The sequence below is a fragment of the Bartonella sp. TP genome (genome assembly GCF_030406085.1).
In the GTDB taxonomy this organism is placed as follows: domain Bacteria; phylum Pseudomonadota; class Alphaproteobacteria; order Rhizobiales; family Rhizobiaceae; genus CALTWN01.
This window is the reverse complement of sequence record NZ_CP129002.1, coordinates 809584-866976: the sequence shown is the minus strand read 5'-3', so window position 1 is coordinate 866976 and position 57393 is coordinate 809584. Positions and strand designations below refer to the sequence as shown.

64 protein-coding genes, 2 tRNA genes and 1 pseudogene (1 of these 67 only partly in view) are annotated in these 57393 nt (G+C 38.0%); 38 read left to right on the top strand and 29 right to left on the bottom strand.

All coding sequences use genetic code 11. The features are described 5' to 3' along the window. Both QVL57_RS04245 and uvrB read left to right on the top strand, forming a co-directional pair. A protein-coding gene (locus QVL57_RS04245; protein ID WP_290075986.1) for a hypothetical protein crosses the window boundary here: on the top strand, positions 1–494 show its 3' portion. Its footprint begins 16 nt before the window's first position; only the last 494 of its 510 coding nucleotides appear in the window; its start codon lies off the left edge, out of view; its stop codon occupies positions 492–494. A gap of 15 nt (positions 495–509) precedes the next feature. Next, entirely contained in the window at positions 510–2744 is a 2235-nt protein-coding gene (uvrB, locus tag QVL57_RS04240; protein ID WP_354669848.1) for an excinuclease ABC subunit UvrB, read from the top strand. Between the two features lie 30 nt (positions 2745–2774). Here the strand turns inward: uvrB and QVL57_RS04235 are convergent, their stop codons facing one another. Continuing rightward, on the bottom strand, positions 2775–3452 hold the full coding sequence (locus QVL57_RS04235) for an MBL fold metallo-hydrolase (protein WP_290075984.1): 678 nt from the start codon (positions 3450–3452) through the stop codon (positions 2775–2777). A 70-nt stretch (positions 3453–3522) separates the two neighbouring features. Between QVL57_RS04235 and QVL57_RS04230 the strand changes: the two genes are divergently transcribed. Continuing rightward, the gene (locus QVL57_RS04230; RefSeq protein WP_290075982.1) at positions 3523–4245 is read left to right on the top strand and encodes a response regulator transcription factor; all 723 of its coding nucleotides are present in this window, start codon (positions 3523–3525) and stop codon (positions 4243–4245) included. Next, positions 4229–5566, top strand: a complete 1338-nt coding sequence (locus QVL57_RS04225; protein WP_290075981.1) for an ATP-binding protein — start codon at positions 4229–4231, stop codon at positions 5564–5566. Before QVL57_RS04230 ends, QVL57_RS04225 begins: the two co-directional genes overlap by 17 nt. A 21-nt stretch (positions 5567–5587) precedes the next feature. Here QVL57_RS04225 and QVL57_RS04220 read toward each other — a convergent pair whose 3' ends face one another. Continuing rightward, on the bottom strand, positions 5588–5845 hold the full coding sequence (locus QVL57_RS04220) for an accessory factor UbiK family protein (RefSeq protein WP_290075980.1): 258 nt from the start codon (positions 5843–5845) through the stop codon (positions 5588–5590). A gap of 76 nt (positions 5846–5921) precedes the next feature. On the opposite strand from QVL57_RS04220, the gene lgt reads away from it, so the two are divergent. The 6 genes from lgt to pth all read left to right on the top strand — a co-directional run bounded on the left by lgt (position 5922) and on the right by pth (position 11011). Beyond that, positions 5922–6767 (top strand): prolipoprotein diacylglyceryl transferase, encoded by an 846-nt coding sequence (gene lgt / locus QVL57_RS04215; RefSeq protein WP_290075978.1) that lies wholly within the window; start codon positions 5922–5924, stop codon positions 6765–6767. Then, the gene (locus QVL57_RS04210; protein WP_290075976.1) at positions 6768–7892 is read left to right on the top strand and encodes an SAM-dependent methyltransferase; all 1125 of its coding nucleotides are present in this window, start codon (positions 6768–6770) and stop codon (positions 7890–7892) included. After that, the gene (gene pgeF / locus QVL57_RS04205; RefSeq protein WP_290075975.1) at positions 7889–8614 is read left to right on the top strand and encodes a peptidoglycan editing factor PgeF; all 726 of its coding nucleotides are present in this window, start codon (positions 7889–7891) and stop codon (positions 8612–8614) included. The genes QVL57_RS04210 and pgeF overlap by 4 nt, the downstream gene beginning before the upstream one ends. 68 nt (positions 8615–8682) lie before the next feature. Continuing rightward, positions 8683–9615, top strand: a complete 933-nt coding sequence (locus QVL57_RS04200; RefSeq protein ID WP_290075974.1) for a ribose-phosphate pyrophosphokinase — start codon at positions 8683–8685, stop codon at positions 9613–9615. A 140-nt stretch (positions 9616–9755) separates the two neighbouring features. Next, complete coding sequence (locus tag QVL57_RS04195; protein WP_290075972.1) at positions 9756–10358, top strand: 50S ribosomal protein L25/general stress protein Ctc; 603 nt, start codon at positions 9756–9758, stop codon at positions 10356–10358. 68 nt (positions 10359–10426) lie between these two features. Then, complete coding sequence (pth, locus tag QVL57_RS04190; RefSeq protein WP_290075970.1) at positions 10427–11011, top strand: aminoacyl-tRNA hydrolase; 585 nt, start codon at positions 10427–10429, stop codon at positions 11009–11011. A 50-nt stretch (positions 11012–11061) separates the two neighbouring features. Here pth and QVL57_RS04185 read toward each other — a convergent pair whose 3' ends face one another. Then, positions 11062–11850, bottom strand: a complete 789-nt coding sequence (locus QVL57_RS04185) for a L,D-transpeptidase (protein ID WP_290075968.1) — start codon at positions 11848–11850, stop codon at positions 11062–11064. A gap of 151 nt (positions 11851–12001) precedes the next feature. Here QVL57_RS04185 and ychF point away from each other — a divergent pair, with 151 nt between their 5' ends. Then, positions 12002–13105: a redox-regulated ATPase YchF gene (gene ychF / locus QVL57_RS04180; protein WP_290075965.1), complete on the top strand. Its 1104-nt coding sequence runs from the start codon at positions 12002–12004 to the stop codon at positions 13103–13105. Between the two features lie 46 nt (positions 13106–13151). On the opposite strand, the gene rpmA is transcribed toward ychF, so the two are convergent. Continuing rightward, positions 13152–13400, bottom strand: a complete 249-nt coding sequence (gene rpmA / locus QVL57_RS04175) for a 50S ribosomal protein L27 (protein ID WP_290075963.1) — start codon at positions 13398–13400, stop codon at positions 13152–13154. A gap of 37 nt (positions 13401–13437) precedes the next feature. Then, a pseudogene (rplU, locus tag QVL57_RS04170) lies at positions 13438–13740 on the bottom strand (50S ribosomal protein L21); the annotation flags it as partial. A gap of 204 nt (positions 13741–13944) precedes the next feature. On the opposite strand from rplU, the gene QVL57_RS04165 reads away from it, so the two are divergent. After that, positions 13945–14034: transfer RNA gene (locus QVL57_RS04165), tRNA-Ser, on the top strand. A 2-nt stretch (positions 14035–14036) separates the two neighbouring features. On the opposite strand, the gene QVL57_RS04160 is transcribed toward QVL57_RS04165, so the two are convergent. After that, a complete protein-coding gene (locus QVL57_RS04160; protein ID WP_290075961.1) occupies positions 14037–15875 on the bottom strand; it encodes an ABC transporter ATP-binding protein in 1839 nt (612 codons plus the stop codon). A gap of 279 nt (positions 15876–16154) precedes the next feature. Between QVL57_RS04160 and QVL57_RS04155 the strand changes: the two genes are divergently transcribed. Then, on the top strand, positions 16155–16601 hold the full coding sequence (locus QVL57_RS04155) for a tRNA (cytidine(34)-2'-O)-methyltransferase (protein ID WP_290075960.1): 447 nt from the start codon (positions 16155–16157) through the stop codon (positions 16599–16601). Positions 16602–16628: 27 nt separating this feature from the next. Continuing rightward, positions 16629–17543: an oxygen-dependent coproporphyrinogen oxidase gene (hemF, locus tag QVL57_RS04150; RefSeq protein WP_290075958.1), complete on the top strand. Its 915-nt coding sequence runs from the start codon at positions 16629–16631 to the stop codon at positions 17541–17543. Between the two features lie 28 nt (positions 17544–17571). On the opposite strand, the gene QVL57_RS04145 is transcribed toward hemF, so the two are convergent. From QVL57_RS04145 to QVL57_RS04135, 3 genes are all read right to left on the bottom strand, one after another. After that, positions 17572–18885, bottom strand: a complete 1314-nt coding sequence (locus QVL57_RS04145; RefSeq protein WP_290075956.1) for an NCS2 family permease — start codon at positions 18883–18885, stop codon at positions 17572–17574. A gap of 97 nt (positions 18886–18982) precedes the next feature. After that, the gene (locus tag QVL57_RS04140; protein ID WP_290075954.1) at positions 18983–19747 is read right to left on the bottom strand and encodes a hypothetical protein; all 765 of its coding nucleotides are present in this window, start codon (positions 19745–19747) and stop codon (positions 18983–18985) included. Between the two features lie 42 nt (positions 19748–19789). Then, complete coding sequence (locus tag QVL57_RS04135; protein ID WP_290075953.1) at positions 19790–20389, bottom strand: EipA family protein; 600 nt, start codon at positions 20387–20389, stop codon at positions 19790–19792. A gap of 121 nt (positions 20390–20510) precedes the next feature. On the opposite strand from QVL57_RS04135, the gene QVL57_RS04130 reads away from it, so the two are divergent. Continuing rightward, positions 20511–21179 carry a histidine phosphotransferase family protein gene (locus QVL57_RS04130; RefSeq protein ID WP_290075952.1) on the top strand — a complete coding sequence of 223 codons (669 nt, stop codon included), beginning with the start codon at positions 20511–20513 and terminating at the stop codon, positions 21177–21179. 54 nt (positions 21180–21233) lie between these two features. Here the strand turns inward: QVL57_RS04130 and ctrA are convergent, their stop codons facing one another. After that, on the bottom strand, positions 21234–21950 hold the full coding sequence (gene ctrA / locus QVL57_RS04125) for a response regulator transcription factor CtrA (protein ID WP_290077397.1): 717 nt from the start codon (positions 21948–21950) through the stop codon (positions 21234–21236). Positions 21951–22336: 386 nt separating this feature from the next. On the opposite strand from ctrA, the gene QVL57_RS04120 reads away from it, so the two are divergent. Continuing rightward, the gene (locus QVL57_RS04120) at positions 22337–22690 is read left to right on the top strand and encodes a hypothetical protein (protein WP_290075951.1); all 354 of its coding nucleotides are present in this window, start codon (positions 22337–22339) and stop codon (positions 22688–22690) included. On the opposite strand, the gene QVL57_RS04115 is transcribed toward QVL57_RS04120, so the two are convergent. Then, a complete protein-coding gene (locus QVL57_RS04115; RefSeq protein WP_290075950.1) occupies positions 22687–22959 on the bottom strand; it encodes a DUF1153 domain-containing protein in 273 nt (90 codons plus the stop codon). The genes QVL57_RS04120 and QVL57_RS04115 overlap by 4 nt on opposite strands. A gap of 143 nt (positions 22960–23102) precedes the next feature. Between QVL57_RS04115 and mnmA the strand changes: the two genes are divergently transcribed. Next, positions 23103–24278 (top strand): tRNA 2-thiouridine(34) synthase MnmA, encoded by a 1176-nt coding sequence (mnmA, locus tag QVL57_RS04110; protein ID WP_290075948.1) that lies wholly within the window; start codon positions 23103–23105, stop codon positions 24276–24278. A gap of 19 nt (positions 24279–24297) precedes the next feature. Continuing rightward, a complete protein-coding gene (locus QVL57_RS04105; RefSeq protein ID WP_290075946.1) occupies positions 24298–25230 on the top strand; it encodes a cation diffusion facilitator family transporter in 933 nt (310 codons plus the stop codon). Here QVL57_RS04105 and QVL57_RS04100 read toward each other — a convergent pair. Continuing rightward, complete coding sequence (locus QVL57_RS04100) at positions 25225–26115, bottom strand: metallophosphoesterase (protein ID WP_290075945.1); 891 nt, start codon at positions 26113–26115, stop codon at positions 25225–25227. The genes QVL57_RS04105 and QVL57_RS04100 overlap by 6 nt on opposite strands. 70 nt (positions 26116–26185) lie before the next feature. Between QVL57_RS04100 and QVL57_RS04095 the strand changes: the two genes are divergently transcribed. From QVL57_RS04095 to QVL57_RS04065, 7 genes are all read left to right on the top strand, one after another. Beyond that, positions 26186–26686, top strand: coding sequence for an N-acetyltransferase (locus QVL57_RS04095; protein WP_290075944.1), 501 nt, complete (start codon positions 26186–26188; stop codon positions 26684–26686). Between the two features lie 11 nt (positions 26687–26697). After that, positions 26698–27939 carry a CCA tRNA nucleotidyltransferase gene (locus QVL57_RS04090; RefSeq protein ID WP_290075943.1) on the top strand — a complete coding sequence of 414 codons (1242 nt, stop codon included), beginning with the start codon at positions 26698–26700 and terminating at the stop codon, positions 27937–27939. Positions 27940–27986: 47 nt separating this feature from the next. Then, entirely contained in the window at positions 27987–28535 is a 549-nt protein-coding gene (petA, locus tag QVL57_RS04085) for a ubiquinol-cytochrome c reductase iron-sulfur subunit (RefSeq protein ID WP_290075942.1), read from the top strand. A 3-nt stretch (positions 28536–28538) separates the two neighbouring features. Beyond that, positions 28539–29816, top strand: coding sequence for a cytochrome bc complex cytochrome b subunit (locus tag QVL57_RS04080; protein ID WP_290075940.1), 1278 nt, complete (start codon positions 28539–28541; stop codon positions 29814–29816). After that, the gene (locus QVL57_RS04075) at positions 29810–30571 is read left to right on the top strand and encodes a cytochrome c1 (RefSeq protein WP_290075938.1); all 762 of its coding nucleotides are present in this window, start codon (positions 29810–29812) and stop codon (positions 30569–30571) included. The genes QVL57_RS04080 and QVL57_RS04075 overlap by 7 nt, the downstream gene beginning before the upstream one ends. After that, a complete protein-coding gene (locus tag QVL57_RS04070; RefSeq protein ID WP_290075936.1) occupies positions 30558–31097 on the top strand; it encodes an adenine phosphoribosyltransferase in 540 nt (179 codons plus the stop codon). Before QVL57_RS04075 ends, QVL57_RS04070 begins: the two co-directional genes overlap by 14 nt. A 64-nt stretch (positions 31098–31161) precedes the next feature. Then, positions 31162–31644, top strand: coding sequence for a PRC-barrel domain-containing protein (locus tag QVL57_RS04065; protein WP_290075934.1), 483 nt, complete (start codon positions 31162–31164; stop codon positions 31642–31644). Positions 31645–31694: 50 nt separating this feature from the next. On the opposite strand, the gene QVL57_RS04060 is transcribed toward QVL57_RS04065, so the two are convergent. Both QVL57_RS04060 and QVL57_RS04055 read right to left on the bottom strand, forming a co-directional pair. Then, a complete protein-coding gene (locus QVL57_RS04060; RefSeq protein WP_290075932.1) occupies positions 31695–32810 on the bottom strand; it encodes a DegT/DnrJ/EryC1/StrS aminotransferase family protein in 1116 nt (371 codons plus the stop codon). After that, positions 32791–33780 carry a Gfo/Idh/MocA family oxidoreductase gene (locus QVL57_RS04055; RefSeq protein WP_290075931.1) on the bottom strand — a complete coding sequence of 330 codons (990 nt, stop codon included), beginning with the start codon at positions 33778–33780 and terminating at the stop codon, positions 32791–32793. The genes QVL57_RS04060 and QVL57_RS04055 overlap by 20 nt, the downstream gene beginning before the upstream one ends. A 113-nt stretch (positions 33781–33893) precedes the next feature. Between QVL57_RS04055 and QVL57_RS04050 the strand changes: the two genes are divergently transcribed. Then, positions 33894–33970 (top strand) — tRNA-Met (locus QVL57_RS04050). A gap of 217 nt (positions 33971–34187) precedes the next feature. Here the strand turns inward: QVL57_RS04050 and QVL57_RS04045 are convergent. From QVL57_RS04045 to QVL57_RS04020, 6 genes are read right to left on the bottom strand one after another with little or no spacing between them, the layout of a single operon-like run. After that, a complete protein-coding gene (locus QVL57_RS04045) occupies positions 34188–34523 on the bottom strand; it encodes a hypothetical protein (protein WP_290075930.1) in 336 nt (111 codons plus the stop codon). Positions 34524–34525: 2 nt separating this feature from the next. Beyond that, positions 34526–35254: a glycosyltransferase family 2 protein gene (locus QVL57_RS04040; RefSeq protein ID WP_290075928.1), complete on the bottom strand. Its 729-nt coding sequence runs from the start codon at positions 35252–35254 to the stop codon at positions 34526–34528. After that, complete coding sequence (locus QVL57_RS04035; RefSeq protein WP_290075927.1) at positions 35251–35886, bottom strand: HAD family phosphatase; 636 nt, start codon at positions 35884–35886, stop codon at positions 35251–35253. The genes QVL57_RS04040 and QVL57_RS04035 overlap by 4 nt, the downstream gene beginning before the upstream one ends. Then, positions 35879–36502 (bottom strand): phosphodiesterase, encoded by a 624-nt coding sequence (locus QVL57_RS04030; RefSeq protein ID WP_290075925.1) that lies wholly within the window; start codon positions 36500–36502, stop codon positions 35879–35881. Before QVL57_RS04030 ends, QVL57_RS04035 begins: the two co-directional genes overlap by 8 nt. After that, positions 36502–37254 carry a glycosyltransferase family 2 protein gene (locus QVL57_RS04025; RefSeq protein ID WP_290075924.1) on the bottom strand — a complete coding sequence of 251 codons (753 nt, stop codon included), beginning with the start codon at positions 37252–37254 and terminating at the stop codon, positions 36502–36504. Before QVL57_RS04025 ends, QVL57_RS04030 begins: the two co-directional genes overlap by 1 nt. A 46-nt stretch (positions 37255–37300) precedes the next feature. Continuing rightward, the gene (locus QVL57_RS04020; RefSeq protein ID WP_290075922.1) at positions 37301–38131 is read right to left on the bottom strand and encodes a hypothetical protein; all 831 of its coding nucleotides are present in this window, start codon (positions 38129–38131) and stop codon (positions 37301–37303) included. 134 nt (positions 38132–38265) lie between these two features. Here QVL57_RS04020 and QVL57_RS04015 point away from each other — a divergent pair, with 134 nt between their 5' ends. Together QVL57_RS04015 and QVL57_RS04010 are read left to right on the top strand one after the other, a co-directional pair. Beyond that, complete coding sequence (locus tag QVL57_RS04015; RefSeq protein WP_290075921.1) at positions 38266–38394, top strand: hypothetical protein; 129 nt, start codon at positions 38266–38268, stop codon at positions 38392–38394. A gap of 73 nt (positions 38395–38467) precedes the next feature. Then, a complete protein-coding gene (locus tag QVL57_RS04010) occupies positions 38468–39646 on the top strand; it encodes an MFS transporter (protein WP_290075919.1) in 1179 nt (392 codons plus the stop codon). On the opposite strand, the gene QVL57_RS04005 is transcribed toward QVL57_RS04010, so the two are convergent. Continuing rightward, entirely contained in the window at positions 39633–41003 is a 1371-nt protein-coding gene (locus QVL57_RS04005) for an MATE family efflux transporter (protein ID WP_290075917.1), read from the bottom strand. The two genes, QVL57_RS04010 and QVL57_RS04005, sit on opposite strands and share 14 nt — an antisense overlap. A 129-nt stretch (positions 41004–41132) precedes the next feature. On the opposite strand from QVL57_RS04005, the gene QVL57_RS04000 reads away from it, so the two are divergent. The 3 genes from QVL57_RS04000 to queE are packed head-to-tail and all read left to right on the top strand — an operon-like array spanning position 41133 to position 43713. Next, positions 41133–42590, top strand: coding sequence for a DHA2 family efflux MFS transporter permease subunit (locus QVL57_RS04000; RefSeq protein WP_290075915.1), 1458 nt, complete (start codon positions 41133–41135; stop codon positions 42588–42590). A gap of 13 nt (positions 42591–42603) precedes the next feature. Next, positions 42604–42963, top strand: a complete 360-nt coding sequence (locus QVL57_RS03995; RefSeq protein WP_290075913.1) for a 6-carboxytetrahydropterin synthase — start codon at positions 42604–42606, stop codon at positions 42961–42963. Positions 42964–42966: 3 nt separating this feature from the next. Beyond that, a complete protein-coding gene (queE, locus tag QVL57_RS03990) occupies positions 42967–43713 on the top strand; it encodes a 7-carboxy-7-deazaguanine synthase QueE (protein WP_290075911.1) in 747 nt (248 codons plus the stop codon). 20 nt (positions 43714–43733) lie between these two features. Here queE and QVL57_RS03985 read toward each other — a convergent pair whose 3' ends face one another. The 6 genes from QVL57_RS03985 to QVL57_RS03960 are packed head-to-tail and all read right to left on the bottom strand — an operon-like array spanning position 43734 to position 48578. Continuing rightward, on the bottom strand, positions 43734–44105 hold the full coding sequence (locus tag QVL57_RS03985; protein ID WP_290075909.1) for a YraN family protein: 372 nt from the start codon (positions 44103–44105) through the stop codon (positions 43734–43736). A gap of 2 nt (positions 44106–44107) precedes the next feature. After that, positions 44108–44983 (bottom strand): 16S rRNA (cytidine(1402)-2'-O)-methyltransferase, encoded by an 876-nt coding sequence (gene rsmI / locus QVL57_RS03980; protein ID WP_290075907.1) that lies wholly within the window; start codon positions 44981–44983, stop codon positions 44108–44110. 13 nt (positions 44984–44996) lie between these two features. Then, complete coding sequence (locus QVL57_RS03975; RefSeq protein WP_290075905.1) at positions 44997–46487, bottom strand: acetyl-CoA hydrolase/transferase family protein; 1491 nt, start codon at positions 46485–46487, stop codon at positions 44997–44999. 45 nt (positions 46488–46532) lie between these two features. Next, positions 46533–47243, bottom strand: a complete 711-nt coding sequence (pyrF, locus tag QVL57_RS03970) for an orotidine-5'-phosphate decarboxylase (RefSeq protein ID WP_290075903.1) — start codon at positions 47241–47243, stop codon at positions 46533–46535. Continuing rightward, positions 47233–48288, bottom strand: a complete 1056-nt coding sequence (locus QVL57_RS03965; protein WP_290075901.1) for an Mrp/NBP35 family ATP-binding protein — start codon at positions 48286–48288, stop codon at positions 47233–47235. Before QVL57_RS03965 ends, pyrF begins: the two co-directional genes overlap by 11 nt. Further along, entirely contained in the window at positions 48285–48578 is a 294-nt protein-coding gene (locus QVL57_RS03960) for a hypothetical protein (RefSeq protein WP_290075899.1), read from the bottom strand. Before QVL57_RS03960 ends, QVL57_RS03965 begins: the two co-directional genes overlap by 4 nt. Positions 48579–48767: 189 nt before the next feature. Between QVL57_RS03960 and rpmH the strand changes: the two genes are divergently transcribed. From rpmH to QVL57_RS03925, 7 genes are all read left to right on the top strand, one after another. Beyond that, positions 48768–48902: a 50S ribosomal protein L34 gene (rpmH, locus tag QVL57_RS03955; protein WP_290075897.1), complete on the top strand. Its 135-nt coding sequence runs from the start codon at positions 48768–48770 to the stop codon at positions 48900–48902. A gap of 74 nt (positions 48903–48976) precedes the next feature. Beyond that, a complete protein-coding gene (gene rnpA / locus QVL57_RS03950; protein WP_290075895.1) occupies positions 48977–49342 on the top strand; it encodes a ribonuclease P protein component in 366 nt (121 codons plus the stop codon). A gap of 18 nt (positions 49343–49360) precedes the next feature. Next, a complete protein-coding gene (gene yidC / locus QVL57_RS03945; protein WP_290075894.1) occupies positions 49361–51121 on the top strand; it encodes a membrane protein insertase YidC in 1761 nt (586 codons plus the stop codon). A 22-nt stretch (positions 51122–51143) separates the two neighbouring features. Then, entirely contained in the window at positions 51144–51767 is a 624-nt protein-coding gene (gene yihA / locus QVL57_RS03940; protein ID WP_290075892.1) for a ribosome biogenesis GTP-binding protein YihA/YsxC, read from the top strand. 82 nt (positions 51768–51849) lie between these two features. Further along, a complete protein-coding gene (locus tag QVL57_RS03935) occupies positions 51850–52542 on the top strand; it encodes a glutathione S-transferase family protein (RefSeq protein ID WP_290075891.1) in 693 nt (230 codons plus the stop codon). A 15-nt stretch (positions 52543–52557) separates the two neighbouring features. Beyond that, positions 52558–53235 (top strand): dihydrodipicolinate reductase C-terminal domain-containing protein, encoded by a 678-nt coding sequence (locus QVL57_RS03930; RefSeq protein WP_290075890.1) that lies wholly within the window; start codon positions 52558–52560, stop codon positions 53233–53235. A 25-nt stretch (positions 53236–53260) separates the two neighbouring features. Then, positions 53261–53875, top strand: coding sequence for a 2,3-bisphosphoglycerate-dependent phosphoglycerate mutase (locus tag QVL57_RS03925; RefSeq protein WP_290075889.1), 615 nt, complete (start codon positions 53261–53263; stop codon positions 53873–53875). A gap of 206 nt (positions 53876–54081) precedes the next feature. On the opposite strand, the gene QVL57_RS03920 is transcribed toward QVL57_RS03925, so the two are convergent. Together QVL57_RS03920 and QVL57_RS03915 are read right to left on the bottom strand one after the other, a co-directional pair. Continuing rightward, positions 54082–54615, bottom strand: coding sequence for a hypothetical protein (locus tag QVL57_RS03920; protein ID WP_290075887.1), 534 nt, complete (start codon positions 54613–54615; stop codon positions 54082–54084). Between the two features lie 25 nt (positions 54616–54640). After that, the coding region (locus QVL57_RS03915; protein ID WP_290075885.1) for a hypothetical protein at positions 54641–57393 on the bottom strand (2753 nt) is incomplete at its 5' end.

The window sequence follows — 57393 nt, the reverse complement described above, 5'->3', positions numbered from 1 at the left end:
GAATTGTTTTGGGCCTAAGCGGATTAGCTTTGCCCTTGCTAACCGCACCGGCCTTCGCTGCAGGCCATGTAGCATACGCCACACGAGATGTCAATTTACGTGCAGGCCCAGGGGCCTATTATCGCGTTATAGATGTTATACCAGACGACGCAAAATTATGGGTAAATTATTGCCGCCATAGCTGGTGCAACGTAGAATACCGGCGTTGGCAAGGTTGGATGAGCGCTTATTATTTGGAATATCCAGACACAGCAGAACCTTCAAACACACATATTTATTTTGAGTTTGGCGACCCCGATATAGATGACGACATACCAGTGTGGCCACATTATAGGCACCATCACCATTATCAGCGAGACCATTTTTGGGAAGGCGGAATTAGAGCCTTACCCCCAGCCCCGCCACCTGCACCTAACCCAGATCCGTCGGACTCTAACGGCCCGCCAGAACCAAGCGGCCCTGAAGGACCACATTTTGAAGAACAAAATAAATAGCAGCTTGAGTAATATATGCAACCGATAGCCTCACAAACTCGCAAAAAGGCTGCAGATAAAACGCCGCTTACCCCTTCGGTAGCGGCGTTAGAACAACTAATAGTTGAGGATAGCCCATTATATAAAAATGGTAAAATATGGATACCGCATAGGCCAGTCCGGCCTGAAAAATCCCAAAGTGGTATTAAGTTAGAATTAATAAGCAATTATAAACCGGCGGGCGATCAACCTACGGCAATAAAACAATTAGTAACTGGCTTGCAAGACGGAGAAGCGACGCAAGTTCTGCTAGGAGTTACTGGCTCTGGCAAAACATTTACTATGGCGAATATAATTAGCCAAACTCAACGCCCAGCTCTAATTTTAGCGCCAAACAAAATTTTGGCCGCCCAGCTCTATGCCGAATTCAAAAGCTTTTTTCCTAATAACGCTGTAGAGTATTTTGTATCCTATTATGATTATTACCAACCCGAAGCTTATGTACCACGATCAGATACCTATATTGAAAAAGAATCTTCGGTTAATGAAGAAATAGACCGCATGCGCCACTCAGCCACGCGAGCGATTCTAGAGCGTGATGATGTAATAATAGTTTCCTCTGTCTCTTGTATATACGGCATTGGATCTGTTGAAACCTATAGCTCTATGAGCTTTAGCGTAGAAGTAGGCGATATCTTAGATCAAGCTGATTTTATAAAAAATCTGGTAGCACAACAATATAAAAGACAAGATTTAAATTTTATACGCGGAAGCTTTAGAGTAAGGGGCGATAGTATAGAGCTATTCCCAGCACATCTAGAAGACAGAGCTTGGCGATTTTCTATGTTTGGCGACGAAATAGAAAGCATCAATGAGTTTGACCCACTAACAGGTAAAAATACGCAAACATTAAGAAGCGTTAAAATATATGCAAATTCTCATTATGTTACGCCACGCCCAACGCTTACGCAAGCGATAAAAGGCATAAAGCAAGAATTACAGCTTAGATTAACAGAATTAACTGCTGCGAATAGACTGGTAGAGGCGCAAAGGCTGCAGCAACGCACAAATTTTGATCTGGAAATGCTGGTAGCAACAGGTTCTTGCCCTGGTATCGAAAATTATTCAAGATATCTAACAGGACGCGCACCTGGAGAACCGCCGCCAACGCTATTCGAATATGTCCCTGAAACTGCTATTTTATTTATAGATGAAAGCCACGTTAGCATACCGCAAATTGGTGCTATGTATAAGGGAGATTTTCGCCGCAAAACTACATTGGCCGAATTCGGTTTTCGTCTGCCTTCTTGCATAGATAATAGACCTTTGCGGTTTGAAGAATGGAATGCGATGCGTCCACAGACAATTGCTGTCTCAGCTACACCGAAAGAATGGGAGCTAAACCAAGCAGAGGGTATAATAGCAGAACAAGTTATACGTCCCACAGGTTTAGTAGATCCTATTATAGAAATACGGCCAGCGAAAACACAAGTGGACGACGTAATAGACGAGATCCTGCAAACCAATAAGAAAAATTACCGTAGCCTAATAACTGTACTTACAAAAAGAATGGCCGAAGATTTAACAGAATATCTTTACGAGAAATCTATTAAGGTAAGGTATTTGCATTCAGACATAGATACACTAGAGCGGATCGAAATAATCAGAGATTTACGCCGCGGGGTTTTTGATGTGTTAATCGGTATAAACCTTTTAAGAGAAGGGTTAGATATACCCGAATGCGGGTTAGTAGCGGTGCTAGACGCTGATAAAGAAGGGTTTTTACGATCTGAAACCTCGCTAATTCAAACAATAGGACGTGCTGCCAGAAATATCGATGGGCATGTAATATTTTATGCAGATCAAATAACTGGCTCCATGCAAAGAGCGATAGAAGAAACAGAACGCCGCAGAGCAAAACAAATAGCCTATAATAAGGACCACAACATAATACCCCAGACGGTACAAAATAATCTCACAGAAAATTTTGGCGTCGACTCAACACAAACTACAAATGACAAAATAGCCAGTACAAATATTCTACAGGGCCCGGCTTTAGCAAAACATCTCAACAATCTACAAAAAGCCATGGACCAAGCTGCCGCTTCACTGAACTTTGAAGAAGCTGCAAAAATTAGAGATGAAATTAAAAACTTAAAAGAAGCAGAGCTAGGAATATTTACAGAAACCACTAATAAGATAATAAATAACAGCCCAACAAGTACTATACGCTTACGAAAAAATAAAAAAACTGGGCGTCCAAAAGCCTAACGCTTATTGTAATACTACATAAACTATTACTTACTTAGCCCAGCGCAATAAAAATGGGTTACTATGCCGCACCTCTGCTAGAGAAAAATCTGGACCATGGCCACTTAATACCAAAACATCATCATGCAATGGTAAAATTTGCGTTTGGATAGAATGCTTAAGCTCAGTCTGATTCGAAAAAGGCAAATCTGTTCTACCAACCGAATTTTGGAACAAAACATCGCCGCTTATTAAGAGATTATGCTCAGCACTATAAAAAGCCACATGCCCCGGTGAGTGGCCAGGCAAATGCATAACGGTAAAAGCTACTTTACCTACCGACACCTCATCACCTGCCTTTAACCAAACATCAGGAAAACAGTCCCGTACATCAACAAAAAAAGCATATTTTTTAGCATATTCCGCTAAACCACTAAGCAACGCCTTATCAGCTATATGGGGCCCGATAATCTTTACATCAAGCCTCTCTGCAGCTTCGGTAGCTTGACCAGCATGGTCTATATGCCCATGAGTAATCCATATCTGTTCTACTTCTATACGACGCAGATCTATAATGGAAAATATGCGGTCTAACTCTGCACCAGGATCAATTAAAACAGCTTTTCTTGTAACTTTATCCCATAATATACGACAATTTTGCTCAAATGGCGTGATTATTATGGTCTCACAAATCAAACCAGGTGATAATTCTATTACATAATGCGACATATTTTTACCCCGGACTTATAAATAACAACAATTTCATGTTATATTAAACATAGGGCAAAAAGCAAGAGGCATGAATATGTATAGCGTACCAGTACATAACTTGAGCCATATTTTGGTTATAGATGACGATACACGCATTCGACAACTTTTAGGTCAATATTTACGGCAAAATAATTTTTTAGTAAGCGAAGCTTGCGACGCTGTGGAGGCAACACATAAACTTAAGCGCATAATTTTTGATCTACTTATTGTAGACATAATGATGCCTGGCCAAACTGGCATAGAATTTACCCAAACTTTACGCGAGCAGTATGATATGCCAGTTTTAATGCTAACAGCTTTGAGCACTACAAAAGAAAGAATACTGGGCCTGCAAGCTGGAGCAGATGATTATTTAGCTAAACCATTTGAACCACAAGAATTAGTTTTGCGCATACAAGCCATATTAAAACGCAGTAAACAACTGATAAACACACAGCAGGAAGTCATAGAACAAATAGTTTTTGGCCCATTTACTTTTTTTCTCAATAAAAAGCAGCTCTACAAAAATGGCCAATTAGTACGACTTACTTTAACAGAGCAACATATTTTATATTCTCTAGCAAAGAATCATAGCCATATAGTTTCGCGCCAACAGCTAATTGAGCAAAATAGCTCTATAAATGAAAGAACTATCGATGTACAAGTTACGCGCTTACGTAAGAAGATAGAATTAGATCATAAAAACCCTATTTGGATACAAACTATACGTGGCCTTGGCTATAAATTATTATTAGATGTCTATGCTAATTAAAAAAATTAAAAGATTTTTTTTCAAATATATGCCGCAGAGCTTATATATACGTACCGTAATATTGATTATAGCTCCTATGGTACTGCTACAATCGGTAATATCCTATGTTTTTATGGAACGGCATTGGCAAATGGTAACCGAACGCTTATCTACAGCTGTGGTTAACGATATTGCTTCTATAATAGATAGCATAGAGACCTACCCACAGCGTAATAATTATCAAGACATTATACGCATAGCTTCGCAGCGATTAGAGTTAAATATTGCGTTACTGCCACCAGCACCGCTACCTCCAGCAGGTCCGAAACCATTTTTTGCTATTTTAGATTATTTTTTAAGCAAACAAATCACCGAAAAGATAAAAAAACCCTTCTGGCTAGATACAATAGGCGATTCTAATCTAATAGAGATACGCATAAAGCTGAAGCATAATATTTTGCGAGTATTCGCTACTCGATCTCAGACATATGCATCCAACACAATTATATTTTTAAGCTGGATGATTGGAACGGCTTTAGTATTAATAATTATAGCCATTTATTTTTTACGCTTACAAATAAAGCCTATTCAACAATTGGCTATTGTCGCAGAAAAATTTGGTCGCGGTCAACATCTAAGCGGTTATTATCCAAAAGGAGCTAGCGAGGTGCGCAGGGCTGGATTGGCTTTCTTACGTATGCGCCAACGCATAGAAAGACAAATTGACCAAAAAACCATGATGCTTTCTGGTGTAAGTCATGATCTACGTACCATACTAACTCGGTTTAAGTTAGAGTTAGCGCTACTGTCACCTACCGTAAATACCCAAGCCCTAGAGCAAGATGTTATAGATATGACCAAAATGATAGATGGGTATCTAGCTTTTAGCAAAGGAGAAGGTAAAGAGGAATTATCGCCGTTTAGCTTAAAAAATTTAATAGAAAAATTAAATAAGGAAGCTTTGCTACATGGCTGCAAATTTCAAGCGACGATAAATTGCCCTGATATGATACTTGTACGCCCACGAAGCTTTACAAGATTAATTAATAATTTAATGTCAAACGCCTTTAAATATGCCACCTCAATAAAATTTTCAGCCAAGCCATCCGGCAAAAAACTACTTATACATATAGATGACAATGGGCCCGGCATACCAAGCCATCTACGCATACAAGTATTTAAACCATTTTTTAGAGTTGACGAAGCTAGGAATCAAAATACTAGCGGTACAGGCCTTGGCCTATCCATAGCTTTAGACATTGCTAGAAGCCACGGAGGCAACCTTATTCTTGCACAAAGCCCGCTAGGTGGATTACGTGCAACAATACATTTACCTTGTTAGCAATGGAAGTCAAAGCTTATTTTATTTACTACCAAGTTTTTCACACAAATCTTCAAGCTCAGCCAAACGTTTTTTTATTGCTGTATTTTCAAGAGCTAAATTTGTTACCATGGTTCTCAAGATTTCAAACTCATCGGCTTTAACTAAATCTAACTTAGAAACGGCCTTTTCAATTTGCGTAGAAAAAACCGTCTGTGCTTCTTTTCCTAGACCTTTAGCTGTGCTAGCAGCATCTGTAATTAAGGATGACAAATTATCTAATATACGATTTGTGTTCATTTTACTTCACTATTCCTTTATAATTTTACCCTATAATATATTTATATAACTACGCTGTATATAGAAAGCACTTTAGATGTTTGATTTTTTACCTATAAAAAAAACATTTACGTGGAATTTTCCGAATATCAACCCTATAGCCTTTTCTATCGGCCCCCTACATGTACATTGGTATGGACTGGGCTATCTGTTTGGTATTATCCTGGCCTTTTTCTATTGCAATAGCCTTATTAAGCGTTGTAATTTATGGGCACAAAACACGCCAGCTATAACCAGTGCTCAATTAAGCGACTTTATCATATGGGCTACGCTTGGGATAATAATAGGCGGAAGACTTGGTGAAGTTTTATTATGGAACCCTCATTATTATTGGCAGCATCCATCTGAAATTATCGCCATATGGCGCGGCGGCATGGCCTTTCATGGTGGCTTATTGGGCGTGTTAATAAGCGGCGCAATATTTGCTTATCGCAACAAAATAAATTATTTAGCATTATTTGACCTTATTTCAGCAGGAACACCATTGGGCTTAGGGCTGGTACGTATATGCAATTTCATAAATGGTGAATTATGGGGCAAAGTAACTAATGCCCCCTGGGGAATAATCTTTCCATCTGCTGGGCCTATGCCACGCCATCCGAGCCAGTTATATGAAGCCGCGTTAGAAGGCCCAATATTATTTACCATATTAGCAGTCAATATTTTTTGCTTTTTCAGCCTAAAAAAACCTGGTAAAACAGTCGGCATATTCACGGCTGGCTACGGATTAGCACGCATTTTTGCGGAAATATTTAGAGAGCCAGATACAGCACCAGTCTGGTTTAACACTTATTTAGCAAATGATATATTTTCCTATGGAATGTTTCTATCAATACCTATGGTAATCATAGGTATAATCTTAATAAGTCTTTCGCCCAAATAAATGAATACAGCTACAGCCTTAAAAAAAATTATTCAAGAAATAATTCATCAAACCGGCCCGTTAACTGTAGCTGAATATATGAATATCTGTCTTAGCCATGAAAAATATGGTTATTATAAAACTCAAAAAATCTTTGGCCAAACTGGCGATTTCACTACAGCTCCAGAAATAAGCCAAGTCTTTGGTGAATTACTAGCTATATGGTTGTTAACAGCATGGCAGCAACAAAATAGCCCAAAAAAGTTTATTTTATGCGAAGCTGGCCCAGGGCGCGGCACATTAATGTATGATTTATTACGAACTATAACAAAACTCAACCCGCAAATGCTAGATTGCGCTACAATCATATTAATAGAAAACAGTCCACAACTAATTCAACAGCAAAAAGCAAAATTATTTGAATTTTTAAATGTAGGAATTAATATCCATTGGCAAACAAATATAAACAACTTAAACGCCGAGCCACTATTTTTTATTGCAAATGAATTTTTAGATGCGCTACCAATTCAACAATATATCTATAGCTCAGCTAAATTTTATGAACGAAAGATCACCATAAATAAAAATAACAATTTTATCTTCATCAATGATAAATCCCATATCATACTAAACCATATAGACAAAAATCTAAAAAATTACCATTATAATTTGCCCTATGGCAGCGTCATAGAGCTCTCTCCTTCACGCGAAAACTTTATAAAAACCATAGCACAACATATAACAGCCTACGGAGGCGTAGCCTTATTTATAGATTATGGCGAAATTATCCCAGCTCACGGGGATACTTTGCAAGCTATGCAAAAGCACCAATATGTCAACTTATTTCAAGCACCAGGAGAAGCCGATTTAACCTCGCACGTAGATTTTTATAGCTTGGCCAAAACTGCAAATTTGCATGGATGCAATAGCTATGGCACTAGTCAAGGAAAGCTACTAAATGCCCTAGGGGCTACACAAAGAGCTGTTAAATTAACTCAGCAACAATCAGACGCCAAGGTCTTAGAAATTACAAATGCTATAGACAGACTTATCAGCCCTAAATACATGGGTAAGCTATTTAAAGTACTCGCATTGTCCCCTAGGCTTCACTTACCACCAATTTTTACGCAGGAGCAAAAATTATGAGTTATATAGCCGCAAGCCATCCTTATTATATATCATCTGACTTTGCCGAAGCTACCGCAAAAATAGAACATTATTTTTTTACATACCAACCAAATAATAGTATGAGCGAAACGCGCTTAGCTATCGCTCAACAAATCAATTTAAAATTCGAAAGATTGATTTTTGCACAACAAATACATTCAGCTAAAGTTGCGGTGATAAATGAAAGCAATTACAAAAACAAAATTCAAGCCGACGCTATGGTCAGTAATAATAGTGGCTTTGGCCTAGCTATTATAACAGCTGACTGCACCCCTATTTTGCTAGCAGATAGCCACAAAAATGTCATAGGAGCTATTCATGCAGGTTGGCGGGGCGCCATCGCTGGTATAATAGAAACTACTATAGAGCAAATGCTGCTATTAGGCGCAAAAAAAGAAAATATAACCGCAATAATCGGCCCAACTATTTCACAAAAAAATTATGAAGTAGACGCTGAATTCAAACAAAATTTCTTAGCCCAAAACGAAAATAACACCAAATATTTTATTCCCAAAAGCAATAAATATTTATTTGACTTAGAGCGCTATAATTTAGATTGCTTAAAACATGCACAAATAAAAGCATTTAGTTTACAGCTCTGCACTTACGAAAATGCAGAGCATTTTTCTTCTTATCGCAGGGCAACACATTTAGGTACAGAAAATACGGGCAGGCAATTGTCAGTTATAAGCTTAAAATAGCTTGCAATATTTCTACAAAATGCTTAACAATAGCTTTTAGCATACTATCTGTTATTAAGAGGCAAAAAATGAAATTATTCTGCGGCAATTCTAATCATACATTGGCAGAACAAGTAGCGAAATATTTAGATATTCCCATAGGAAAAGCAAGTGTTAAAAGATTTGGCGATCAGGAAATATTTGTAGAAATACAAGAGAGTGTACGCGGCGCAGATATCTTTATTCTACAATCCACCTCTTTTCCTACTAATGATCATATTATGGAATTATTGATTATGATAGATGCTTTTCGCCGCTCTTCAGCACGGCGCATCACGGCGGTTATACCGTATTTTGGCTATGCCAGGCAAGACCGAAAGCCAGCTGCTCGCACACCAATTTCTGCTAAATTAGTAGCTAATTTAATTACACAATCCGGAGCTCATCGCGTGTTAACAGTTGATCTACATGCAGGACAAATTCAAGGCTTTTTTGATATACCAACAGATAATTTATTTGCTATACCCAATATCGTACAAGATATAAAAAATAATTATCCTTTGAATAATTTATTAGTAGTCTCCCCAGACGTCGGAGGTGTGGTGCGTGCCCGCTCGCTAGCTAAACGACTTAATTGCTTATTAGCAATTGTTGATAAGCGACGTGAGCGCCCTGGGGATTCAGAGGTTATGAATATTATCGGAGATGTAAAAGGCAAAGATTGCATATTATTAGACGATATAGTGGACTCAGGCGGAACTTTATGCAATGCTGCTGAGGCTCTACTAGATATAGGCGCCAATAGTGTTACCGCCTATATAACACACGGAGTTCTTTCTGGTAACGCAGTAGAACGCATAAGCAATTCAAAATTACGAGAGCTAGTTATTACGGATTCTATAATGGCAACCGAAGCGACAAAAGCTGCAAAAAATATTCGCGTTATTTCCATAGCAGATCTCCTAGGTGAAGCAATAGCGCGAACAGCAACCGAACGCTCTGTATCTTCGCTTTTTGGTTAGCTCACACATAAAGATAAAAGTTTCACCTTGCATAAAATTATAGATTGCTTTATATTGGGTGTTCCGCGTGGACACCCTTGGAGGCACCGCGGAAATATAATGATTATTGCTTCCTCTTCACAATCTTGAAAGGATTTTACATGGGTAAGAGTTATACACTTACAGCAGCATTGCGCAATAGAGTTGGTAAGGGGTCCTCTCGTGCGCTACGCAAAAACAAACAAATACCAGCTGTAATATATGGAAATAAAGAAGAACCTTTAGCCATTGCCATATCTTATAAAGAAATATTTTACAAAATACATGCGGGTGGGTTCTTGACCACTATAGCTAATATTAGCTTAGACGGTAAAGAAATTCAAGTTTTGCCAAAAGCATATCAACTTGACCCTGTGCGCGATTTTCCTGTTCATGTCGATTTTTTACGGATCAGCGCTAATTCTATGGTCAATATAAACCTACCAGTGCATTTTATTAATGAAGATAATTGCCCGGGTATTAAACGCGGTGGAGTATTAAATATTGTACATCACGAAATAGAATGCTCAGTATTGGCAAAAGCTATACCAGAGGCTATAACTGTAGATTTAAGTGGCTATGAAATAGGTAGCTCTATTCACCTATCCCAAATTAAGCTACCAGATGGCGTAGAAGTACTATCACAAGAAGAAGATTTGACCGTAGCAACAATTTCTGCACCGTCAGGCACAACTAGTGAAGGCGAAGCAGAAAGCAACGTATAATCAATACTAATAAATTAGGGCAGCTCAATTGAAACTGTCCTAATTTTATCATAGCAAAGAATCAGGTTATGGCGAAACAACCTATAATAATTGTAGGTCTAGGAAATCCTGGTGATAGATATCGCTATACACGACATAATATCGGCTTTTTGACTATTGAAACATTAGCCAGCTTGCACAATGCTATAGGCTTTAGTAAAAAATTTAATTCTTATATTAGTGAAGTCAATATAAATTCTACAAAAGCTATTTTGGTAAAACCAGCTACTTATATGAATCTTTCTGGCATAGCTATAGCTGAAATTATTAGATTTTATAAGCTTTCATTAGATTCTTTGCTAGTTATCCATGACGATCTTGACCTCATGCCATTTCAGCTGCGTTACAAAAAAGGCGGAGGGAATGGGGGGCATAATGGATTAAAATCCATAGACAGCCATTTTGGACAAAATTATAAAAGGCTAAAAATCGGCATCGGGCGGCCAGAGCATAAGGAAGAAGTCGCTAACTATGTTTTAAGTAATTTCTCAAAAACAGAGCAAAATTACCTATCTGATTTTTTGCCAAAGCTGGTGCAGATTATGCCAGAATTATTAACTTCTGACGCGCCTAACGAAATTTTAAATAAACTAAATTTAAGCGATAAACTATAGATTCTGCCGCAGCAAAAAACCGCGGCAGAATCTTAACCAAAATAGGTAAATTATTTTCCTATCAATGTTGGTTGGGCATCCATCAAAATTGGCGCATCCATTATTGAAGTATTTTCTTGATGGCCAACAAAACCGCTATCACTATGCGAAATCACAACCACTTTAGTACCAACATTTACTCGGCTATATAAATCAATCACATCCTGATTCAACATTCTTATACACCCGCTAGACATAGCCTGGCCTATCGACCAAGCTTCGTGAGAACCATGGATACGAAAATGCGTATCAGAACCATTTTTAAACAAATATAGGGCCCGTGCTCCGAGTGGATTATCCACACCAGGGGCCAGTCCTTTTTCCATATTGCCATAGCGATCTGGATTTCGCTGCATCATTTCTCTTGTTGGGGTCCAATGTGGCCAAGTTTTCTTAACCCCAATTATAGCCGCGCCAGTAAAGGCCAGACCAGCCTTTCCTACACCAACACCATAACGCAAAGCTTTGCCACCTGACTGCACTAAATATAAAAAACGCTTTTGAGTGTCAATTATAATGGTACCAGGCTGATAATTTGTAGGATAATCTACAATTTGACGCCAATATTTTTTATTTATCGCCGCTATATTTATAGCTGGCAACGTGTATGGCCCCTCCACAATAGGTCCATACATAGCCCTTACGTCATCCGGTACAAAAACTCTGAACTGTTTTTTTACTGGCATACCATCATCATCTAAGGTAACCGTATTAGCACTAACACAACCAGATAAAATAATGGCTGCGCCTAACACAAGCAAGTTACTTATAAACTTTAACAATTTCATTTTCCTCAACATACTCTCTCCAACAAACAAATATAATAAACTTTTTAAATTAATTAAGTATAGATTATATATATGACGCTATACGAATTTAGCAAATAGATTTGCAATTACAAAAAAAACCTATTATCTTACATTACATATTTTAATTAAGGAAAAAATAATCATGGGCTTTAAATGTGGCATCGTAGGGCTCCCTAATGTTGGCAAATCAACACTGTTTAACGCCTTAACCAAAACAGCAGCAGCACAAGCAGCCAATTATCCCTTTTGTACCATAGAACCGAATATCGGCAAGGTAGCGGTGAATGATGTGCGTTTGCAAAAAATTGCTACTTTAGCTGGTTCAAAAGAAATTATCCCGACATGCATAGATTTTGTAGATATAGCAGGGTTGGTACGCGGTGCCTCAAAGGGTGAAGGGTTAGGCAACCAATTTTTGGCGAATATCCGAGAAATGGACGCGATTATCCATGTACTGCGCTGTTTCGAAGACAAAGATATCACACATGTAGAAGAGCGCATTGACCCAGTGCGTGATGCAGAAATAGTTGAAACTGAACTTATGCTTTCCGATATGGAAAGCTTGGAGCGCCGGTTAAACAATGCAAAAAAAAAGGCTAACGTAAAAGATCCAGCTTTAGTTGCCGTGCTAAATATAATGGAAAAAGCCTTAAAAATATTACAAGACGGCCACCCCACCCGCATGTTAAATGCTACGCTCGATCAAGAGCAAAAAGATAATTTGCAACAACTGAATCTGCTAACAACTAAGCCTATTTTATATGTATGCAATACAAATGAGATAGATGCCTCTGTGGGCAATGAATATACTAAAGCTGTTGAAGTTTTTGCTAAAGAACAAAAGACAAAATCAGTAATAATCTCTGCCGCTATTGAAGCGGAATTGGCCCAGCTTAGCGAAGAAGAGGCAAATGAATACCTGAATAGTATCGGATTACAAGAACCAGGCCTAGACAAATTGATTAGAAATGGCTACGAGTTACTAGATCTAATTACCTATTTTACTTGTGGGCCAAAGGAAACTAGAGCCTGGACCATTAAAAGAGGCACAAAGGCACCACAGGCTGCGGCCGTAATTCACTCCGACTTCGAACGGGGATTCATAAGAGCAAATACTATACATTTGGAAGATTTTTTAACTTTGGGCGGCGAGCAAGCCGCAAAAGAAGCAGGCAAAGCGCGCGATGAAGGAAAAGAATATGTAGTGCAAGACGGCGACATATTGCACTTTAAACATAATACCTAAACCTTAACATCGCGCTCTCCAGCTGCATGCAGCTAAAGTAGAATAGCTATAATACCGAAACAAAAGCCCGTTTATTGGCTTTTACTGTAAATAGCACGGCACCCTCTTTTAAAGCAAATAATGTATGATCTTTCCCCATACCTACATTTTGGCCCGCGTGCCATTTAGTACCCCGTTGCCGTATAATTATATTGCCTGGAATTACCTTTTCACCACCAAATTTCTTTACCCCAAGTCGCTTCGACTCGGAATCGCGCCCGTTACGTGACGAACCACCAGCTTTTTTCGTTGCCATATCTTAATTTCCTTCTAAATTATGCTTTAGGTAAAGTAATATCTGCAATACGAACAAATGTAAGCGATTGGCGATGTCCGCGAGTTCTTTTAGAATTTTGACGACGGCGCTTTTTAAAAGCAATAACCTTACGAGCCCTTGCTTGCTCGACGATCTTAGCTTTAACCGAGGCACCCTTAACAAAAGGAGCGCCAAAAGTAACATTCCCATCAGATGATACCAATAACACCTCAGAAAACTCTATTACATCATCTAGTTGGCCATCTAATTTTTCAACTTTTATTAAATCATTTGCAGCAACTTTATATTGCTTACCGCCTGTTTTAATGACTGCGAACATCTTCTCCACCGTTCCTTCAGGTCCACCTCCAACAAAAATGCTGGAACGCCTGACTTTTTATCAGCCTCAATAATTAAGCAAAGCTCATAGGCCTCGCCACTTAATTCTTAGATTTATAAAGCCTATCATAGGTAAAAGTCAAGCATTTTTTATAAAACACTTGACTTTTTAAGCATATAATATTTAGTTAGTAGCGTTGGTTACGGAGAGATGGCTGAGTGGTTGAAAGCACCGCACTCGAAATGCGGCATAGGGGCAACTCTATCGGGGGTTCAAATCCCTCTCTCTCCGCCAAGCTATGCAACCTTATCTAAAATTAGATGGCCACCAACTTGTCTATGCCACAATTGCGCATATAGTCCGTCTTTCGCTAACAACTGCTCATGCGTGCCATCTTCTACAATTTCACCTGCATCCATAACGATTAATCGATCCATTTGAGCTATGGTAGATAATCGGTGGGCTATTGCCAAAACGGTTTTGCCTTGCATTAAACGGTCAAGATTTTGCTGTATCTCAGCTTCCGCATGCGAGTCAAGAGCAGAAGTTGCTTCGTCTAAAACTAGAATCGGCGCATCTTTTAGGATCAGACGCGAAATAGCTATTCTTTGTCTTTGTCCGCCAGAAAGCTTTGCTCCTCTTTCGCCAACCAAAGCATCAAAACCATTATTACCTTTATGATCTTCCAGGCTCTGTATGAAATCAAGAGCGTCAGCATCTTTTGCCGCTTGCAACATTTCTAATTCATTCGCCGTTGGCTTGCCATACATTATATTTTCGCGTAGACTTCTATGTAGCAAAGACGTGTCTTGTGAAACCATTGCTATATTAGCTCGCAAGCTTTCTTGCGTCACATCTGCTATATTTTGGCCATCAATAAAAATACCACCATTTTCTGCATTATAGAAACGTAGCAATAAATTTACCAAGGTGGATTTACCAGAGCCAGATCGGCCAACTATACCAACTCTTTGCCCTGCTTCAATCTTTAGATTGAAGTTTTTAAACAAAGTGCGATTTTCGGTATAGTTAAAATTTACCGATTTAAACTCTATGTCACCCTTAGTAACTTTTAGTGTTGCAGCTCCAGGCTTATCTTCAATAAGACGATCCCTAGCAATAGTTCTCATACCATCTTCGACTATACCAAGATTTTCAAATAATGCAGACATTTCCCACATCAACCATTGAGACATACCATTTAAACGCAAGGCAAGCCCTGTTGCTGAAGCTACGGCACCAACTAGTACAATATGCTTTTGCCATAATAATAAACCAACCGCTCCCACAAAAAAGAGCAATAAGCAATTTAGGAAATAAATGCCAATAGAAAATTGAGAAATCAATCTCATCTGGTTATTCACACCGTTACTATATTGGGACATACCAGCTTTTGCATAAGCTTCTTCGCGTGCGTTATGCGAAAACAATTTGACAATAGATATATTAGTATAAGCATCTACTATACGGCCAGCCATCATAGCACTAGCATCAGCCTGTTTTTCCGAAGCAACTCGCAAACGAGGTATGAAGTAACACAACAGACTTATATAGGCTAGCAACCAACCAGCAAAAGGTAGCATTAAACGTAAATCTGCTGCTGCTGCCAAAATTAGCGTACCGCTGAAATATACTATAACATAGTTTAATACATCAAAAAGTTTCATTACAGTTTCACGCACTGCCAAAGATGTTTGCATGATCTTAGCGCAAATACGACCAGAAGATTCATTCTGGAAATACGACAACGATTGACTAAGCAAATAACGATGGATAGACCATCTTATACGCATAGGATAATTCCCCATCAAAGTTTGATGAATTATCATATTTTGTATAGCAACAATTGCTGGCAAAATAATCAAAATTAGCAGCCCGATTAATAGCAACTGATATATATGCGTAGAAAAGAAATTTTCTGGCGAGCTAGTAGATACCCAATCCACTATATGACCAAGAAAGCCAAATAGCGACACCTCTGCAACCGCTATAAACGCCGTGCAAATTGACATAAGCACCAGCCACTTCCACATGCCTTTGGTATAGTGCAGGCAGAAGTTAACTAAACTATCTTTAGGTTTTTCAACCGGATTTTGCGGAAACGGATCTATCCGCTGTTCAAACCATGAAAACATGTGAATACCTCTTAGAAAGTATAACAAGCCTAAAGCTCGACTATACCAAAACAACTAAATTGTAAAAAATATTTAAGCGCCAAATTGTATAACAACTATTCCCTGTGGTGGGAAAACAGAGTTACTAAGCACATAAGATTAAAGCATTCCTAATTTATACCACAAATTAAGGAAAGAAACCAGGGGGTATTTATGCTATTTTATTCTAGCAGCTATTAAAATGCGAATAGGTGCAATAAGACTTTACAATGAGGCCAAGTAAAGAGTATTATAAAAACCATGAAAGTTTCTATTGCACTGTTTCAACCAGATATACCAGGCAACACTGGTGCGATATTAAGGCTTGGCGCCTGTTTACAGATAGATATACATATAATAGAGCCTGCTGGATTTGACATCTCAAATAAAAATCTTCGCCGAGCTGGCATGGATTACCTAGAGTTAGCTCAGTTACATAAGCATCTAAGTTGGGAACATTTCTACGATTATGCAAAAACTAAACAAAAGCGCATATTATTATTTACTACAAAAGCCACCCGCTCTTACTATGAAATAGATTATAGTCCTGCAGATATACTTCTTTTTGGTCGCGAATCTGCTGGCGCGCCAGATTATATCCATAAGCTCTGTGATGAAAAGCTGCATATACCGATGCAAAAATCTGCTAGATCTCTTAATCTAGCTTTAAGCGTAGCCATGGCTGCTAGCCAAGCCTGCAAACCATAACGTTAATGCTATAGCAAAGCTAGAAAAATGCCAGATTATAAAAAATCGTACAACTTGCCAAATAATATCGAAAATAAAAAAAAGCACGCTGCCTTATGGTTTGAAACGCTACGCAATAACATTTGTCAGTCTTATGAAGGGCTAGAGCAGGAATTTAGCGAAATACAAAACAATTCTAACCCATCTCCTGTTTTTGAGCAAAAACCCTGGCAAAAAGCCGAAGGACAAGGCGGTGGTATAATGTCTATAATGCGCGGCAATGTTTTTGAAAAAGTTGGCGTACATATATCTACCGTGTATGGCGAATTTTCACCTGAATTTCGCGACCAAATCCCAGGAGCGGACATCGATCCTCATTATTGGGCCAGCGGAATTTCTATAATCGCGCATCCTTATAGCCCCCACATCCCAACAGCGCATATGAATACCCGTATGATCATTACCTCTAAGCAATGGTTCGGAGGAGGCGCTGATTTAACGCCCATGTTAGCCCAGCGCCGCCTCGAAACAGATGTAGATACCATAGCTTTTCATGAAGCTTTTAAAAAAACCTGCAACGAGCATAAAGCCGTAGCAGATTATGAACATATGAAAAAATGGTGTGACGAATATTTCTATTTAAAGCATCGAAAAGAAGCACGAGGCGTTGGCGGTATTTTTTATGATTATCTACAATCAGATACAACTGAACATGGCTGGGAGGCAGATTTTGCTTTTACTCAAGCAGTTGGCACAACTTTTGCAGATATCTACCCGCTTATTGTGAGGCGTAATTTTACTAAAATCTGGACGCCAGAGGAAAGAGAACAGCAACTGATACAACGCGGACGTTACGTAGAATTTAATTTACTTTATGATAGAGGAACTATTTTTGGCCTAAAAACTGGCGGCAATGTAGAGGCTATTCTATCTTCTATGCCGCCTAGTGTTCGCTTTCCATAAACTGAGTTTTGCTCCAACATTGACAATACTAATGATGCATGTATACAAATCGCAAAGAAAATAAAATAGCAATAACCCATGTAGCAATATGGACTTGTCGCCATTTTCCTGTAAAAGTTTTCATCACTGCATAGGCGATAAACCCACAAGCAATGCCTATAGCTATAGAGTAGCTAAGTGGCATTATCAAAGCAGTCAAGGCTGCTGGCACTGAATCTGTAACATCATCCCAATTAATAAAATTAAATTGCTTTATCATCAAACAGGCAACAAATAATAAAGCTGGAGCTGTAGCATAGGGGGGAATAACCGAAATTAAAGGCCAAAAGAAAAGAGCAAATATAAAGCAAATAGCCACGGCTACAGCCGTAAGCCCTGTACGTCCGCCAGCTTCAACCCCTGCTGCACTTTCTACAAAAACAGTTGTACTGCTTGTACCAAGTAACGATCCGACCAATATCGCAAAACTATCCGCTAAAACTGCTTTCCCTAACCCTGAATCTTCTACTATATCCGTTTTTAAAATACCTATCTGCTTACCTAATCCAACTAACGTCCCTGTTGCATTTAACATTTCCATCAATACCACCACAAGCAAAATACTCCATAGGCCGGAATGTAAAACACTCAATAAATCCAATTTTAACAAAGTAGGTTTGAGTGATGGAGGCATGGATATGGGGCCGCTATGCAACAATGCATGAAATGGCTGCGGATCTACAAAATATGACAAAAAAGTTATAAATAACACGCCAAGTAATATAGCACCACGTATTTTAAAATAATGCAAAGTAACAATTATAACTAACCCCAACAAAGCCAACAATTGCGGCGCTTTAGTAACGTCACCTAGTCCAACTATTGTAGCAGGATTTTTTACAATAATCCCAGCACTTACGAGAGCAATCAAAGCCAAGAAAAACCCTATACCAGCGGCGATGGCAGCACAAAGTGAAGAAGGGATACCCTCAATAATCCATTTTCTTGCCCCTGTAATACTCAATAGAACAAAAACTACTCCCGAAATAAAAACAATGCCTAATGCTTGCTGCCAACTATAGCCCATATTGGCTACTACATTGTAAGCGAAAAATGCATTAAGCCCCATACCCGGAGCTAAAGCCACTGGCCAATTAGCCATAAACCCCATAATAGCAGTAGCTAAAACGCACGTTAGGCAAGTTGCAACAAAAACAGCACCTTTATCCATACCTGTAGTGGATAAAATGGTCGGATTAACAGCCAAAATATATGACATAGTAAGAAAAGTAGTTAAACCAGCTATAAATTCATTTTTTATACTGGTATTATGGTGTTTAAGATTAAATAATTTCTCAAACATAAGGCTTCCTTATATATTACTAGATAGAATGTGTAAGCTAACTTATTATAGCTCACATAACTATTTAACAAATTTTCCTAAGAAAATAAATATAAGATTATTCTTGCCTTTGTTTAATTGTGAGTTTTTTATGTATGTAATCCGCCAAGCTGCCCTGCTTTTTGTTCTTGCCAGTTATTTTAATCAACCTGTCTATTTCTTCATCTTTTTGTACTATATTTGAAATTATAGTAGCCACTAAATTTTTTAATTCATCACGTAAGACCGTAGCATTTTCAAAATTTTCCTCTTGCTCTTTTGTCGCCTCAAATGGTTCAGTTGACTTAGTTTCATACAAAGAGGCATAATTTTTATGCAAATCATCAATTTTTTTATGCAATTCGTGTAAATTTGCCTCATAGCTAGCAACATCTAATCGGGTAAGCTTTTCTCTAAAAAACAGGTCCCGTACCTCTTTAGAACTTTGACCATGCGCTATCAACACATTATCTACTTTTTCTTGCTCTGTCTGCAGCATATCTTTATAGCCTAAGACCTGCTTATGCATAGAGTCAGTTTGCCCTTCTATTTCATTAAGGCGCTGTAATTGTTGTTGATTGCGATCTAGTTGCCGCTGTTGCTCGTCGTTAATACGCTGGAGCAATTTATATCGCTCTTCTTGCCGGGCCATTTGTACCGCATGTTGAGCACGAAGAAAATTTTTATCGGCTTCTACTTCTCGTATAGAAGCAGGCAGTCTGGCCCGCCATATTTTTCGCGCAAAAAACATCATACGCCGCCAAACAAAAGGCGCTAGCAATATTAGCACAAAGGTAATAACTGCAATGCCTAATATGAAAAATAAAGCTGCTTGTATAACCATAAAGCCCTCATGCCTTGCTAGAAGTTTTAATAATAAATACCTTTAAAACGGATTCCATGTGGGAGTCGGCGTTAGCTTCAAATAACCAAAGCTTACACCAAGACGCGCTCCTACACCTGTACGCACGGGTATTAAAATAATGTCTCCGCTACGCATAATATTAAATCCTGCCCCAGCCACAAAATAAGCAGAACCAGAAAGACCAGCATAGCGACGCCATAAACTATCTATATTATTTAGGTTATAAATTAAAATCATCAAGCGGGAACCTTGACCACCAAAGTCCCAACCTACCGTGGGGCCCTGCCAAAACGCCTTACGCGTGGAGCTATTTTTACTATAAACAACGCCTTCACCATAGGTTAATCCACCTATAAAAGCTCCAGAAGCTTCTTGTCCTAAAATGTAAGAATTAGGTGCGCCATAAGCTGAAAATATTTTTTCAAACACACTTGCTAAATTACCTGTTGTCGTGCCAAAAAACTTATTTCCAGATTCTATAAGCTCTGGTAGCCCATAATTTTTATTACTAGCTGCTGGTTCGCTTGCAATTGCATTAAGGTTAGCTACCCCAGCAAAACAACAAAAAAATAAAATTATTAAACGCATAAAATTATTAAAATATTTAATTCTAGAAAACATGAATAAACTCTTAGCAAATTGATACTACCTTATAATTATAACAAGTAATTTTTAAATTTAACTTAATTTTACTTTTTTACTCTAAAGTATTATTGATTCAACCTTAAAAGTAAAATATCCTATGACCAACACAACTCTTCCTTTGCCGCCACTAACAGAAACGCTAACCGCTACAGAACTTAGCGCTTATTTAACTAGCAAACTATGCCATGATCTTATTTCTCCTATTAGTGCGCTTAATAACGCTATAGAACTTAGCGAAGACGATGGATTTCAGTCAGATATTGTAGAATTGCTACAACAATCAGCAATTAAGGCTACCCATAAATTACAATTTTACAGACTAGCCTTTGGCGCTTATGGCGGAGCTGAAAGCCAGATAGATTTAACCGAAGCACAACAAGTAGCTTTGCATTATATGCAACACGAAAAAGCTAATCTTAACTGGAGCGAGCTACCAGAAAATTTATCTAAATTTGCTATAAAATTATTACTAAACTTAATCTGCATAACCAACAAAATGCTACCACGCGGAGGTGAAATAGTAGCAACGCTATTTAATAATACACGCTCGCCACAATCAGAAGTTTTTATTCTAGAAGCAAAAGCTGAACACATACAAATACCATCATATCTAACAGCCATGGCTTTTGGCAAGCTTAACTCTAGCGAAATAAATGCTCATAACATCCAAACCTATTACAGCTTGCTATTAGCGGAGCAAGCACACATAGAGCTAACTTTAAAACATAGTGAAACTCAACTAATTATAATTGCTACCTATAGGTAAAAAAAGGGCCAAATCTCGGAAGATCTGGCCAAATAATTGGAGTGTAATTTGCTACTAAGCTGTATATTTTAAAGCTGGGGTTAATTCTTTCGTAGAATCTAAATCTCGCATTACATATCCCCTTCCCCAAACGGTATCAATGTAGGCCACTCCATTGGAAACTTTTTCTATCTTTTTGCGAAGTTTACAAATAAAAACATCTATAATTTTTAATTCAGGTTCGTCCATACCGCCATATAAATGGTTTAGAAACATTTCTTTAGTCAAAGTTGTACCTTTGCGCAGGGCTAATAGCTCCAACATTTGATATTCTTTACCTGTAAGATGTACTTGCGTTCCTGCAACTTCAACCGTTTTATTATCCAAGTTAACAACTAGCTCGCCAGTTGTTATTTTAGATTGAGCATGACCTTTTGAACGACGAATAATAGCCTGCATTCTAGCAACCAATTCTTCACGGTGAAATGGTTTAGTCATAAAGTCATCAGCCCCGGTGCCAAAACCGCGCACTTTGTCGGAGATTTCATTTAAACCAGAAAGTATCAGCACAGGAGTCCTAATTTTCTTATTGCGCAATGAGCGCAATACATCATAACCAGAAATATCAGGCAAATTAAGATCAAGCAAAATTATATCATATTCATATAGCGAGGCTATCTCTATAGCTTCTTCACCATATTCGGTGGCAAACACATTAAAACTTTTTGTTTTCAACATAAGTTCAATACTATGAGCCAAACTGCTGTCATCTTCGATTAACAAAACGCGCATTTTCAAAACCTTTCCATCATTTAAGATGCATCTTTATCTACGACAAAGAAACTTGCCGAATTTTTATATTTATACACGGTGCGGAAACACCCAAAACGGATAACTCATTCTAACTTGGCAATAACGAAAATCTGCTTGCCTTGAAAAGATATTTACTACGCAATGGTTAACAAAAAGTAACTAAATTAACAATAGTAAAAATTATACTTATTAAAAAACTATCTCGAAAGCTAGCTTTACCAACGATTCAACTTTAAGGGTAATAATATATTAGCTATATTTCTTAAGCTTAATGGTTAACACACTATAAGCAAACTATTTACATAGATTTAACCCTATAATTTTACAATTACTGAATGTAACGTAGCATATAATAGGTAAAAATAATGAAGCAGGACAGCATAACTAAGCTAAAGCTTTTCCAATTAACCAGCAAAATCAAGCAAACGACGTTATTAGAAAAGACTCTGCAGCGGTTTCAGCATAAAGCTACGCAATTACAGTTACATATAAAAGAACAAGAAAAGCTCTTGGGCATTTCTGATCCCAAACATTACAATTATCCGCCAAGCGCTAGAGATGCGGCCCTAAGGCAAGAAAAATTGCTAGTTTCAATACAAGAATTAACAACACAAAAAGATGCGTTAACTACTGAGATTGAAAGTTTACGAATGGAAATCGAAAAAATGCAGCAAAAATTATTTGAAAAAGCTATACCATCAGCCTACAAAACCGCCTAGCGGTATTTTTTTACCTGCGTTGTACGCAACCCCCGTAAGCCATGCATATCAATTAAACTTTGCCAAGAGATAAATTCTTCAATAGTTAATTTATAACGGGTGCAAGCCTCTTCTAGACTAATAAGCCCACCATTCACAGCGGCTACTACCTCTGCCTTACGTCGCACTACCCATCTACGCGTCCCAGCTGGTGGTAAATTGACTATAGTCAAAGGATAGCCATCTGGACCTTTTACATATCGCACTTCATTTTTCACGTTACTAGACATTAGCTTAATCTTATTAAAATATGATACAACAACTTAATTAAATTAGCTTTAGCGGATTAGCTTTAACAAACTACTAAAAAATTCCTTTGGTTAGCATTTTTTACTAGTTTTTTGCGTTAAACAAAGCTATAAAAGATAAAATTATGCAAGAAAATAGTTTAGGCTTTTTAAAAGCTCCAGAAAATACTAGAGTAGTAGTTGCTATGTCTGGAGGGGTTGATTCTTCCGTAGTAGCAGCTTTACTAAAACAACAAAATTATGACGTTGTGGGCGTAACTCTACAGCTATATGATAGCGGTACATCTAGCGGCCGCCCGGGTACCTGTTGTGCTGGGCAAGATATTGAAGACGCCCGACAAGTATGTGAAAAGTTAGATATAGCACATTATGTATTAGATTATGAGCAAAAATTTTATAACCAAGTAATTACGCCATTTATAAATGATTATATTAATGGGAAAACCCCCGTACCATGTATAGCGTGCAACCAAACTGTGAAGTTCGTAGATTTACTCAAAGTTGCAAGAGAACTTAAAGCAGACGCTCTGGCTACCGGGCATTATTTAAAAAATCTTAAATTAGGCTCTAAACGAGCTTTGTATCGCCCAGCTGATTTAGATAGAGATCAGAGCTACTTCTTATTTGCTACTACCCAAGAACAAATAGACTATTTACGTTTTCCATTGGGCGATATACCTAAAAGCAAAGTTAGAGAAATAGCATCTTCCATGGATCTTAATATAGCTAATAAACCAGATAGCCAAGACATATGCTTTGTAGCACAAGGCAAATATTCTGACCTGATAAGCCAACAAACTGCCCCCGGGTTACGCAAGATTGGTGATATTATTCATATAAATGGAGAAACTCTTGGGCAGCATAACGGTATTTTTTACTACACAATCGGGCAACGGCGTGGGCTAAACATAGCATATAAAGAACCGCTATATGTTATTATGCTTGATGCCGTGAACTCACGCGTAATAGTAGGCCCCAAAGAAGCTTTACTTACATATGAGGTTACCTTATCGCAAGTAAATTGGCTAGGCGAAATTGGCGCTGAGCAAATTGGCAATTCCGGCCTATCTATATATGTAAAGGTCAGATCCACCCGCCCAGCCAAGGAAGCAAAACTATATTATCTAAATAGCAAATTTACTATAGTTTTTACCAATGGCGAAGAAAGCGTAGCTCCAGGACAAGCTTGCGTGTTCTTTGACAGCGACCAAGCAGAAGCTAGGATGCTGGGTGGTGGGTTTATAGACAGCTGCAAAAAGGATACAGAATTAGAACGATTACTGCAAAACCTAAAAAATTAAGGAAAGAGCGCAACCCTAAATGCTAATACATGAACAGCCCAGTTTCGGAAAAGAAGCAAACCTTAGCCCGCATTTAGGCTTAGTATCTTTGGCTTCTATTTTAGTTTCTTCTTTAATTTTTATATTAAAATATTATGCATATTACAAAACCCAATCTATAGCCTTTTATTCAGATGCCATAGAATCTATAGTTAACATCATAATATCTGCCATAGCTTGGCTAGCTATATTAATCAGTATGCGTCCCGCCGACACGAATCATCCATTCGGGCACAATAAAGCCGAATATTTTTCAGCCGCTTTTGAAGGCTCACTAATATTTATCGCAGCTTTAATAATAATAAAAAAAGCAATATTGGGATTAAGCTTACAGCATGAAAGCATAAAATTTAATAACGGCTTTATAATAAGTTCGCTTGCAGCGATTTTACAAGGTTTATGGGGGGGGTTACTTTGGCAGCAAGCAAAAAAATATAATGCTATAGCACTAAAAGCCGACGCGTTACATATGCTAAGCGATGTAGGCACCACAATAGCGGTAATAGTAGGAGTAATGGTTAGCTATATTAGCAGCTATTATTTTCTTGACCCTATAATAGCCATTGCTATAGCAGCTAATATATTGTGGCAGGGCTATAAAATAATAAAAAATTCTGTACAAGGATTAATGGACCATTGCGTAGACGATACTACCTATCAAAGAATAAAAGAAATTATAAGCAATAATGCTGCTGGAGCTATTGAAGCCCATGAACTAAAAACTCGTACTGCAGGTAGCATAATATTTATAGAATTTCATTTGGTTGTTGCAGCAGCTATGCGTGTTAACACAGCCCATAATATTTGCGACACCATAGAAATGGCGCTAAAAAAGGACTTTCCTACCGCACGGGTTTTGATTCATATAGAACCAGAGGAAGAAGCCCAATGCCACTCTACTAGTGGCTCATAAAATTTTTTTGCATTGGCTCTCTACGATAGTATTACTAATATCCATAAAGCTATAACGAGTTAGATAGCAGTCCCATTTACAATCTAGATTTTTTACAATAGAAAATTTATTATAATTCGCCGTTCCAACTACATTGCTATTTGGCTGACTTGCGCTGCCTACACCAACCACAGGTATATTCGCTAAATAATTTAATGAAGCTTTATGAGTATGGCCGTGTATAATCAACTCGGCACCATGCAACAATAAAATTTTTTGTAAAGCATCCATATTCCATAATTTTTTCCACCAGGTAGTAGCACCGCTTATTGGCGGGTGATGTATATTAACAATACGAAATAAATTTTTCTTAGCGCAGATAGATAATATTTCGCCAAGATATTCCAATTGCAAATTATCCACATAACCAGCTGCCATAAAAGGTGGTGTGGCTATAGCACTGGAAACACTAATTACTGCTAAAGCTCCACATATTTTAATACATGGAAAAAGAGATGCTATGACAAAATCTTCTAGATCATCGCTAATTAACCACGGAAAAAATGTTTCACATGCCTGTTTATAAGCTCCAGCTATATAAGCATCATGGTTACCAAAGCAGATAGAAACCTTATTAGGCATCTCTAATTTCTCTAACCAAAGCCTTGCATTTTTAAATTCTTTAGGCAAAGAGAGATTTACAAAATCCCCTGAAAAAGCTATATGATCAGCCTGCTGTGCCAATATATGTTCTACAACTCTATCCAAGCACCGACGTTCATAGCAATGTCTACGATTTTTTTGCCAATTTATGTAGCCCAGGGCTCGTTTGTTAAACAGAGAAGCCAACTTTATCTTAGGCAACGGCATTAAATGTATGTCAGAAAAATGTATTAACGAAAACATAAAGAAAAACTATAGATGTAACATAAAAAATATTGTAATCTATAATTATATTCAAAATGGATAAAATACTATGTCGAATTTTAAATTTAATACAAAAAAAAAGCAAGATTGCGAGCAAATAAATAAATTACATGCCAAAATATTTGGGCCTACACGCTTTACAAAGGCTGCGCATCTATTGAGAGAACGCGGCCATGCAGAACCAGATCTTTCTTTTACTATATACGATAATGACAAACTCATAGGTTCTTCAACAATAACACCTATAAAACTGGGCCAAACTAAGGCGTTTTTACTAGGCCCCGTTGGCATAGATAGCAATTATCGCGATCTGGGTCTTGGTAGCCAGCTAATAACTATGACAATAAATAAAATAAAAGAAGCTCCATTAAAAAGCGAACTTATTATGCTTATCGGCGATATAGACTATTACAAAAAATTTGGCTTTGCCAAATTAAATAGCCGTGGTTTAATACTACCTGCTCCGGTAAACCCAGCACGCATTTTATTACTTGAACTTAGTCCAGGCGCTAGTCAAAATTTATCTGGCTTGGTTTTACCTTACATTTAAGTTTATGCATCATGGAAAAGCATAATGCAAAATTTGATCTCACATGGTTAAAAAAAGACCAATTGCAAGAAATATTAACGGCTTTAAGTAAAGATGGCCATGAAACACGAATAGTTGGCGGAGCAGTAAGAAATGCTATGCTAAACATAGCGCCAACTGATATAGACTTAGCTACTACTTGTAGCACAGACGATATCACCGCTTACCTTGCTTCATATAATATTAAAATTTTACCAACTGGTATTGCCCATGGAACACTAACGCTTATAGCTGCCAATGAAAAATTTGAAATTACACGATTAAGAAAAGATATAAAAACGGATGGCCGCCACGCCTCAGTTAGTTTTGACGCAAATTGGCAAGAGGATGCCCAGCGCCGAGACTTCACCATAAATGCATTATACTTAGATAAAGACGGCAATCTTTATGATTATGTAAATGCGATACAAGACCTGGAAACACACACTGTAAGATTTATAGGCGATGCAGCTCAGCGTATCCAAGAAGATTATTTAAGAATATTACGTTTTTTTAGATTCTATGCCTATTACGGCACCGGCAGCCCAAACAGAGCAGCCATACTAAACTGTACCATTTACAAAACAGGCTTAAAAAAAATCTCAGCTGAGCGCATATGGGCAGAGCTCAAAAACATCCTAAGCGCTCCAGACCCTAGCCGCGCATTATTATGGATGCGTCAAAGCGGCGTGCTAGAAATAATCTTAATAGAAAGCAAAAAATGGGGCATAGATTCTATACATAACTTAATAAAAGCAGAGCAGCATTTTAATTGGCCTACGAAGAATAATTATTTACTTAGGCTAGAGGCCATAATACCCAAAAATCTTGATACTATAGAAATGATAGCAAAAAGATTAAAACTTTCAAATAAAGAAAAATATCGCTTAAAAGCTTGGGCTCAACTAACTAATATAGAAGATAAAACGCCAATAAAGAAATTATTATATGAAAACCCACGAATAGCTATTGTAGATAATTTAAAGCTACTTATAGCTAAAAATTTTCAAAAACCAACTATTCTGAATTATTACGTAAGCCTTCTAGCCCAAAGCCTGAACGATCCAATACCGATTTTTCCTATACAAGCCAATGATTTAATGGAATTAAAGCAACTACAAGGACCCGCTATCGGAAATGCGCTAGAGCAGCTAAAAGAAACCTGGTTAAATAATGATTGTACAGCAACGAAAGAAGAGCTATTAGCTAAATTTGTAAAGCTCGATCAGCTGTGATATAAAATAGAGCAATATTTCTAGCGTTTGAAGCTAAAGGACACGACGTGATAAAACAACGAAAACGTGAGTTTTTATTACTGGCAACTGGACTGGCTGGCATAATAGCCAACGCAGCCGTTTCATATAGTTTTTGGCGCCAATTACAACCCACCATGGTTTCTTATAACGATGTCCTACTGGATATAAATCTTGCAACTATCGCGCCAGGAAAAGCTATGCAAACGAAATGGCACGGGCTAAGTATAATTATCAGAAACCGTACCGCCAACGAAATTGCTTATGCAAAATCTATTCCGTTAAATCAACTAAAAGACAAATTAGCCCGCAATGCAAATTTAGACCCGACGACCGAAGCAACAGATATTGCTAGAAGCGGCGGTACAGCACATGAAAATTGGCTTGTTTATATTAATCGCTGTACACATTTGGGCTGCCCACTTTTAGATCAAATTGCTGAGAATAACAGAATATTTTGTCCTTGCCACGGATCTATATATGACACTGCTGGCCGAGTATTATCGGGACCAGCTGAAGAAAATTTAGCCATACCTCCGTATAAATTTATTTCTCCTACCTTGTTACGCATAGGCTAAAAAATGATTGGGGCAAATCATCGCAAATCTTATGTAGCTACAACGCGGTTAGGTAATTGGATCGATGAGCGCTTGCCTTTACCGCGTTTTTTATACGAGCATATATTTAATTTTCTAATACCTTATAATTTAAATTATTTTTACACATTTGGCGCTATAGCCCTTTTCATGCTAGTAAGTCAAATTTTTAGCGGTATAGTAATGGCTATGCATTATGTTCCACAGGTTTCAATGGCTTTTGAAAGTAAAGAATATATAAAACGCAGCGTAAATTTTGGCTGGCTTTTTACATCTATACATAGCATTGGAGCATCTTTCTTTTTCTTAAGCATATATATTCACATGGCCCGAAGCCTCTATTACGGCTCTTATAAAAAGCCAAGAGAGCTAGTTTGGTTAATAGGGGTGATATTATTTTTTATTATGCTTTTTATAGCATTTACTGGCTATGTTACAAGTTGGAGCTTAGTATCTACCACAGCTATTACCGTCATTAGCAATTTTATCGAAAAAATACCATTAATTGGACCTTACTTATCTGGCGCTTTACTGGGCGGCACCACGCTTGGTCAGCATAGCTTAACTAGACTTTATGCCCTGCATATTATCTTACCTTTTATTTTATGTAGCTTCGTTTTTTTACATATCTGGTCTGTACATCGAGTTGGGCAAAGCAACCCAGACGGACTAAAGTTGGTAAAACCCGAAGAGTTTGTCCCTTTTGCTCCATATGGAATTATAAAAGACTGTATAGCTATCTGTTGTTTCGCCTTATTATTTGCCTTATTCATATTCTATATGCCAGATCTACTACACACTTCAAACAGTCTGATAGAGGGTGATACAGCAAATGTAGCAACCAGCATAATACCAGAGTGGTATTTTGTACCATTCTATACTATGCTACGCGCTGCAACTTTTAAAATAGGATTTATTAGCGCTAGCACCATAGGGGTTTTTACAGTTATCTCCTCATTAATTATCTTGCTATTTTTGCCTATGTTGGACTTCTCTCCTTTATCTGCTGCAAAAAACAGGCCCCTTTATCGTATAGGATTTTGGTTATTTATAGCTGATATAATACTGCTAGGTTATTTAGGCTACCAACCCCCTACCCCTTTAGCTATATCTTTAAGCCAAATAGGAACTGGCTATTATTTTATATTTTTTCTGGTAATAATACCATTTACACCGCTATTGGAAGCTTCAATGAAAAAAATAAATAAAAAAGCCCCCAGTCACGCAATAAATATAGCGAAAAAATCCTTTAAACTATGGTAAACCTTTTAACCAAATTAGTCTTATTCGCCTTTGTAAGCTTTGGCACCAACAATATAGCCCATGCCACAACTTATCCTTTAAAAGCACCAAAAAGCTACGCGTGGAGCTTTAATAGTATATTCGGCGTCTATGATAAAGCACAGTTACAACGCGGACTGCAAATATATAAACAAATATGCTCTAGCTGCCATTCTTTACATTATGTAGCGATCGATAACTTAAGCGAAATCGGTTATTCTAAACAACAAATTTTATTATTAGCCAAAGAATATAAACTAAACGGGCATTTTCCGGACCCTTTTCCAAATGAAGTTACAGCCAGAGCCGCAAATAATGGGGCAATGCCACCAGACCTATCTAACATAGTAAACGTACGCAGCAAGGCTAATTTTAGCTATGCCAGCGGCGCCGACTATGTAGCATCTCTTTTAACTGGCTATACTTCAAAGGGCTCAGAATTTATAAACCCCTATTATTATAAATCTGACAGAATCAATATGCCACCGCCGCTAATAGACGGCGCTATAAATTATGCCGATGGCACCCCGCAAATTACGGAACAATACGCCCAAGATATAGCGGCGTTCTTATATTGGTGTGCAAATCCTCATATTATTGAGCGTAAACAGCTAGGATTTTGTGTAATAAGTTTTTTATTTGTAGTATTGCTTCTACTTTATGCTTTAAAACAAGATTTTTATAAACAGCTTTCTTCTCCCACAAATAACAAAGGAAAAACTTATGAAAATAAATGAAGAATTTTTGCGAAATTCTATAAGAACTATTCAAGACTATCCAGTTAAAAATGTAGCTTTTAAGGACATAACTACCCTTTTGGGCGATGCAGCGGCACTTTCTTATACCATTGAAGCAATGGCCGAGCCTTTTCAAAATCAACAAATTTATAAAGTTGCCGGAATAGAATCTCGCGGCTTTATCCTAGGCGGCGCCATAGCGGCTAAATTAAACGCCGGATTCATACCCATAAGAAAAAAAGGTAAATTACCCTACAAAACTGTAAGCATAGCATATAGCTTAGAATATGGTATAGATGAAATGGAAATGCATAGCGATGCCCTACAAGCAGGCGAAAAAATCTTAATAGTAGATGACATTATCGCCACTGGCGGTTCGGCCATAGCAGCAACAAAATTATTGCATAAGCTCGGTGCTGAAGTAATAGCTGCCGCCTTTATCATAAATTTACCTTATTTAAATGGTTCTGCCAAACTAAAAGAGCTTGGAGTAGCCACACATAGCCTCTTAAAATATGATACTTAAGCTTGATTAAGGGAACCTATCACAAACGCACGCGTTAAGCTCGTATCTATTAAGGAGACGTGAAATGAAAAAATTATTACTTTCTACAGCAGCATCGGTTTTGTTCTTAAGCCCTGCTTTGGCTGATACTGCCGCTACTATCACCGCACCCGCCACTGTGGTAACGCGCCATACAACTGGCCAACCCATGCATACAGCGGCAACTACCACTGTTACCACAAAAGAAGTTATACGTGACGTAGCACATTATGTGACGCCGGACCAAACAGACTTTGTTGCCTCTAGCATAATAAACGCTAATGTAAAGAACAATAGCGACGAAACTATCGGAGAAATCAAAGACCTAGTAATCCGTAAAAACCATGTTGAAGGTATAGTGATTGCTGTTGGTGGCTTCTTAGGTGTAGGCGAGCGGTATGTAGTGGTAGATCCATCTACGGTTCATATGAGCCTAAATAACGGTACTTGGCGTGTTAGCACCAATGCCAGCAAAGACAGCTTAAAAGCTGCACCAGAATTCAAATATGAAGGTCGTTGGGCACGCTAAGCTTAACATTAAAATTTGATAGAAGCGCGCCGCCATGGGCGCGCTTTACTTTAGCCATTAAATTTTTCTATAGAGCTGATAATTTTATCTTGATCTTCCTGTTGTAAATAAGGATGCATCGGCAGACTTAGCACATTATCACACAGCCCCAGCGTTACCGGTAGCCCCCCAGGAACACAGGGATATTTTTTATAGGCTAACTGCAAATGCAATGGTTTATTGTAATAAATCATTGCGGGTATATCATGTTCTGCCAAATAGTTTTTCAACTCATCGCGCCGCTCTACTTTAACGGTATATTGCGCGTACGCGCTACGCTTATCATTTGAAATAGCTTGTGTAATTACACAACTGGGCAAATTTGCCTTATAATAATCGGCAACTCGCTGTCTTTGCAAGATTTCCTCTTCAAAAATTGTAAGTTTTTGTAATAAAATAGCAGCTTGTATAGTATCCAATCTAGAGTTCAACCCTATGCGTACGTTATCGTACTGCGAGCTACCTTTGCCGTGAAAAAGGATAGAGCGTAAAATTTCTGCCATTTCATCATTATTAGTAAACATAGCCCCACCATCACCGTAGCAGCCCAAAGGCTTAGCAGGATAAAAACTTGTGGAAGCTATATCGCCAAAGGCTCCGCACATAGTACCAGATGCTTTGCCACCAATAGCTTGCGCTGCATCTTCTATCAATAACAAGCCTTCTTCTTTAGCTATAGCTTCTAACTGGGGATAATTAGCAGCTACCCCAAACAAATCCACCGCTATAATTGCCCTAGGCCTCAAAATTCCTTCACGCTTCACCATAGATATAGCTTCTTTTAAACTCGCGATATCTATATTATAGGTATCTTGCTCTACATCCACGAATACAGGCTGTGCCCCAGCAAGCACCACAACCTCAGCAGTTGCAGCAAAAGTAAAACTGGGGCAAAATACACAATCTCCCTTGCTTATTTTATGGGCCATCAGTGGCATCAGCAGGGCATCGGTACCGTTTGCACAGCATATAGCATGTTTTACTCCTATATAACTTGCTAATTGCTGCTCTAACTCTTGAACTTGCGGGCCGAGTATATATTTACCGCTAGCTATAACATCTAGCACTGCATTATCTATCTTATCTTTGAGTATGTTTAAGTTTGCCTTAAGATCTATAAACTGCATTATAACTCCTGTAATGGGTCTGTTGCGCCGTTGCTTGTTCTAATATGCGCAATGTCCTTATTGCTTCATTGCCATCTGTACGCGGCGTTTCACGCGTTTCTACACAGTTCATAAAGTGCAAAAGTTCTTTAGTAAGCGGCAGAGTATCATTTAGGGCAGCATAATGCGGTTGCGAATGCGCTCCAGCCCACACCAATCCCTGCTTTTCTACATTATACTCATATATCGCCAATTTCTTATCCCATGGCTCTAAATCGTCAAATACCGCCATAGCTTTGTTACCGATTACAGTTAAACGGCGCTCACAATATGGTGTCAAACGCGAAACAGATAAATTCGCTTTTATATTGCCAGGAAACTCCATGAGTAAATTTGCAAAGTCCGTTCCCTCTCCTAATATATTTTGTTGACCAAACTGCAAATTAATAGGGGCTAGTCCTCGTGTTAGGGCCATTATCATAGACAAATCATGAGGCGCCAAATCCCATAATGCATCACTCGTACTATGGAATTTTCCAAAACCTAGCCTACTAGTCTTTATATAACGCAGCTCTCCCAACTCCCCATCAGCAACCAGCTGCATAATATGCTCAAAAGCACTATGAAAACGCAATACATGTCCAACCATGACTATACGCTTTTTTGTTTTAGCTACTTCTAAAATTTTGCCAGCATTCTCTACATCCAGAGCTATAGGCTTTTCGATCAACACATCCTTACCATGCTTAATAGCCTCTATAGCATTTTTAGCATGAAATTGCGGGGGAAGGGCTAAAATTAACGCCGTAATAGCAGTATCAGCGAATAACTCAGCAGGCGAAAGCGCCGGAGCATCGTTAGCGATACCTACAGCGCGAGCCTTATCCATATCTATATCGCTTACAGCAGCCAACCTTCCGAGCGCCTTTAAAGTTTTTATATGATTCGAGCCCCAATAACCACATCCCAGCACCGCTACTGAAGTTTCCATGACTACACCTTCTTCTATCAAGACACTGTAGTTTAATACATAATTTTCAAGAAGTAAATTATATATAGCGCTTGACAGTAACTATAAAAAAGTTTTATATCCTACATAGTTTTGGCGGAGTAGCTCAGTTGGTTAGAGCGGTGGAATCATAATCCATGTGTCGGGGGTTCAAGTCCCTCCTCCGCTACCATATCTGCAGTGATCTATCTGTATTAAAAAACATTAAGGTTAATAGCAATTCGCAAGCCTAGAAACTATCTCTAATAGCCATAGATTTTATTTCAAAATTTTGCTACACAAATCGTACAAGGTAGATGTTTTGTAAATACACGGGTGATTAAGCCACAAATATAAACTCTTAGCTGCGTTCAATTTCATCGGTAAAAACAATTTTTAAATTATGCGCCTTATAACTCTATATGGCTAAGCACATATTTATCATTCAGCGCACCAGGGATTTTTACCACTACAGTGATAGTATCTTCTAAGCATTCAAAAGTTGTTGGTTCCCCAGGATCAACAACCACTATATCACCTGCTTGATAAATCGCTCCGTTTATCTTAGCTTTGCCATTTATTATAACTGTATGTTCTGTTGCTATTTTATGATAATGCGCTTGCTCAGACTGCCCTTTTTTATAAGTCTTTACAGCGATTTCGCAATCTGTAGTTTGATACAATGAAGGCACAAAATTGCCAATAAACCAACCGTCTTTCATATCTGACAGGCGTGCTACTTTCATAATTATCTGCTCCCTTTAGATGCTTTGTGCTCCGCAATATATTCTGCTAATTGTGTTTGCGTTTTTAGAGAGTAAAACTGCTCGTTTTTTATTTTATACAAGGAAATTTTCTTTTGGCGCAGCAGCATCTCATTCATAGTCTCCGAAATATAAAAATTACCATCTAAAGCATTATCTTTGCGCACCATATCTTTAGCACATTCAACAAAATCAAATCCTTTGCTATAATAATAAAAAGAAACTAGAGCGTTTTGACTGATAGGTCGTTTTTCAGCTATTTCTATAACTTCGTCATTTTTGTTTAATTTAACAAAAGAATATCGGGGGTGAATAGAACGAAAGGAAAGCAACCCAGCGTCGGAGTTATTTTTGCGAAAATAGTCCAATACCTTTATAGTATTTTCTTCCACAAAATCATCTATTCCCAGCAATAGCAACTCTTGGTCATTCTCAATATGCTCTATGGCTAGAAGAGCAGTACATACAGCCCCTTTAGTATGGCCCATAATGCGTACAATTTTAGCGTCGGGGACTAATTGTTTAATCGCCGCGTCTGTATGAAAACGCACGATATCAATAGAATTAACGCAAAAAATTAATTGCCTTGGCTGCAATTTTCGCGCCATGTCTATTTGTTTTTCTAGCAATATGGCGGAGCTAAGCTCCGTAAGATATAGTGGGTAATCATCTTTTGTGCTGTAGGCGTTACCCATTAAAAAAACTATATTCACGTAGCCGCCTCTTCAATTAACTTAATTCTCTGCTTAATATTTTCAAAGGTTACTTCCTTAACATCATGAATTACTAACAAATGTGCATCAGAAGCTAAAGCTGCCTTTATGCCATTTGCGTTATCTTCTAATATCAAGCATTCTTTAGGACTTAGCTGCATTCTCGATATAGTTTTTATATAAATTTCAGGATCCGGTTTAGGCTTTACTACATCTTGGTTAGACATTATAAATTCTAAATATTTGTCAAGCCTTGCATATCGCAGCATCATTTCTATAGTATTACGTATAGAGTTGGAGCAACAGGCAAGACGATAATTTTCAGCTCTTAACTTAGATAACGCATATTCATGATTAAAGCTCGGCCGGCAATATTTATGTATAAGATCTACAGTGTATTGTTGCTTCATTTCATTTATAAAATTATGCAATTTTATAGGCAAACCCTTTTCAGCGGTTAATTTATTTAATTTTGTTGAGGTTGGTAAGCCATCATAAGAAGATAAATGTTCATCACGACTAATTATAAAACCAAACAGGGACAAAGCTTTATTCAAAGCCTCATAATGCCAATCTTTAGCATCTATCAATACACCATCCATATCAAATAAAACAGCTTTAATTTTATTCATAAAAAAACACCTTTGCTTTTTCTGGCCAATCCGTACAAAGCAGTAAATTATCGCTGTTTAAATATTTACAGCGCTTAATTAAGTCCCATTGATGTTCCAATGGTCTCTTATGTAATTCTGCAGAAACTACACAAAGCTTTTTACCATTATCTATTATCTCTTCAATTAGCTGGGTGTTATACCAAATAGTTTTAAAACAATCCAGCCACACGCCTGAGCAACTAGCAAGCAAAGGGGCGGGGTTCAAAATGTCAGATAAACCACTAAAAACCTTTAGATTAGCGCACAACTGAACTACTAAATCTGGTATAGACATATCAAAGGTAAAATAATTGTCATGATTATATTTTAATAATAAATCTTTTATCAAATCATGCATGCCGTCTGCTTTAATATTTAATGCAAGCGGCAAATTACGCCCAGCGAGTAACTTCAAAAGCTCTTCAAAGCTCATTTCATTACCCTTTACAAAATCATGCGCTATAACTAGCTTACCATTGGCCTCGCGTAAATCTGTTTCTACGCCAAACCCCAAATCAAAAGAGCGAGTAAAAGCAAGTCTTGTATTTTGCTCTGCTGCATTGCTCCAGCAACCACGATGTGAAATAATAAGCATTATTTTTTTCCTATAGTGCGAGAAATTTCATGCTGGGCAAAAAATTCTAAATCCTGCGGTATACCCAGGCCATACATACCATTATACTCGGTACCTATATTATAAATACCAATTTTCTGGCCCTCGTCTATAAGATAATTATAAACAGGACACGTATAAAATTCACCAGCTACGCGCAAATTTTCTTCAATCATGCGCTCAGCACTACGTACGAAATCCCTACCTTTTTTAAAATTAAAAATTCCAACAGTCGCGTTATCGGAAATAACCCGCTTTTCCGCTGTTTCTACAACCAATCCCTTTTCATCTAACCGGGCATAAGACCATTTTGGATCACAAGAATACATACTCATAATCAAACCATCTAACTGACGTTGATCCATATCCTCTAAATAATCATTTATATCGGTATCAATATATTGATCACTATTGGCCGTCATTAACGGTTCATCGGTATTAAATAAATCTTTGGCTAACAATACACTACAAGCTTGCCCTTGCGTTACAGAGTCTATAGCTATAATTTCAACATTTTTAGCATAAGAATGCAGTTTATAATCCAACTCGTAGGCCTCAAAATGAGATCTTTGCACTATAAAAATAAACCGATGTTCTCGCTTAGGCGTAAGGTTATCTATAACAAGCTTAATCATAGGCACACCATGTATCTCTATAAGAGGCTTTGGTATCATATAGCCAGCATTAACGAATCTACTTCCTTTGCCAGCCATCGGCAGCACAATATTTAACATTAAAAACCCAACAATATCGTTAAAACAAAAATTTCTTATACATAAATCAAACAGGCCTTAATATATTATAATCCTTTTTAAATACCAATGGTAATGGCCGCCAATCGTAACCGCTATGGCGCAAAATCTGAAAAAAAACAGATTCTGGATTATAGAAAAAAGCGCTTTTTGTCAAAAGCTGATTAATTACATATTGCCTATTTTCCATACATTCAAAAATTAACTCCGGTTTTGCTAAAAATAATAAATCTATACCACAAATATTTTCTTTAAAATCATAATGTGTCTTGCTTGTGATTATATTTTGCTTTATTTCCCCATCAGTAAAAGATGTTAAGATAGAATCTATCAAAAATGGAACCTTAAGCCAAATATCTGGTCGCGTTACAACGACATAATCATAATTTACTTGCTGTTGCTTCACATGATCTCTAGCAAAAGATATAGCATTTGCCATACTATGCATTACCGACTTCATTCCAAAAAGGCTAAAACCATACTCTTGGTGAGCATCAACAAAGACTTTTTCAATATCTTTTTCTGTTACAGATATCAAACCAGAAATTTTTTCTTCTACATCTGAAACCCGACAAGTATAACCTAGCTCTTCTGATCCTTGTTCCTCTATTACAAGTTTATTGATATCTCCATAGGCTTTATGTATTTCTACTGCTGTAACATCTCCAGAGCAATGCTGATATTTATGCCAAGTTTTCGTATTATGATCTAGCTTAGACCAAGTATGAATAAACAAATCATAATTATAATAACGCAGTAAATTTAGCTTAAAAAACGGCGCACAAAGACTAAAGGTGCGCATGTGCCCATATAAACATACAGCCACCTTATATTTCTTTTTTATTTTGCTACGCAACATCAAACCCTCAATATACCAAACGTCTTTAGTCTTTAGCCTAGTTTAAAATACAGGAACATCTTGCATAGTTAAATGTTAACAAGAACAAGCCACGCTCTAGGATAAACTCTATAGCTTAAAAAGGAGTATATAACATGAAAGATCAACATGGCAACAAAAAATTACCAACGGAGCATGAGCGCGCGCCAAAGGTTAGTGCAGAAATAACCCCAACGTTAAAAGGTGGGCACATGGAGCGCAAGATTAAAGACGGACGCGATTAGGTTTATTAAAGTTCTGTTAAGATAAGTATGCTAGAATTATAGCTTAATAACGCTAAACTATAATTTATCCTGCATGACGAGCCCATATAAAAAAATCTTCCAAGCTCCTGGTACATTAGGCTTTTCCCTAGCCGGATTCATAGCCCGCATGCCCAACGCCATGGTGGTTATTAGCCTTACGCTAATGCTAACCACCTTAGGTTTTTCTTACACAAAAGCCAGCTACGTTACTGTAACTTATATACTTGCAAGCGCGCTTATATCCCCGCAAACAGCCCGCCTTGCGGATTTATACGGCCAGCGCAAAGTCGTAATCATCTGCAGTATAACTGCTATGATGGCCTTGCTAGCGCTACTAATTTCCAGTCAGCTCAGCGCCCCAATAGGGATATTAATCGGCTTATCCATAATAGCTGGCCTCGCACCTAATTTTGGGGCATTAGTTCGTACTAGATGGTCGCGTATCTACACTAATTCTAAATATTTACGAAGTGCATTTGCTTTCGAATCCCTAGTAGATGAAATAGTATTTATCGTAGGTCCTATACTGGCAATTGTGCTAACCACAAATGTATCATCGTCTGCTGGCCTACTAACAGCTATAACTTTTCTGGCTGTGGGCAGTTTTAGTTTTGTTATGCAACGCCGCACAGAACCCGCAATAATAACAAGCCAGAGTAGCGAGCGAAAATCTATGCTGCGGCAACGCAACCTACTGGTTCTTAGCTTTATTTTATTTATATTTGGTATCATATACGGCGCTGCCGAACTAAGCACTATCGCATATGCAAAAGAAATACATAAAGAAAGCCTCGCCTCTTTGCCAATAGTTACCTATGCCGTGGCATCTTTTTTAACTGGCTTCACATATGGATCAAAGCATATTAAATTGCCTCTGCCCCAACAATTGCTTTTAACTCTAGGCTGCTCAGCCATAGCTACATTACCATTCTTATATATAGTTAATTTAACAAGTTTATGCATTGCTTTATTTTGCTCTGGTGCAGCTTGCGCCCCTACCCTTATCATCGCAACCTCACTAGTAGAAAAAATTGCACCAGAAAAACAACTAACCGAAGGTATAAGCTGGGCTATAACAGGATTAAATTTAGGGACTTCTTTAGGTTATACGCTAACCAGCTATTTAATAGATACTGGCGGCGCTTCTCGCGGTTTCTCTGCTGCAATAATCGCGGGGTTTCTTTCCTTTATCGTTGCCCTGTTTGCTTTCAAACAACTCAAATCAATCTAGCGTTGCGCCATTTACCCGTAGAGTAATAAAGCTGCGTAATAATTAAGCAGAACAAAGCGCCCACGGGAAAACACAGCCAAATCGCATCTACGCCTAATACTTTATAAAAACAGTAATAGAAACCGATGCGTATAGGATATACAGATATAAATATGAATAATAGAGGCAAAAACACCACCCCATTTGCGCGTAAAGTTGCCATTATCACTGTCGCAATACCAAATAAAATAAGGCTCCAATCCGTTAGCCATTGTATATGGCGCGCTATTTCGATGGCTCCACTACCAGGGGCTATAAATAGCTGCATTATAGGTCTATCAAATATAATCAATATTGCCATCAAAGCCAAAGACATAACAACGCAAACGATTACGCCATATCTATTAATAAGAGCTACACGATCCCAAAGCCCAGCGCCAATATTTTGTGCGGCCATAGCCCCTACGGCACTACTAACGGCAAAACCCGGCATTTGAAGGTACATCCATAATTGCTGGCAAATATTATAGGCAGCTATCGTATCTAGCCCCTCTTTATTTACAAAAGACACCATAACTAAAGAAGAGCTAGCTAAAAATAACATTTGCAAGCAAATAGGAAAACCTTGCCTAAAAATTCTTCTAATCTGGTACCATGATGGTAAAAGATATAAAAGCTGCGCGCCCCTAAGGCACAAAGGCGAGCGAGAAGCGTATAAGTACACTATCTGCAAAGCCAAAGCGCTGTAATTTGCAACCACAGTTGCCCAGGCAGAGCCAGCGATACCAAGCTTAGGAAAAATACCGATTCCCAATATCAACAAAGGATTTAATACCACGTCTAGCACCACGGTAAGCGCCATAAACCACATTGCTGTTAACGAATCGCCAATTCCGCGCAAGCTTAAAATAACCACCAAAAGCACTACAATTGCTGGCAAGGCAATGAAGATTCCCCGTGAAAAAACATAGGCATCGGCAAAAGCTTCTATAGGAGTACTCAATAACTTTAAAATAGTTGAGCAATACCACCAGCCCAAAGCAGAGGCTGCAATTGACGCAATAATAATCATTCCTATAGAGGCACCAAAAACCTTACGCGCATTCTCCATTTCACCGCGGCCACAATATTGCGCAATAAAAGTTGTAGACGCTAAACCAAAGCCAAACACAAGCGAGAACACTAAAAAAATAATCAAATTAGCATTTGCAGTCGCCGCTAACGAATTTTCACCTAAAAAACGCCCTACCCAAATAGTATTAATTGAACCGTTCAAGGATTCAAAAACGTTAGAAAACAATATAGGTATCGAAAACAACCATAGTTGCTTAGAAACAGAACCTACTGTTAAATCTTTAATTTTTGTTTCATTATTCATAGGATTTAAATCCCACCTCGCCGCTCAATTTTAGCGCCCATATCATACATTAATTAAAAGCTTGTCAAGCACTTTCTGTTCCAAACAAAGAGAATTTTATTAAACATGCATTGACCGCTATAAATTTATATGTATCATAGAAATGCTTTTAAGAAAACAGAGAAACTTACCTTGCCTACCACAACAAACATAAAAAATGCAGAAGAAAAACCTAATTGGGTAATTCCTGTCGTTTTAGCGATAGCATTTTTTATGGAAAATATAGACGCCACCGCTATTGCAACCTCTTTGCCAACTATTGCAAGCGCTATAAATACCGACCCCATTGCACTAAAATTAGCTATGACAGCCTATTTAGTCTCCCTATCGGTCTTCATTCCTATAAGCGGGTGGATGGCAGACAGATTTACAGCCAGGCATGTATTCCGGCTCGCTATTGTAGTATTTATGCTAGGATCCATACTTTGTACTGCCGCAAATTCACTCTGTTTTTTTGTAATTTCACGCTTTATACAAGGAATGGGTGGCGCTATGATGGTGCCAGTAGGTCGCCTTTTTTTACTACGCATAACACCAAAAAATCAGCTTGTTTCTGTTTTATCTTGGTTCTCCATACCTGCTTTAGCTGGTCCGTTAATGGGACCACCAATTGGTGGTTTTATAACAACTTATTTTAGTTGGCATTGGATTTTTCTTATTAATATCCCTATAGGTATTATTGGGCTAATTTGCGCTTCTATCTATATGCCCAAAAGCGAAGAGATTAACAAACGTCCTTTAGATTGGATAGGTTTTTTACTTTCTGGCTTAGCTGTATCTTTATTAATATTTGGCATGTCTATTATTAGCCTGCCTACCGTACGTAAAGAATATGGTATAGTAATGACCATATCTGGATTGATCCTAGGCTATGGTTACGTAACTTATGCAAAGCGGATAAAACACCCGCTGCTTGATATAAAAATTTTCAAAAATAACGTATTTCGAAAAGCAATTTTTGGCGGTTCAATTTTTCGCATAGGTATCGGCGCCGTGCCTTTTTTATTGCCGCTAATGCTACAGCTTGGGTTTCATCTAACACCAATGCAATCCGGTGCAATTACCTTTAGCACTGCTTTAGGTTCGCTATCCTCTAAATTACTTCTTAATTATATAACCGATAGAATTAGTTTTTATAACATTGCTGTATATGGCTCGGCAATGTCAGCTATAATAACCGTTTCTTATGGTCTTTTTGTGCCCTCAACACCATGCTGGCTAATGTTACTTATATTAGCTATAGGCGGTCTTCTACAATCGCTATTCTTTTCCTGCATTAATGCTGTAGGCTTTAGTCAAATTGAAAAAAGTCAAATGAGTCAAGCTACCCCAATACACACAGTTGCACAGCAAGCATCATTAGCGCTTGGTGTAGCAATTGCTGGCATGATTTTAGAATTCTGCATAGCTTTTCATGGCAATAGTGTGCAAATAAAAGATTTTCACCTAGCATTCTTTGTCGTCGGCTTTATCTCTTTATTTTCCATTGCGATCTTTAAAAGATTTGACCGTAATGTTGGAAACGAGTTAAAAAAACCAAAAAGATAAGATAAATTTTTATATGTTTACCATCTCCAAACAATTCCATTTTTCTGCTTCGCATCAATTAACAGATTTACCTGTTGAACATCCTTGTGCCAGATTGCACGGACATAATTATATTGTAATACTAAAACTCCGAGCAGAAAAACTAAATACCGATGGCTTTGTTGAAGATTATCGTAATTTAGATTTTTTTAAAAAATACATAGACACCACAATGGATCATAGACATTTAAATGATGTTTTTAAGCATAATAAAATTACCGCTGAATTTTTGGCCCAGCATTTTTATGAATGGTCCAAACCACAACTTATCCCTTTATATAAAGTTATGGTAAGTGAAACGCCTAAAACTTGGGCAACCTATCAGGTAGATTAAATTTTGACTCCAAACAATACAAACTCCATACGTATTAGCGAAATTTTTGGCCCCACCATACAGGGAGAAGGACTGTTAATAGGGCAACCTACCATTTTTGTACGCATGGCTGGATGTGATTTTCGTTGTAATTGGTGCGATACCTTGCATGCAGTAGATTCTAGCTTTCGAGACGAATGGAAATTGATGTCGGTCACAGAAATTTGGCAACAAGTAGAATTCCTATCGAGCAACAATCCAATAACTATCTCATTATCGGGCGGCAATCCTGCTATACAAAATCTTGAAGATTTCATTAAATTAGGGCGGTCCAAAGGCTATAGATTTGCTATGGAGACTCAAGGGTCTATAATAAAAACATGGTTTGATTTATTGAATGTTCTGGTGCTTAGCCCCAAACCGCCCTCTAGCCATATGTCAAATGATTGGAACATATTTGATAAATGCTGTAAAACAAAAGCAAATAGTACCATTATAAAAATACCTATTTTAGATGAAGCAGATTACTCATTTGCACGAGAAGTCTTTGCAAAATATCCACTTATGCCCTTCTATCTACAGCCTGTAAATTCTACGCCACCTTATTTAACAGATTTACACGCTAAAAATGATGAAAGTTTCATAGATATCCCAGCTATTCTTGTACGCATGCGTTGGCTTATAGACCGAGCTATGGCAGATCAATGGTTTGATGTAAAAATTTTACCACAATTACACGTGTTAATATGGGGAAATAAAGGAGGAGTTTAATAGAAGCTTTTATTAATTTATTACAAAAGATAGTAGTTTACTATATGAATCGGAAGCTTGTTTGGACAAATAACTATAACATCAAACCTTAAGTTGCATTTTTCTATATTTTTTCTTCTAGATAGCCAATGGCTTGCTGCTGCCACTATCCGTTTTGCAGCTTTTCTTGTAACAGCATTCAACGCTTCTTCAAGCTCATTTCTTGCTTTAACCTCCACAATTATAAGCAGCTTACCTCGTTTTGCTATAATATCAACTTCACCCCTTGGAGTTTTATAGCGGCGATCCAGAATTCGAAAGCCCTTAAACCTCAAATACCAAGCCGCGTAGTTTTCTGCGCGCCACCCTTTTTCATAAGTCGTTAAACTTTGATATGGTCGCCATAAAAACAATCTTAAAACTCCAAAATCATTCTGTAAAGTTGCTGTTTTGGTAATCCAGTTATCTTTGCCACAAAAGCTGCTGCTTTAGCAGCTGGCATATTCTGCATATGCGTCTTTAATAAATGCTTGAGTTCGGTTTTATCATAAGATTTTGCAATACTAGCACCTGGCTCAACCAAAATCACAATTTCACCCAATTTTGTAACATTGGCAAAATAATATTCATATAAACGCGCTAAATTATCAGCTTTATACGTTTCAAATTTTTTCGTCAATTCACGGCATATAGCCGCCTCTCTATCGGAACCAAAAACCTCTACCATATCAGCCAGGGTTTTAATTAAACGATGCGGAGATTCATAAAACACCAAGGTAGCTGAAATATCAACGAGCTCTGATAACATTTTACGCCGTGCTACATGGCGAGCTGGCAAAAAACCTACAAAATAAAACTGATTTGTCGGCAAGCCAGAAGCGCTCAAAGCGGCTATAGCAGCACATGCACCCGGAATAGGGACTGTTTTAATTTTTGTTTGCGTGGCATACTGGACTAACTCAAACCCTGGGTCAGAAATTATTGGAGTTCCAGCATCTGAGATAATAGCCACAGATCGACCATTTGCAATTTCAGCTATAAGTTTAATGCCAATCTGCGCAGGGCTATGCTCATGATAGCTAACCATTTTAGCTTTTATACCATAATGATTTAACAGTTTTAGACTAACCCGCGCATCCTCACAAGCAATTATATCAACCGCGGCCAAGGTCTCTAACGCACGTAAGGTTATATCAGACAAATTTCCTATAGGCGTAGATACAATATAAAGCGCTGGCTCCAGAGGCTTAGCCTCATAAATGTGGGAGCCTATAGTGTAACTACGCACCATAGAAGCCATTGGGTTACTTCATAGACCCGCTTTGAATAAAGCTAGTATGCCAAGAAAATGCCTCTTCTAATATATGTGGCGTGTGCCCTGCACGCTTTTCGATAGCACGCTCAAAGTAGCTATTAAGCTTTTCACGGTAGATAGGATGCACGCAATTATCTATTATTGCTCGCGCTCTTTCTCTAGGAGCCAACCCCCGTAAATCGGCTAGGCCTATTTCAGTAGCTACGATATCTACATCATTTTCTGCATGATCTACATGCGACACCATAGGTACAACAGAGGATATGTTACCATCCTTTGCTATAGATTTCGTTACAAATATAGATAAATAAGCATTCCTAGCAAAATCACCCGACCCACCTATGCCATTCATCATATGAGTACCACAAACATGTGTAGAATTAACATTGCCATAAATATCAAATTCCAAGGCAGTATTTATTGCTATTATACCCAATCGCCTTATAATCTCAGAGGCATTTGAAATCTCTTGTGGTCTTAATACTAATTTATCTTTATATTTCTTTATATTATCAAAAACTTTTCTAGAGCAAGGCTCGGTCAACGTAATAGACGACGCAGAAGCAAATTCTAATTTTCCAGAATCTATTAAATCAAAGGTAGAATCCTGCAGCACTTCACTATACATCTCTAAACCACGAAAAGAACTATTTACAAATCCGCCTAACACAGCGTTAGCTATAGCTCCAATACCTGCCTGCAAAGGTAAAAGCGCAGGAGTTAGCCTACCTTTTTCTATCTCTTTTTCAAAAAATTTTACCAAATGGTCTGCGATAGCTTGCGTATCTTTATCAGCAGCAGCGATGACAGCAGGGCTATCCGGTATATTGGAAATAACTATAGCAGCAATCTTGTTAGGGTCTAGCGGGATATAAGGCAAGCCTATTCTATCTCTACTGCCCGTAATAGCTATAGGCTCACGGTCCCCTATTAATTTTGGTGCATATATATCGTGCAGCCCTTCAAATGCAACGTCAACCGTAGTATTTAACTCTATGATTACCTTTTTAGCCTGCGCAATAAAATTTGCTGAATTACCTACGGACGTAGTTGGGATAATACCGCCATCTTCTGTTATAGCTGCAGCTTCAACTATAGCGCAATCTACAGCACGCAAATGACCATTACGCAATTGCTCAGCCGTTTCTGATAAATGCTGGTCAATAAACATAACCTGCCCGGCATTTATAGCTTTTCTCAACGTAACATCAACTTGAAAAGGCAGGCGCCGGGCTAATATGCCAGCTTCGCACAAAATCTTGTCGGTATCATGCCCTAAAGATGCTCCCGTTATTAGCGTAATTTTGAATGGCGCTTTTTCGGCCTTCTGCGCTAGGGCTTTTGGTAGTAATTTTACATCACCAGCTTTAGTAAAGCCGCTCATTCCTACTACCATACCATCTTGCACAAAAGCGGCTGCCTCTTGAGCGCTAACCACTTTAGATTCCAACCCAGCATATCGAATACGATCTTTATACATGTTCACCTCTTAAATATTATTTTTATAGTTTACCATTGTGTAAACTTACATAGCTTGCCCTATTTCTTCTAAAATATCAAGAGCGACTTTAGCCGGATCGTTTGCTTGAATTATTGGTCGCCCGACCACTAAATAATCAGATCCTGCCTTAATAGCTTCGCCTGGTGCTGCAATTCGCTTTTGATCTCCATTTTTAAAGCTTTTAGGTCTAATGCCCGGAGTTACCAAAACAAAGCCTGGGCCCAGAAGCGGCCTTATCAAATCCGTTTCCCAAGCAGATGCCACGACTCCGTTCATACCTAAATTTTTAGCTAAATGACAACGTTTAAGCACTAAATCAGCAACGCTTATACTATAACCAGCAAGGCCTAAATCGCTATCATCCATAGATGTCAGCACTGTTACAGCTAATAAACATAACTTGCTACCCTTAACAACTTCAGCCGCAGCCTTCATAGCTCCAGGATAGGCGTGAATAGTAAGCATATCCACATCTAGTTTCAATATATTCTCTACTGCATGCGCTATAGTATTTTCGATATCTAATAACTTTAAATCCAAAAAGATTTTTTTGCCTGCTTTTACTAAATCTTGAGCTAAATCAAGACCTCCGTTATAAGCCAATTGATGCCCAATTTTATAAAACTTTATTGAATCATCCAATCTTTTAAGTACATTTTCTGCAAGCCTAACAGTAGGAACATCTAAAGCAACTATCAATTTATCATGTGCCAATTTTAGCTGATCACTTAACATTATGACCTACCTTTATTAGTGGGACTAATTGCCCTGCAATCTCATTATATAAAACCTCAAAAGTCGAATTTGCCCCTTCAGGTTTACCATTCAAAGCAATATCAAAGGGGACTTGTGCCAGCAATTTAATATTTTGCTTTTTAGCTTCAGCTGCAGCTCCATTTTTTCCAAAAATATGATAAACCTTACCAGTATCAGGAGCCACAAAATAACTCATATTTTCTATCAAGCCCAAAATAGGTACATTTGTTTTACGAAACATAGCAATAGCGCGCCGCACATCCAACAAGGCCAGCTCTTCTGGCGTAGAAATTATAATAGCGCCAGTTAAACGTGCTTTTTGCACCAATGTCAATTGTATATCGCCTGTACCAGGAGGCAGGTCGATTATTAAAACATCTAAATCATCCCAAGCGACACCGTACAACATTTGGCGAACAAACGAAGTAGCCATATGGCCGCGCCAAATTACCGGGGCTTCTTCTTCAAGAAAAAAACCTATTGACATTATTTGCAAGCCATCACTCACTATAGGTAAAATTTTCTTTACGCCCTGCGTATCTTCTATAGTTTCTGGTTTTTTCCCTTTTATAGATGCTAATGAAGGGATAGAAGGGCCGTATACGTCTAAATCTAATAATCCTACTCGCAAACCTTTATTTAACAAACTGCGTGCTATATTAATAGCACTGGTTGATTTTCCTACACCGCCCTTACCAGAGGCTATAGCTATAATATTGGGTACAGAGCTTTCAGGTTTTTCTTCTTGCGTAAGAGGCCTAGGCGCTTGCTTTTGCGGCTCGGCTTCGATTGGTGCGCGTTTTTTTTCCATAGTAAAGTTAATATAAGCTTCTTGCAACCCAGGTACCGTCAAGGCGATCTGCTCTAGTTTAGTCTGCAAATTATCTAAACGCTCAGCTATATCTCCTGGAAAGGACAAAGTAAAATAAACTTTCTTATCGCTTATATACACATCCGCCAACAATATATCTAACTTTGCCAATTTTAACTTAGCTAACAAATTACCTTTAATAGATTCCGTCACGATTTTAGCCGCCTCTTTTTGCCCTGGTCAAAATGTATAATCATCCCCTGTTTCAAGGCCTCCGTGCTTATCATATTCGCTAAACTTTCCACTTTCACTTCGCCAGCAAATGCGGTAAAATTATGTTGTTTTAATAACTCTTGTACATTATACAAAGCTTCACTTATAGAAATTATACAATCCTCATAATTAGCTTTAACAGAACCTGACATCAAACATTTACAATCTACTAGGTATCTTCTAATAATACTAAGAGAATCTAGCTCATCTGTCTTTAATTTTTGGCTCATAAGTCACCCCTTAACTGACCATTTTTCTATAAGCCAATTAAACTTAATTAGGGTTATAAAATAGTTACCACAAAAAATTACTATACGCAATTTATGAAAAATCTTGACTTTTCATCAAAAATTGCTATTAATCATCAAACTGACTACAAAGCTTTAGCAAGAAGGGCCGCTCGGCGCGGTGATAAATAGATGAAACGTACCTACCAACCCTCAAAATTAGTTCGCAAACGCAGACATGGTTTCAGAGCTCGCATGGCCACTCCGGGAGGTCGCAAAGTTATTGCTGCTCGCAGAGCTCGCGGTCGCAAAAGACTTTCAGCATAATTTTACGTATACCCATTATTTTTAATGGCAAAACTATAAAAAGTATGTACTGCAACGCTTTATTGGCAAAAGGAGTGTCTCGCCTTAAAAAAAGGCAAGATTTTTTGCGCGCCCATTGTGGTCTCCGTATAAAAGCAGATGCTTTTTTAATAGAAAGCTATAAACGGGATAGCCACTCGAAAGGGCTAATTGTTCCACTACAAATTGCTAGGGTTGGTTTTACTGTAACACGCAAAAATGGCAACGCTATTGTAAGAAATAGAATTAAGCGCCGTTTGTCAGAAGCGGTTAGAATTGGTCTGCAAAATAACTTGCTGGCTGGTTACGATTATGTAATAATAGCTCGTAAGGCTTGCCTTTATTTACCCTTTGAAGAATTACTAAAAGCTCTAAAAGAACAAATTAATAAATGTAACAGCGCCTATTGCAAATTTGCTTAACCCTATAGGATAAATAAGATGAAATATAATCCGAATTTTTTAATAGCTATGCTTCTATCTTTTGCAATAGTATGGGGCTGGCAATATTTTTATGTACGGCCTCATCAAAATTTAACGAAGCAAGCATTGATAATAAATAATCAAGCCCCGACAGAATCAGCTATACCATCTAACGGAACAATAAGCAAAATTTTACCCCCGCCCCAAGCTATTACAAAAGACAAAAGAGTTAACTTTGCAACCGAAATGTTGCGAGGCTCTATTAATCTTACAGGTAGCCGTTTTGATGATTTAGTATTGAAAAAATATCATGTAACAGTAAACAAAAACTCGCCACAAATACAGCTTTTGCAGCCAGCTGGCTCAAAAAATAGCTATATAGCCGAATTTGGCTTTGCTTCAACAGATAATAAAAACACAGTACCGCAGTCCAATACCCAATGGACTTTGGATCCTAAAACGCCTTTATTAACAGTTCAAACCCCCATTCATTTAACATATAATTCACCCGCAGGTTTAATGTTTAATCGCTGGATAAGCATAGACAACCAATATATGTTTACCATCACCGATAATATTACTAATAACAGCCAAAATCCAACTAACATTTCTGCCTATGGGCGTGTAGCAAGAGCGGCTATTCCTAGCCATGCACAATCTGCCTATTTATTGCACGAAGGATTAATAGGAGTAGCGGGTGATGAAGGCTTACAAGAAAAAAAATATGCGGATGTAGAAAAATTAGATCGCGATTCACAAGGTCAGAAAAAACTTACCTTCGCCCCCGCACAGGGCGGCTATATGGGGATAACAGATAAATACTGGGCGGTTGCCGCTATTCCACCACAAAACGTAAATTTTACTAGCAGATTTATATATTTTGATAATCTATCTGAGCATTTTCAAGCAGATTTAACACAAAACTCTATTTCCATTGCACCTAAACAAACAGTGAATATACAAAACCACCTGTTTGCTGGCGCAAAAAATGTTAGTATCATAGATAATTATCAAAAGAACTTACATATCAAAAAATTTGAGCTATTAATAGACTGGGGGCTGTTCAGTTTCATCACGCGCCCCATGTTTAGCTTAATAGATTTTTTATACAAAATCACAGGCAATTTTGGCATAGCTATATTATTGGTAACCATTATACTAAAAGCAGCTCTCTTTCCGCTAGCCAATAAATCTTACAAATCTATGGCAAAAATGAAATTGCTGCAGCCAAAACTGGAAACAATAAGACAAAAATATCCAGAAGATAAGACAAAGCAACAACAAGCAATAATGGATTTATATAAGAAAGAAAAAATAAATCCAGTCGCTGGCTGTTTGCCGATGCTTGTACAAATGCCAATCTTTTTTGCTTTGTATAAAGTTTTATACATTACTATCGAAATGCGCCAAGCTCCGTTCTTTGGCTGGATAAAAGATTTAGCTGCGCCAGATCCAACTTCTATATTTAATCTATTCGGATTAATACCGTATCACGTACCTTCCTTCTTAATGATTGGCGCTTGGCCTATAATCATGGGTATAACAATGTTTTTACAAATGCGGCTTAATCCAACACCAACAGAGCCAGCACAAGCTGCAATCTTCACCTGGATGCCATTGATATTTACCTTCATGCTTTCTTCTTTTCCTGTAGGCTTAGTTATTTATTGGGCATGGAACAATACACTAACTATAATACAGCAATTGCTAATAATGAAAAAAGAAGGGACAAAAATCGAATTTTTGGACAATATAAAAAGCTTGTTTCAAAGAAAATGAATTATTATTAGGATAAAGATTTTTGCAAAATGGCTTTCCCTTAAAGTGGGTCTTTCTACGTTCAGCCCCTTCAATAAATTTCCTACCACCTATTGGCCCCGCAGAAATAGCCTTTTGTGGCCGTTCAAATGTTGGCAAATCCAGTTTGATAAACTCTATAACAAATCGCAAGTCACTGGCACGTACATCCAACACGCCTGGGCGAACACAGGAGTTAAATTTTTTTATACCAGACGGCTATAGCGAGAGCGGTGCTTTGCCACCATTTGCCATTGTAGATATGCCGGGCTATGGTTACGCCCAAGCACCCAAACAATTGGTAAATAATTGGACCACATTGATATATGATTATTTAAAGTTCAGACCCAGTTTGAAACGCTTATATATCTTGATAGATTCGCGTCACGGCATAAAAGAAACTGACAAAACTATATTAAATCTTTTAGATAAAATAGCAGTCTCCTACCAAATAATATTAACAAAAGCAGATAAAATCCCAGTCACCTCTTTAGAAAAAATTGTAGATAGCACCTACAATGCAATTGCCAAGAGACCGGCAGCATATCCCCAACTTATTACAACTTCCGCCGTAAAAAAAATAGGATTAGACGAGATAAAAACGGCAATAATGGAAACAGTAAAATAGACCAATTATAATCTTTACTCAGTAAAGATTAACGTTTATACTAACTATTTATTATAGTGCTAAAAGAGAACAACAGGGGCCGATGCTAACACTTTTTCATCATATTATGTCTTCTTCTTCACGCGCTATACGCTTGATTTTATATGAGTTCAATATGAGCCTTACGCTTGTTGAAGAACATGAATGGGCAAGGCGCCAAGAGTTTCTACAACTAAACCCTGCTGGCTCGGTTCCTGTATTGCTCAATGAACATAGCCAAGCAATATCTGGAGCCTACAGCATAATAGAATATCTCGATGAAACTATAGGTCTGCTTAATAAGGACAATAATTTTTTTCCTAAATCTCCTATCGAGCGAGCAGAAATTCGACGTTTGATCAGCTGGTTTTTAGAGAAATTTAATTACGAAACTACCTATCCTATAGTCCGGCAACGTATATATAAAAGAGAAATGCCAACATCTCTAGGCGGTGGAGCGCCTGATTCTACTATATTACGCGCAGCGCGTAATAATATCAAACCGCATATGGAATATCTAAATTGGCTTACTCAAAATAATAACTGCCTTGCCAGCAGCACACTGAGTTATGCAGATTTTGCAGCAGCAGCTTGCGTGAGCATCTTAGATTATATGGATGAAATAGATTGGGCAGCATATGGCTATGCTAAGCAATGGTATATGCGTATAAAATCTCGTCCGTCCATGCGACCTATACTTTTTGATCGTGTAGCCGGACTCGCTCCCTCTACATATTACACTAGCCTAGATTTTTAACCAAGGAGATAAAATATGCGCATAACATTAATTGGAGCAACAGGCCGTATGGGTCTAGAATTAAAAAAAATTATAGCCCAAGATGCAAATTTATCAATTGCTGGTGAAATCTCTAAAAATACACAAAATATAGAGCATTTTTTTAGTAATAGCGATGTTGCAATAGATTTCAGTGCTCCTACTGGCACTATGCACTGCCTACCTATAGCCGCAAAACATAAACTACCTTATGTCTTGGGCACCACTGGCTTTAGCGCACAAGAACAAACATCTATAAAAAGCCATGCCAAAGATATAGCTATAGTACAATCTGGTAATATGAGCTTAGGTGTAACTGTTTTAGCTACATTAGTACAACAAGCCGCAAAAATGCTAAAAGGTGCTAATTTTGATATCTGCATAGAGGAAATGCACCACAAACAAAAAAAAGATGCTCCTTCGGGTACTGCACTTTTATTAGGCACCCATGTCTTACAGGGCGCGCCTAATACTGCGATACAATATGCATCTTTGCGCGGCGGCACTGTGGTTGGCGAACATAGCGTAATACTTGCTGGCGAAGGCGAACGCATAATGCTATCTCACTCTGCGCAAGATCGGCATATTTTTGCTATAGGTGCAATAAAGGCAGCCCACTGGCTACACGGTAGAGCAGCAGGTTTATACAATATGCAAGATGTTCTAACAATGTAATCTACCAATATAAAAGAGGACAGAGTTGACGCGAATTTTAGTATTAGTCCGTCATGGACAAAGTGAATGGAACTTGAAGAATCTGTTTACTGGCTGGAAAAACCCTCCATTAACCGAGCAAGGAATAGAGGAAGCAAAAAATGCTGGAAAAATATTAGCTGAACATGGCATAAAATTCGATATAGCTTTTACCTCAGGGCTAATACGCGCTCAGGATAGCTGCAAACATATTCTGACCGAAATGAACAATAAAACTATAGAAATAATCAGCGATAGCGCGCTAAATGAGCGGAATTATGGCACGCTTTCTGGTTTAAATAAAGATGAGGCTAAAATGAAATGGGGAGCGGAGCAGGTGCAAATCTGGCGCCGTTCTTATGACATTGCCCCGCCTGAAGGTGAAAGTTTGAAAGATACCAGCGCTAGAGTGCTGCCCTATTACCTACACCGCATCCAACCGCATCTACTAAATAAACAAACAACTTTAATCACAGCACATGGCAACTCGCTACGAGCGCTAATAATGGCTATAGAAGGATTAAACAGCCAAGAGATAGTTAAATATGAATTAGACACCGGAAAACCAATTATCTATCACATTAATAGCGATTCTACTGTGCATTCCATTTATAAAGCTTAGCTTAAAGCATAAGTTAAAGGCAACAGCCTTTTCCAGCTTAATGTGCCGCCTACTCTAAATCTCTACATTTACAAACAGTATTAATCTTTACGTGTCTGTGACTAAATTTTCACTCCGTAAAGCTCTTATAGACAAAGCCAGACGACCTATATTTAATATTGGTGCCTGAAGTTATCTCAAGCAGCTCAACATCTATAGCATTATCCTCAGCTGAGGTGAGTAGTAACTAACACGTTAGAAGGATTGGTATCGAGAGGTTTCTTCAAATAGTAGACGCTTAATTTATACTGCCCAGCAACGCTCGTTGCAAAAGTTGCTGTATAGGTTTTGTTATCATCCCTAAATTTTGTAAAAGTTGCAACTTCCTTTGTACCATCATATAAGCTCAAACGATTCGCTATGTCCCCGATAACATATGGTAATTTTAGCGTTACAGTATAATATGCCTCGCCGCTATAAATAGTAGCATCGCCTACCGTTAGCGCAGCATTTTTCACATTTTCTGGCTTCACAGTTATGGTAGCTGTGCTATTAGATTCAATCTCACCAATTTTAAGACCAATCACAAATTTCGTATCCGAAGAGACAGGGGTAATGTGAGTGAAGAGAACTGGATAATGCCATGCATTACCAGGAAATGTAGCATTACTAAATTTATAATCAATATTCGCTTTAAGCCCCGGCGGGCTTTTTACAAATGGCTTAATATCTAAAAGATCAAACCCTGCTCTACCAAACAAAACTTCAATAGTTGTATCGCCAGTATCACTTATTGTCTCCGAAGCTGGAATTAGCCGGGCTTTTGTTTATCTCAGGACCGCTGACATTTAGATGCCCTAATACTTTCAACACATCATCCAGGCCCGAATCTTTCAGGTAATGTATCCCTATATCATGTTTGCCAGCTTGATGTATTGTAAAAGTTCCAGTATATTTAGAACAATTACGATTCTCAGGTCCGCCAGTGCAATGGGAAACAATGGTTGCAGGGATTACTTTATTATTATCCACTATCTTCAAATCACCATGAATATCATCGCGGATAGGTCCATTATCAAAGTTATTTAGAGTAAGAGTAAAATTAACTTTTGCCTCATCAACACTACCTTCGCTCGTTAATGCTGGATTTGGTGGATCAAAAGTCATATGCGACATTTGAGCAGATGGCACGTCTGAGCTTATAACTATATCTCCAAAAATAAGGTCATTTACACTATTTGTTTTCGCTGTTTTTATACCAAATTTATAGCCATCAGAACGAAACTTTGAGATATTTTTCCATTTAACATGAAATTTAGCCTCCCCTTCAATCGTAGTGGTTACTTGAGCAGAAGGGTTAATTTCCCACTGAGTTGGCTCATCTATCAAAAAGCTTACGTTTTTATTAGGCAAAAGATTACCATATTGGTCTCTAAGCGTAAAAACAATATCTACAGCTGGTGAAAAATTACCCATATAAATTCCGGCTGCTGGGGTTACAGCAGACTTCTGCTCAGAAATAGCATTATTCTCGGCGCTAGCTTCAATATCTATTGCTGCGTTATGGATAAGCTTTCCATCATACTGCACGCTTAAATTATGTAGCCCTGACTTATAGGTCGAGAAAGTAGCTGTATAGGTAGTTACATTACCGGACTGCGCTTCAAAAGCGCTAAGCTCCTTATCGGTATTTGCACTATCTACAAGGCGTAATTTGCTAGCTACATTTTCTTTAATATTTGGCAATTTTAGCGTAAGTAGGAGCTTATCTTTATCGTCCGCATTTACAGCTTTTTTGTTCGCCGTTAGTTCAGCTTCTGTAAAATTAGGTAGATTAATAACTGCCACATCAGAAGGATTAGTATTTATTAAAGTTTCCAAATAATGAGCGGTAAGGCTATGAACTCCAGCAACATTAGTTGAAAAAATTGCCACATAGGTTTTGCTATCTTTACCTTTCTTAAAATCAGCAATTTTTTGGGTGCCGTCATACAAGCTTAACCGGCTCGCTATATCATCGCTAACGTTCGGCAAGTTTAGCGTAATATTGGATGTTAACTTATTGTCGACCACCTTAGGCGGCATTACAGCTAACGTGGCATTAGTCAATTTTTGATGCTGAACTTTTATGGTGGCTGTGTTCTTAGATGCAACTCCATAGATTTCAATACCAATCACAAAGTTCGCATCCTCAGATACAGCCCTAAGGGGCTTAAAGGTAAATTTATAATGCCCAGCTACACTACCCTTCGTAACAGCACTAAAAGAATAATTTGTATTTAACTCAGCGTTAGACGGCGACTTTAGCACTGGCTTAATATCTGACAGCTTAATATCGTTTCTATTAGCTACAGCTATATCAATGTCTGTGCTGCCAGCATCACTTATTATAGACGATTGCGGGGTTAATGTACTGGATTCTAATGCAGGATCCCTAACAATGAGCTCCGTTAATTTGGCCAAATGGGACGCGCCATCTGAATCTTTACTATAAGCTATGCCAATATCATGCGTACCCGCTTTATGCACTTTAAATGTACCTGTATAGATGCTGCATTCGCCGTCATAACTGCTTTGCTTACCAGTACAAGTTACCGTAATGTGCGAATCTGTTACTTTAGCATTATCTAATATACTCAAATCAGCACTAATATCATCTATAATAGGCATGTGATCAGCATTCAATAACCGAAGATAAAACTCAACTACTGCCTCGCCATTTGAATCTAATGTTGCAAACTCTGGGGTCAAGTTCATCTCCGAGTAACCAGAAGCAGGTGTATCTCGCCGTAGATACAAATGTCCGATGCTAGGAATATTTTGGTTACCTACTATTAGACCAAAATCAAAACTATCGCTATCATAAGGATTAACCTCAACTTTCCATCTAACATTGAAGCTACATTCACCATTAACGTTAGAAATTACTTCTAGAGGTTTAATTTCCCAATATTCAGGATTCCTTATCAATAAGCTTACTTTCTTATTAGGTAGAAGATTGCCATATTTGTCTTTAAGAGTAAAAGTAATTTTCTGACCATGTGAAAAAGTACCAACATAAATAATACGAGGATCTGGCTCCGTCTTAATAGTATCAACGGCTACAGCATTATTCTCGGCGCTGACATCAATATCAACTATGGCTTTATTTATAGGCTTTCCATCATAATTCACGCTTAAGCTATGTTTACCTGCCTTAGTGCTTGAGAAATTGGTTGTGTATGTCGCTAAATTACCCTGTTGCACTGTAAATACTGGGCTGGCGACCGCTTCTCCGTTATCTACAAGGCGTAATTTGCTAGCTACATTTTCTTTAATATTTGGCAATTTTAGCGTAAGTAGGAGCTTATCTTTATCGTCCGCATTTACAGCTTTTTTGTTCGCCGTTAGTTCAGCTTCTGTAAAATTAGGTAGATTAATAACTGCCACATCAGAAGGATTAGTATTTATTAAAGTTTCCAAATAATGAGCGGTAAGGCTATGAACTCCAGCAACATTAGTTGAAAAAATTGCCACATAGGTTTTGCTATCTTTACCTT

Bases quoted from the DNA above. Each gene is read 5' to 3' on its own strand.
- QVL57_RS04055 (WP_290075931.1), bottom strand. From the start codon at position 33,780: ATGGAAACTTCAGTAGCGGTGCTGGGATGTGGTTATTGGGGCTCGAAT.
- QVL57_RS04185 (WP_290075968.1), bottom strand. From the start codon at position 11,850: ATGTTGAGGAAAATGAAATTGTTAAAGTTTATAAGTAACTTGCTTGTG.
- QVL57_RS04035 (WP_290075927.1), bottom strand. From the start codon at position 35,886: ATGAATAAAATTAAAGCTGTTTTATTTGATATGGATGGTGTATTGATA.
- hemF (WP_290075958.1), top strand. From the start codon at position 16,629: ATGCCAGATTATAAAAAATCGTACAACTTGCCAAATAATATCGAAAAT.
- rpmA (WP_290075963.1), bottom strand. From the start codon at position 13,400: ATGGCAACGAAAAAAGCTGGTGGTTCGTCACGTAACGGGCGCGATTCC.
- pgeF (WP_290075975.1), top strand. From the start codon at position 7,889: ATGAGTTATATAGCCGCAAGCCATCCTTATTATATATCATCTGACTTT.
- QVL57_RS04095 (WP_290075944.1), top strand. From the start codon at position 26,186: ATGTCGAATTTTAAATTTAATACAAAAAAAAAGCAAGATTGCGAGCAA.
- QVL57_RS04210 (WP_290075976.1), top strand. From the start codon at position 6,768: ATGAATACAGCTACAGCCTTAAAAAAAATTATTCAAGAAATAATTCAT.
- ctrA (WP_290077397.1), bottom strand. From the start codon at position 21,950: ATGCGCGTTTTGTTAATCGAAGATGACAGCAGTTTGGCTCATAGTATT.
- QVL57_RS04080 (WP_290075940.1), top strand. From the start codon at position 28,539: ATGATTGGGGCAAATCATCGCAAATCTTATGTAGCTACAACGCGGTTA.
- QVL57_RS04160 (WP_290075961.1), bottom strand. From the start codon at position 15,875: ATGTTTTCATGGTTTGAACAGCGGATAGATCCGTTTCCGCAAAATCCG.
- QVL57_RS03935 (WP_290075891.1), top strand. From the start codon at position 51,850: ATGCTAACACTTTTTCATCATATTATGTCTTCTTCTTCACGCGCTATA.
- rsmI (WP_290075907.1), bottom strand. From the start codon at position 44,983: ATGGTGCGTAGTTACACTATAGGCTCCCACATTTATGAGGCTAAGCCT.
- QVL57_RS04100 (WP_290075945.1), bottom strand. From the start codon at position 26,115: ATGTTTTCGTTAATACATTTTTCTGACATACATTTAATGCCGTTGCCT.
- QVL57_RS04015 (WP_290075921.1), top strand. From the start codon at position 38,266: ATGAAAGATCAACATGGCAACAAAAAATTACCAACGGAGCATGAGCGC.
- QVL57_RS04005 (WP_290075917.1), bottom strand. From the start codon at position 41,003: ATGAATAATGAAACAAAAATTAAAGATTTAACAGTAGGTTCTGTTTCT.
- QVL57_RS04090 (WP_290075943.1), top strand. From the start codon at position 26,698: ATGGAAAAGCATAATGCAAAATTTGATCTCACATGGTTAAAAAAAGAC.
- QVL57_RS04060 (WP_290075932.1), bottom strand. From the start codon at position 32,810: ATGCAGTTTATAGATCTTAAGGCAAACTTAAACATACTCAAAGATAAG.
- QVL57_RS03960 (WP_290075899.1), bottom strand. From the start codon at position 48,578: ATGAGCCAAAAATTAAAGACAGATGAGCTAGATTCTCTTAGTATTATT.
- QVL57_RS04200 (WP_290075974.1), top strand. From the start codon at position 8,683: ATGAAATTATTCTGCGGCAATTCTAATCATACATTGGCAGAACAAGTA.
- pth (WP_290075970.1), top strand. From the start codon at position 10,427: ATGGCGAAACAACCTATAATAATTGTAGGTCTAGGAAATCCTGGTGAT.
- uvrB (WP_354669848.1), top strand. From the start codon at position 510: ATGCAACCGATAGCCTCACAAACTCGCAAAAAGGCTGCAGATAAAACG.
- QVL57_RS04105 (WP_290075946.1), top strand. From the start codon at position 24,298: ATGCTAATACATGAACAGCCCAGTTTCGGAAAAGAAGCAAACCTTAGC.
- QVL57_RS04010 (WP_290075919.1), top strand. From the start codon at position 38,468: ATGACGAGCCCATATAAAAAAATCTTCCAAGCTCCTGGTACATTAGGC.
- QVL57_RS04030 (WP_290075925.1), bottom strand. From the start codon at position 36,502: ATGCTTATTATTTCACATCGTGGTTGCTGGAGCAATGCAGCAGAGCAA.
- QVL57_RS04230 (WP_290075982.1), top strand. From the start codon at position 3,523: ATGAATATGTATAGCGTACCAGTACATAACTTGAGCCATATTTTGGTT.
- QVL57_RS04130 (WP_290075952.1), top strand. From the start codon at position 20,511: ATGACCAACACAACTCTTCCTTTGCCGCCACTAACAGAAACGCTAACC.
- rpmH (WP_290075897.1), top strand. From the start codon at position 48,768: ATGAAACGTACCTACCAACCCTCAAAATTAGTTCGCAAACGCAGACAT.
- QVL57_RS04135 (WP_290075953.1), bottom strand. From the start codon at position 20,389: ATGTTTTCTAGAATTAAATATTTTAATAATTTTATGCGTTTAATAATT.
- mnmA (WP_290075948.1), top strand. From the start codon at position 23,103: ATGCAAGAAAATAGTTTAGGCTTTTTAAAAGCTCCAGAAAATACTAGA.
- QVL57_RS03995 (WP_290075913.1), top strand. From the start codon at position 42,604: ATGTTTACCATCTCCAAACAATTCCATTTTTCTGCTTCGCATCAATTA.
- QVL57_RS04155 (WP_290075960.1), top strand. From the start codon at position 16,155: ATGAAAGTTTCTATTGCACTGTTTCAACCAGATATACCAGGCAACACT.
- yidC (WP_290075894.1), top strand. From the start codon at position 49,361: ATGAAATATAATCCGAATTTTTTAATAGCTATGCTTCTATCTTTTGCA.
- QVL57_RS04195 (WP_290075972.1), top strand. From the start codon at position 9,756: ATGGGTAAGAGTTATACACTTACAGCAGCATTGCGCAATAGAGTTGGT.
- QVL57_RS04115 (WP_290075950.1), bottom strand. From the start codon at position 22,959: ATGTCTAGTAACGTGAAAAATGAAGTGCGATATGTAAAAGGTCCAGAT.
- QVL57_RS04000 (WP_290075915.1), top strand. From the start codon at position 41,133: ATGTATCATAGAAATGCTTTTAAGAAAACAGAGAAACTTACCTTGCCT.
- QVL57_RS04065 (WP_290075934.1), top strand. From the start codon at position 31,162: ATGAAAAAATTATTACTTTCTACAGCAGCATCGGTTTTGTTCTTAAGC.
- QVL57_RS04225 (WP_290075981.1), top strand. From the start codon at position 4,229: ATGTCTATGCTAATTAAAAAAATTAAAAGATTTTTTTTCAAATATATG.
- lgt (WP_290075978.1), top strand. From the start codon at position 5,922: ATGTTTGATTTTTTACCTATAAAAAAAACATTTACGTGGAATTTTCCG.
- QVL57_RS04075 (WP_290075938.1), top strand. From the start codon at position 29,810: ATGGTAAACCTTTTAACCAAATTAGTCTTATTCGCCTTTGTAAGCTTT.
- QVL57_RS04070 (WP_290075936.1), top strand. From the start codon at position 30,558: ATGAAAATAAATGAAGAATTTTTGCGAAATTCTATAAGAACTATTCAA.
- QVL57_RS03975 (WP_290075905.1), bottom strand. From the start codon at position 46,487: ATGTATAAAGATCGTATTCGATATGCTGGGTTGGAATCTAAAGTGGTT.
- QVL57_RS04140 (WP_290075954.1), bottom strand. From the start codon at position 19,747: ATGGTTATACAAGCAGCTTTATTTTTCATATTAGGCATTGCAGTTATT.
- pyrF (WP_290075903.1), bottom strand. From the start codon at position 47,243: ATGTTAAGTGATCAGCTAAAATTGGCACATGATAAATTGATAGTTGCT.
- ychF (WP_290075965.1), top strand. From the start codon at position 12,002: ATGGGCTTTAAATGTGGCATCGTAGGGCTCCCTAATGTTGGCAAATCA.
- QVL57_RS04120 (WP_290075951.1), top strand. From the start codon at position 22,337: ATGAAGCAGGACAGCATAACTAAGCTAAAGCTTTTCCAATTAACCAGC.
- QVL57_RS04025 (WP_290075924.1), bottom strand. From the start codon at position 37,254: ATGTTAAATATTGTGCTGCCGATGGCTGGCAAAGGAAGTAGATTCGTT.
- QVL57_RS04235 (WP_290075984.1), bottom strand. From the start codon at position 3,452: ATGTCGCATTATGTAATAGAATTATCACCTGGTTTGATTTGTGAGACC.
- QVL57_RS04145 (WP_290075956.1), bottom strand. From the start codon at position 18,885: ATGTTTGAGAAATTATTTAATCTTAAACACCATAATACCAGTATAAAA.
- QVL57_RS04045 (WP_290075930.1), bottom strand. From the start codon at position 34,523: ATGAAAGTAGCACGCCTGTCAGATATGAAAGACGGTTGGTTTATTGGC.
- QVL57_RS03930 (WP_290075890.1), top strand. From the start codon at position 52,558: ATGCGCATAACATTAATTGGAGCAACAGGCCGTATGGGTCTAGAATTA.
- QVL57_RS04020 (WP_290075922.1), bottom strand. From the start codon at position 38,131: ATGTTGCGTAGCAAAATAAAAAAGAAATATAAGGTGGCTGTATGTTTA.
- QVL57_RS04220 (WP_290075980.1), bottom strand. From the start codon at position 5,845: ATGAACACAAATCGTATATTAGATAATTTGTCATCCTTAATTACAGAT.